Origin of the sequence: Kitasatospora sp. RG8 (assembly GCF_017813315.1) — a bacterium.
Taxonomy (GTDB): Bacteria; Actinomycetota; Actinomycetes; order Streptomycetales; family Streptomycetaceae; genus Kitasatospora.
The window spans coordinates 1-57,671 of record NZ_JAGIYX010000033.1 but is presented as its reverse complement, the minus strand read 5'-3'; the positions used below and the strand labels follow the sequence as shown (position 1 = coordinate 57,671).

Here is a 57,671-nt window from a genome sequence, read left to right as displayed (position 1 = left end):
CTGAGGCCCGCCATCACGAAGACCACGTCGTCCGCGCCGACGGCCGCGCCCTGCCAGTGCTCGGCGATGGCGGCCAGGTTGGCGTCGTTCTCGATCATCACGGGGCAGCGGAACGAGCGTCGCAGCCGGGCGCCCAGGTCGAGGCCGGTCCAGCCGGGCATCGCGGTGCCGAGCTGCACGGTTCCGTCGCGGTCGACGATGCCGGGGGTGCCGACGCCGACCGCCCAGAGGTTGTCCCGGGAGACGCCGGCCTTGCGCAGGACCTCGGCGACGACGGTTCGTACGGCCGTCAGCCGCTCCTCGGCGTCCACGCCCTCCTCGACGGTCCGGAAGTGACTGCCCACCACCTCGCCGGTGAGGTCGGCGAGGATGACCCGGATGTCGTGCACGCCGATCTCGACACCCAGGATGTGCCCGGCCTCGGCGCGGAACCGGAACCAGCGGGCCGGACGCCCCCGACGGCCCGCGCCTCCGGGCTGGCCGCCGTTCTGCGGCTGGTCCACCTCGGCGACCAGGCCGGTCTCGACCAGGCCCTCGATCACGCCCTCCACCGTGGGCCGGGACAGTCCGGTGTCCCCGACCAGTTGAGTGAGGGTTACCGAGTGGCCGGCCCGCAGCGCCCGAAGCGTGACCGCCGCGTTGATCCGTCGCAGCAGCGAGGAGTCTCCTCCGGTGAGCCGATCCGCCAAAACGCTGCCCTTCGCCGTTCGCGCGACAGCCCTGGCGCGCGGTGCCGAGTGCGCGGTGACCACCGGACGCCGACCACCGAATGCCGACCGCCGGTTGTCCCGCGGGAGTCCGCCGCCCGGACCGCGGACACGGCAGCGCTGAGCCGCCTGCGCCAGCCCGGAGGGCACGTGCCGGATGCTACCCGGGACCGGGCCCGGCGGGCGAGCATCTTCGCAGCTCACCAAGGCTTCGGTATCGAAATGGTACGCACCGGGTCGCCGTGCGTGCTCCGCCCTTCCACGGCACCACCGGCACACCCTCGCCCCCCTTCCGCCCCTGCCCGCGGCGCGGCGCGGGCTGGTCGGGACGCCCCCGCGGAGCCTCTATGCTGCGGACATGCTGAACGAGACGCGCGACGTTCATCCGGGTGCAACTGTGCTGTCGGACCGGAGCTTTGTGCGGAGTGAGACCCGGCCGACGCCGGTGCCGTTCGTACCCGAGGTCACCCTCCACATGGCGGAGGACGCCATCGCACTGTGGGAGACCACGGAGGCGGTGCGCGGCGAGGTCGGCCTGGCACCGCCGTTCTGGGCGTTCGCATGGGCCGGCGGGGTCGGCGTCGCGCGGTACGTGCTCGACCACCCGGAACTGGTCGCGGGGCGGGCGGTGCTCGACCTGGCGGCCGGGTCCGGACTGGTCGGCATCGCGGCGGCGCTGCGCGGAGCGCGGTCGGTGCGGGCCGCCGAGATCGACGCCTACGCGGTGGCGGCCATCGACGTCAACGCCGAGGCGAACGGCGTCCGGGTCGACGCCGCGGTGGAGGACCTGCTGGACGGGGACGGCGCACCGGCCGAGGTGGTGCTCGCCGGCGACGTCTTCTACGAGCGCGCGATGGCGGCCCGCTTCCTCCCCTTCCTGGAGCGGGCGCGGGCCCGTGGCGCGGTGGTGATCGTCGGCGACCCGGGCCGGGCCTACCTGCCGCGCGAGCGGTTCAGCGCGCTGGCCGCGTACGACGTCCCGGTGGTCGCCGACCTGGAGGACGCGGCGCTCAAGACCACTACGGTCTGGCGGCTCGACCCGCCGCAGGGCTGAGCCCGTCCGGAGTCCGGAAATACGAGCGGACGGGCCGAACGGCCTGGTAGACACACCGACATGACCGACGACCACATGACCGGCGACGACACGGCCGGCTACGACACGGCCGGCGACGACATGGCCGACGAGCTCGCCGACGACCTGACCGACGAGGTCGCCTCCGACGTGACCGCCACCACCGGCGCGGGTGACGTCGCGCTGCGTGCCGCCACCCCCGACGAGATACCCGCGGTGCTCGCCCTCTGGGCCCGCGCGGCCAAGGGGACCAGCATCACGGACGACGCCGACGGTGTGGCCGCGCTGCTGGAGCGCGACCCGGAGTGCCTGATCGTCGCCACGCCGGCCGCGGACACCGGGACCGTCGTCGGCACGGTGATCGCCGGCTGGGACGGTTGGCGCTGCCACCTCTACCGCCTCGCCGTCGACCCCGCGCACCGCCGCCGTGGCATCGGCGCCGCCCTGCTGGCCGCCGCCGAGGCCCGCTTCACCGCCCTCGGCGGACGCCGCGCCGACGCCATGGTGCTGGACGACAACGGCCTCGGCCAGCGCACCTGGAAGGCGGCCGGCTACGGCCCCCAGCCGCAGTGGACCCGCTGGGTCAAGCCCCTGGACGCCTGACCGCGGGCCGTAGGGTCGCAGGGCCTGCAGTCCTCACGCCGCACGAACCTCACGCCGCACGGACCTTCGGACGCCCGTCTGCCGCCCGCCGCCCCCGCCGCCCGCCACCCGCCGCGTGTGCCACGTGCGGGCACGGCGGCAACGACCCCTGCGGGGTCTCAGCCGGCCGACCGGGCCGATGCGTAGCGGCCGGTCGGCCGGGGGAGGCCGAGGTGGCCGCGGAGGGTGTCCGCCGTGTACGCCGTCCGGAAGGCTCCGCGCCGTTGCAGTTCGGGGACGAGCCCGCGGGTGATCGCGGTCAGGTCGTGCGGCAGTTCGGCGGGGCGCAGCCGGAAGCCGTCGAGGCCGGCCGCGTGGCGGTCGAGGAGCAGGTCGGCGAGTTCGGCGGGCGTGCCGGTGAAGATCTCGGCGTCGGAGCCGAGCGGCGCGCCGTCCAGCTCGTCGAGCCGTTCCCGGCGGCGGGCGGCCGCGCCGGGCTGCTCGTCCAGGAGGACCAGGAGGTCGGCGAAGACCTTGAGCGGCCGGTCGGTGGGCCGGCCGATGGCGGCCTTGGCCGCCTCGACCTCGCCCAGCACCGCTGTCGTGCCGGACCGCGAGTGCGGGGTGACGAAGACGAGGTCGGCACCCTTGGCGGCCAGCTCGTACGGGATGGCGGCGTGGGCGAGGACGGCGACGGGCGGTTGGCCCTGCGGCGGGCGCGGGGTGATGGAGGGGCCGCGGACGCTGAAGTGCTCGCCGTCGAAGTCGATCGCGTGGAGCCGGGTGCGGTCGACGAAACGGCCGGTGCCGGCGTCCCGGATCTCGGCGTCGTCCTCCCAGCTGTCCCAGAGCCGCCGGACCACCTCGACCACGTCGGCGGCCTCGTCGAAGAGCGGTCGCAGGCGCTCGGCGATCAGTGCGGGGTCGCGGAGGTCGTCCTCGGTGAGCTGCTCGGTCGTGCGGCGCCCGAAGTGGGCCGCGTCGTCGGCGCGGGAGGAGAGCTGGGGGCGCCAGCCGGCCCGGCCGAGACTGGTGAAGTCCAGGGTGGCGAGCGCGGTGGAGAGGTGGAACGGCTCGGTGTGGGTGATGTTGGTGGTCGGGACGAGCCCGATCCGCGAGGTGAGGGGCGCGATCCGGCCGGCGATCAGCACCGCGTCGAGGCGGCCGCGGACCTGGTCGGTCCGGTCGTCGGGGCCGGTGAAGCGGGAGGACTGGACGGCGAGGGTGTCCTCCAGGGTGACGAGGTCGAGCAGGCCGCGTTCGGCCTCGGCGACCAGGTCGGCCCAGTAGCCGGCGGTGAACAGCTCGGCGGGGCGGGCGCCGTCGGCGCGCCACGCGGCGGGGTGCCAGCCGGCGCCGTCCAGCGCGACGGCGAGGTGCAGGCGGGAGCGGTCCTGCGGGGGCTGCTGGTCGTCCCGGTCCTCGCGGCCCTGCACGTGGCCCTGGTTCTGGTTCCGGCCCTGCCCGGTCATGCGGTCGCCTCCCGGATCCGCTGCTTCGGGGCCGTCAGCCCCAGGTGGTCGCGGAGCGTGCTGCCGGTGTAGTCGGTGCGGTACACGCCCTTCTCCTGGAGCAGCGGCACCACCTGGTCGACGAAGTCGTCCAGCCCGCCCGGGGTCAGGTGCGGGGTGAGGACGAAGCCGTCCGAGCCGTCGCTCTGCACGAACCCGTCGATCGCGTCGGCGACTTCGCGCGCCGTCCCGATGAACGTCTGGCGTCCGGTGACCTCGGTGACCAGCTCCCGGATGCTCAGCCCCCGCTCCTGCGCGAGCGTGCGCCACTGCCGGGCCGTCGCCTCCCGGTCGACCCGGAACAGGGCGTGCCCCTTGAGCAGCAGGCTGTCCGGGTCGGGGTCGACGTCCGGCAGCGGGCCGTCGGGGTCGTGGTCGGAGAGGTCCCGCCCCCAGATCGCCTCCAGGTGGGCGATCGCGGTCTGCGGGCCGGTCTGCGCCCGGCGGATCGCGGCGGCGCGTTCGTGCGCTTCCTCCGTGGTGTCGCCGAGCACGTACGAGGCGGAGGGCAGGATCTTCAGCTGCTCCGGTGAGCGGCCGTGCGCGGCGAGCCGGCCCTTGACGTCCCGGTAGAACTGCCGGGCCTCGGCGAGCCTGCTGTACCGGCTGAAGATCACGTCGGCGTCGGAGGCGGCGAAGTCCCGGCCCTGCGGGGACTCGCCCGCCTGGATGATCACCGGGTGACCCTGCGGCGGCCGGGGCGTGTTGAACCGGCCGGAGATGTCGAAGTGCCGGCCCCGGTGGGCGAACCCGCCCGCCCCGGCCCGGACGAACCGTCCGCCCGCGGCGTCGGCCAGGACGTCGCCCTCGGCCCAGCTGTCCCACAACTCCCGTGCCGTCGCGAGGAACTCGGCGGCCCGGGTGTACCGGTCGGCCTCCGCCAGGAAGCCGCCCCGGCGGAAGTTCTCCCCGGTGAACTCGTCCCAGCTGGTCACCACGTTCCATGCCGCCCGGCCCTCGCTCAGGTGGTCCAGCGTCGCCAACCGCCGCGCCACCTCGTACGGTTCGTTGAACGTCGAGTTGACGGTGGCGGCCAGCCCCAGCCGGTCGGTGACGGCCGCCAGCGCGCTCAGCACGGTCAGCGACTCGGGCCGGCCGGCCACGTCCAGCTCGTAGGTCTCGCCCTTGTGCTCCCGGAGCCGCAGGCCCTCGGCGAGGAAGAGGAAGTCGAACTTCCCCCGCTCGGCCGTCTTCGCGAGGTGGACGAACGACTCGAAGCCGATCTGGCTCCCGGCCTGCGGATCGGACCACACGGTGGAGTTCCCGATCCCCGGGAAGAACGCGGCAAGGTGAATCTGCTTACCCGACACGACGGTTGATCGCCTCCTGTGACCCGCCCGGACGCTGGGGACCGGCCCATCCTGCGCGGGCCGGGGGAGCGGGGGCAACGGATGCAATCAACTGTTCACGGGCGGAAACGAACCTCGCCGACGGGGCGGTACCGGGCGTCCCCCGGGCCGGGGCGCCGTTTGCTTGCCCGGCGGCGGCGCGTGAACTCCCCGCGGAGCCCTCAGGGGTGGCTGAGCGCGTACGTGCGGAAGGTGGCGAGCAGCGGCAGGACGTCCGTCTTGCCCGGTTCCTCCGTGACCGCCCGCAGGGCGTCGATGACGGTGCGGGCGATCGCCCTGGTGACTCCGAGGTCGTCGGCGGCGGCCGTGCCGGCCCAGGCGCGCAGGGTCTGGGCGAGCAGGGCGGCCATCCGGGCGCCGATGTTGGCGCTCACGGCATCGGTGAGCGCCGCCAGCTCCTCGTCGGTCATGCCGGATTGCAGGCCGAAGGCGAGTGCCATCAGGGTGTCGATGGCGTGCTCGCCGTACGCCGCGACCAGGCCCGGGAGGGGCTGCTCGCCCGGGCCGCCGGCCGCCAGTGCGGTCAGCGCCTCGTCGTCCTCCTTCCACACCGCCTCCAGTGCGGCGAGGGCCCGGAGGGACTCGTCCAGCGTCAGGCCGTCTGTCATGCCGAGAACGGTATTGAGCCCCGCCGGGCCCGTATACCGCCTGGGCGCCGATTTCACTCGTTCCAGCGAAGCCGAGTGCTTGCCGGAGTCGTCGGCGACGCGTCCGACGACGGTTCCGCCCCCTCCTGCCGAAGCCGTCGCCGGACGCTCCGTCCTGAGCGGCCTTGACTGCTCACGACGGCTCACGACCGCGCCTGACCGCTCCCGACCGGTCCTCAGCGGCCGCGGGAGCGGCGCAGGAGGAGGGCGAGGGAGGCCCGGGCGTCGCGCCGGCGCTGCGGGTTCCGGGAGAAGGCCGAGGTCATGGCGGTCGCGGAGACGGTTGCGGCGTAGATCGTTCCGGCGGTGCCGAGCAGGGTGGAGCCGTTCTGGAGCAGGTGGAACAGGACGGACATGTGCGAGCCTCCGAGGTCCGGGTTCGAGCCTTTCGATGACACCGTTGTCCCGCTTCCGGCGACATCCGGCGATCCGTGGTCGGTCCGCGGTGACCCAACTATGCTGGCCAGCACCTTTATTGATGATTTTCCGGCGACCGCATCCGTCGGTCGTCCGAGCAGGGGGGACGTGCATGCGGGTGGATGATGCGGCCGATCGGTTCTGGGTGGAGCTACGGGACCTGTGGGAGGCGGCCGGGCCGCCCCCGCTGAAGACCGCGGTCCGGCTGGGCGAGGTTCAGGTACCGCCGGTCACGATCTCCGACTCGACGATCAACGGGTGGCTGACCAGGGTTTCCGTCCCCAGCGAACGGTTCACCGGCTACTTCGAGGCGTTCGTGCCCTGGCTGCAACGACAGGCGGGGCAGACGCCCACCCGGCAGTCCGGGCAGAGATGGGCGCAGCTGCTGTCCGCCGCCCGGGCCGAGCAGAAGCGCAAACAGGGCAGCGTCAGCCAGGGGAGCGGCCGGCCCGCGGCGGCAGTGGCAGCGGCACCGGCGGCGGCACCGCCAACGGCCCCGAACGGCGCCCCCGGGATCGACCGGCACCGGAGGATGAACTTCTACCGGGCCGGCTGCGGCGTCGGCTGGAAGCTCCATCTGGCGCCGTTGTCCGAATCGTCGGGCGGCATCGAGCGACTCGCCGAGTTCCTGGACACGCTGCGCACGCTCGGCTTCCCGCCGGCGGAGATCGAGCGGATCGAGGCCTACACGAGCAGGATCCCGGCCGCCGAGTCGAACGAGGTGGGCAGGGCCCTGGTCGTGGAGTTCGCCGCTGCCATGGACGGCGTGGTCGACCTGGCGCGGGAGCTGTCGTCGGCCGAGGAGTTCAACTGGTTCACCCTCGGGCGGCTGCTGCACACGATCGGCTACGTCGTGACGATAGCCTGGCCGGACGACCCGGACATCGAGGGTCTGCGCAGCGGGCTCTTCTTCCTGGCCGACCTGCTCAAGGTCCCGGAGGCGTTCCGGGCGGAGCTGAAGGCCTTCGCCACGATGCCGATGCCCACCCCGAACCAGGGCGACGTCTTCCTCGAAGCGCACCGCCTGGGGCAGGTGTGCGAGGCCATCCTCTGAGGAGGACCGGCCGGGTCGTGCGGCGGTCCCGGTGGGAGGCCCACTCACCGGGCCACTCACCGGGTCTCCCGCCGGGCCTCCTACCGCGGCCGGTCAGCCCGCAGCCTGATGCGTGCTCGCGAACTCCGCCGCGTCCCACCGTCCGTGCAGCGCCGGGGCGAGCGAGGCGCGCGCCACGGCGGCGAAGTCCCCCGCGGCGGCCGCCCGTTCGGGCAGGGCGCCGAGCAGCGGGGCGCCGGCCGAGCGGGGCAGGTCGGCGAGGTTGCAGCGGTCGGCGAGGCCGGGGGAGCCGGGCCAGGCGCCGATGACCACGCCGAACAGCGGCAGGCCGCGCGCGGCCAGCGCCTCCGCGGTCAGCGAGGTGGTGTTGAGCGTGCCGAGGCCGGCCGTGGCGACCAGCAGCAGCTGCGCCGGCAGACCGAGGTCGCGGGCGGCGAGGGCCTGGTCGGCGAGCGTGCGGCCCTCGTCGTCGTAGCGCACCAGCAGGCCGCCGGCGCCCTCGACCAGGACCAGGTCGTGGTCGTGGGCCAGTTCGGCGGCGGCTGCGGCCGTGTCGGCGGGGTCGAGGTACGGCCGTCCGGACCGGCGGGCGGCCGTGTCGGGCGCCAGCGGCTCGGGGTAGCGGACGAGTTCGCGCAGGGTGAGCCGGCCGGCGAGCGGGGCGCCGACCAGCCGGGCGACCTCATCGACGTCCCCCGGTTCGCCCGGCGCGACCCCGGTCTGGCCGGGCTTGAGCACGGCGACCCGCAGGCCGGCCTGGACGGCCGCCGACGCGACGGCGGCCGTCGTCACGGTCTTGCCGACCTCGGTGCCGGTGCCGGTGACGAAGAGCACGGGAGGGGCGATCATCCGGCCACCGCCGCAGCGGTCACCGCGGCCGCGATCCGCGCCACGTCCTCGTCCCCCGTCACGAACGGCGGCATGGTGTAGACGAGGTCCCGGAACGGGCGCAGCCAGACGCCTTCCCGGGCGGCGGCGGTGGTCGCCGCCGCCATGTCCACCGGGTGGTCCAACTGCACGACGCCGATGGCGCCCAGGACCCGGACGTCCCGGACACCGGGCTGGGCGGCCACGTCCGCCAGGCCGTCCCGCAGGCCGGTCTCGATCCGCTTCACCTCGGTCTGCCAGTCCTGCCCGAGCAGCAGGTCGATGGAGGCGTTGGCGACCGCGGCGGCCAGCGGGTTGCCCATGAACGTCGGGCCGTGCGCCAGGACGGGCATCTCGCCCCGGCTGATGCCGTCTGCGATCTCGCCGGTGCAGAGCGCGGCGGCCATGGTGAGGTAGCCGCCGGTCATCGCCTTGCCCAGGCACATGACGTCCGGGGAGACGCCGGCGTGGTCGGCCGCGAACAGGGCGCCGCTGCGGCCGAAGCCGGTGGCGATCTCGTCGAAGACCAGCAGCACGCCGTGGCGGTCGCAGAGTTCGCGCAGCATCCGCAGATAGGCGGGGGAGTGGAACTGCATCCCGCCGGCGCCCTGCACCACCGGCTCGACGATGACGGCGGCCAGCTCGCCGGCGTGACGCTCCATCAACTCGTCGAAGCGGGCCGCGTACTCGGCGTCCAGCGGCGCGTCGAAGCCGGCCGGCGGCTGCGGCGCGAACAACTGGTCGGGCAGTACCCCGCCCCACAGGTGGTGCATGCCGCCCTGCGGGTCGCAGACCGACATCGGGTGGAAGGTGTCCCCGTGGTAGCCGCCGCGCCAGGTGAGCAGCCGGCGCTTCTCCGGCCGTCCGGTGGACTGCCAGTACTGCAGGCACATCTTCATCGCGACCTCGACGGCCACCGAGCCCGAGTCGGCCAGGAAGACGTGCTGGAGCGGCTCCGGAGTGATCTCCACCAGCCGCGCGGCCAGCCGGACGGCGGGCTCGTGGGTGAGCCCGCCGAACATGACGTGGCTCATCCGGCCCAGCTGCCCGCGCACCGCGTCGTCCAGCACCGGGTGCCCGTAGCCGTGGATCGCCGCCCACCAGGACGACATCCCGTCGACCAGCTCGTCCCTCCCCTCGACGGGTCGGGCGAGCCGCAACCGCACCCCGGACGCGGACTCCACCACGTACGGGGTGGCGGTGCCGGGCATCGGCCCGTACGGGTGCCAGACGTGCGCCCGGTCGAGGGCGAGCAGGGCGTCGGTGGGCAGGGCGGCGGTGGGCAGGGCCCCGGCGGGGCGTGCGGGGTCGGAAGGCTGAGCCATGATGATGGATTCCCTTGCAGCGGTCAGGCGTTGGGCGCCAGCTCGGTGCCGGCGCCACGGCGCCGGACCCGGACCAGGTCGCTGCGCAGCTCGTCGTTGGGGTTCTCGGCCGCGCTCTCGGCCGCGCTCTCGGCCGCGCTCTCGGCCGCGTCCTCGGCAGGGGCCGCCACGGCATGCCCGCCGCAGGGGCCGCACCCGTGCGCACCGCCGTCGGCCTCCTCCTCGCCGGTCGCGTCGGCGGAGACCTCGCCGTGCCCGCCGCACGGCCCGCAGCCGCCGCCGGTCCCGCAGGCGCCGCCCGTGGCCACCGCGGCGGCGACGTCGGCCCGGTGCCGGGGCAGGGTGGCCTCGCCGGCGCCCTCGACCTCGAAGCCCGCGTCCTTGATCATGTCGAGGTCGGCCTGCCCGGCCTGGCCCTCGCTGGTCAGGTAGTCGCCGAGGAAGATGGAGTTGGCGAGGTGCAGGCCCAGCGGCTGGAGCGTGCGCAGGTGGACCTCGCGGCCGCCCGCGATCCGCACCTCGGTGTCCGGGTTGACGAAGCGCACCATCGCCAGGATGCGCAGGCAGCGCTGCGGGGTGAGGTTCCACTCCTTGGCCAGCGGGGTGCCCTCGAACGGGATGAGAAAGTTGACCGGCACCGAGTCCGAGCCCAGCTCGCGCAGCGCGAAGACCACGTCCACGAGGTCCTCGTCGCTCTCGCCCATGCCCGCGATCAGGCCGGAGCAGGCCGACAGGCCCGCGCCGTGCGCCTTCTGGACGGTGTCCACCCGGTCCGCGTAGGTGTGGGTGGTGGCGATGTCGCCGTAGGTGCCCTCGGAGGTGTTCAGGTTGTGGTTGTAGGCGTCGGCGCCGGCCGCCTTCAGCCGCTCGGCCTGGTTGTCGGAGAGCAGGCCCAGGCAGGCGCAGATCTCGACGGCCGGGTCGGCGTCCTTGATGGCGGAGATGGTGTCGGCCACCCGGTCGATGTCACGGTCCGTCGGGCCGCGGCCGCTGGCCACCAGGCAGACGCGCTTGGCGCCGCCGGCGACGCCGGCCTTCGCGGCCTCGGCGGCCTGGTCCGGCTTCAGCCAGGTGTACTTGAGGATCTCGGCCTTGGAGCCCAGCCGCTGCGAGCAGTACGAGCAGTCCTCCGGGCAGAGCCCGCTCTTCAGGTTCACCAGGTAGTTGAGCTTCACCCGGCGGCCGAACCACTGCCGGCGCACCCGCCCGGCGGCCGCGACGACGTCCAGCAGCTCGTCGTCGGTGGTGGCGAGGACGGCGAGCGCCTCCTCGCGGGTCGGGGCTTCGCCGCGCAGGCCCTTGGCGGTGAGGGTATCGAGCAGATCCATGGGCCTGATCCTGCCTGGTGGCCGACGGGCGACGCCAGAGGAAACCCACCAGAAGATCTCCGGGAGGATGTGCGAGTTGTCACAGTGTCGAAGCTCACGGTAGTGGTACATGTCACGTCCCCGGTCGCGGAGCTCTCCGGCCCCGGCGCGGGTGATCGTCACGGGCCCTCCCCCGTGATCTCCACCACCTGCGGACTGCTTAGAATCTGCGCCATGACCACGCAGGGGGAGCGCACCCCGTCACCGGGAGACCACGGAACCGACCAGCCGGGCGGCGCGTACCGGCGGCCGGCCAGGAGAGTCGGCGCCCGCCGCGTCGTGGGCTGGATCGTGGTGGTCGGTGTCGTGGCGGCCGGCGGCTGGATCATCACCCGCCCGACGCCCGGCGACTTCATACCCGGCCTCGGCCCGTCCAGCAAGGACGCGACCAAGACACCGAAGGTGGTCGGCTCCCCGCCCCCGCGCAGCGGCGCCGACCCCGAGGGGCTCAACGTCGACTCCCTCTTCCCCGCCCAGCGGGTGGTCGAGGTCGGCGCCTACAAGGGCAAGCGCTCCGGCGTCCGCCAGGGCGAGAACTGCGCCGAGGCCCTCCAGGACCGCGCCCAGGACCTGTTCCGCGAGAGCGGCTGCCAGGGCTACCTGACCGTCAGCTTCGCCGGCCAGGACAAGCCGGTGCTCAGCAGCGTCACCCTGCTGCGCTTCGCCGACCAGGCCGCCGCCACCAAGGCCGCCGAGGCGCTGCGGGCCAAGCCGGGCGCGCTCGCCTTCATCCTCCCGGACGCCTCCACCGCCCCCGCCCTGCCCGCCGGCAGCGCCAAGCCCGGTACGGAGCAGCGCGTCGAGGCGGTCGGCCGGCACGTGACCGTCACCAGCTCGCGGCCGGTCGAGGGCCACGGCGGTTCGCCGGCCGCCTCCCCGGGGGCCTCGGTCTCCGCGACCCCGCTCGCCGTCCCGCCCAGCCCGGCGGCCGGCGCGGAGCAGGTACTGGACGAGGCCACCCGGGCGCTGTCCTACGCGGCGGGCGCGCCGTTCATCTGGATCTGATCCGGGCCGGCCGGAGCCCGGATCCCGGGTCCGGTCGGGGCCGTCCGGAGCCAGGACACGAGGAGCCGAGGAGCCCGGACACGAGAGGCCGGGGGCCCGGACACGAGAGGCCGGGGGCCCGCACGCTGCGGACCCCCGGCCTTCCTGCGTCCCTCATGTCCCCCGCGTCCGCCGGTGACCGCCCGGCTGCTTGCTCGCCGTCCGGCGGTCACCCCGGCCCGGGAGCCCCGGCGAGGTGCCCCGGCCCGGGAGCCCCCGTCCGAGGGCTCCCGGACCGGCGGAGACTCAGCCGCCCAGGCGGTCCACCGCGGTGACGCGCAGCACCGCGCGGCCCTCCTCGTCCGAACCGTAGAGGTCGACCTCGGCGCTGATGCCCCAGTCGTGGTCACCCGACGGGTCGTCGAAGATCTGCCGGACCCGCCACGAGGAGTCCTCCTCCTCGATCAGCAGCATCTTCGGGCCGCGCGCGTCCGGGCCGGTGCCGAGGTCGTCGTACTCCTCCCAGTACCCGTCGAGCGCGTCCGCCCAGCGGTCCGCGTCCCAGCCGTACTCGCCGTCCAGCTCGCCCAGCGCGTCGTAGTGCTCCAGCGCCGCCAGCTCGACCCGGCGGAACATCTCGTTGCGCACCAGCACCCGGAACGCCCGCGCGTTGGCCGTCACCGGCGCCGGCTTGTCGTCCAGGGTGACCTCGGCGGCCTGCGGCTCGGTCGGGTTGGCCAGCTGCTCCCACTCGTCCAGCAGGCTGGAGTCGACCTGGCGCACCAGCTCGCCCAGCCAGGCGATGACGTCCTTGAGGTCGTCGGTCTTCACGTCCTCGGGGACGGTCTGCTCCAGCGCCTTGTACGCGCCGGCCAGGTAGCGCAGCACGATGCCCTCGGTCCGGGCGAGCTCGTAGTGGCCGACGTAGTCCGAGAAGGTCATCGCCCGCTCGTACAGGTCGCGGACCACGGACTTCGGCCGCAGCTCGTGGTCGCCGATCCACGGGTGCGCCCGGCGGTACACCTCGTAGGCGTGGGTGAGCAGCTCCTCCAGCGGCTTCGGGTAGGTGATCTCCTGGAGCCGCTCCATCCGCTCCTCGTACTCGATGCCGTCGCGCTTCATCTCGCCGATGGCCTCGCCGCGGGCCTTGTTCTGCTGCGAGGCGAGGATCTGGCGCGGGTCGTCGAGGGTCGCCTCGACGACGGAGACGACGTCCATCGCGTACGACGGCGAGGTCGGGTCGAGCAGCTCGAAGGAGGCCAGCGCGAAGGTGGACAGCGGCTGGTTGAGCGCGAAGTTCTCCTGGAGGTCCAGGGTGAGGCGGACGATCCGGCCCTCGGAGTCCGGCTCGTCCAGCCGCTCCACCACGCCGCCCTCCAGGAGCGAGCGGTAGATGGCGATGGTGGTGCGGATGTGCCGGCGCTGGGCGGCGCGGTCCTCGTGGTTGTCGGTGAGCAGCTTGCGCATGGCCTCGAAGGCGTTGCCGGGCCGGCCGATCACCGACAGCAGCATCGCGTGGCTCACCTTGAAACGCGAGACCAGCGGCTCCGGGTCGGCGGCGATCAGCCGCTCGAAGGTCTCCTCCGACCAGCCGACGAAGCCCTCCGGCGCCTTCTTCCGGACGATCTTGCGCTTCTTCTTCGGGTCGTCGCCCGCCTTGGCGACGGCCTTGTCGTTCTCGATCACGTGTTCCGGCGCCTGCGCGACGACCTGCCCCACGGTGTCGAACCCGGCCCGCCCGGCGCGGCCCGCGATCTGGTGGAACTCACGGGCCCGCAGGACGCGCACCCGCACGCCGTCGTACTTGGACAGCGCGGTGAACAGCACCGTGCGGATCGGCACGTTGACGCCCACGCCGAGCGTGTCCGTCCCGCAGATCACCTTCAACAGGCCCGCCTGGGCGAGGCGTTCGACCAGCCGGCGGTACTTGGGCAGCATGCCGGCGTGGTGCACGCCGATGCCGTGCCGCACGAACCGGGACAGGTTGCGGCCGAACTTGGTGGTGAAGCGGAAACCGCCGATCAGGTCGGCGATGGCGTCCTTCTCCGCCTTCGAGCACATGTTGATGCTCATCAGCGACTGCGCCCGCTCCACCGCCTCCTTCTGCGTGAAGTGCACGACGTAGACGGGCGCCTGACCCGTCTTCAGCAGCTCCTCCAGCGTGTCGTGCAGGGTGGTGCGGCGGTACTCGTAGAACAGCGGCACGGGACGCGTCGCGGAGCGGACGACGGTGGTGGGCCGGCCGGTGCGGCGGGTGAGGTCCTCCTCGAAGCGGCGGACGTCGCCGAGCGTCGCCGACATCAGCAGGAACTGCACCTGCGGCAGCTCCAGCAGCGGGATCTGCCAGGCCCAGCCGCGGTCCGGCTCCGCGTAGAAGTGGAACTCGTCCATCACCACCTGGCCGATGTCGGCCCGCGCGCCGTCCCGCAGCGCGATCTGCGCCAGCACCTCGGCGGTGCAGCAGATGATCGGCGCGGTCGGGTTGACGCTCGCGTCACCGGTCATCATGCCGACCTGCTCGGTGCCGAACACCTTGCACAGGTCGAAGAACTTCTCCGACACCAGCGCCTTGATCGGCGCGGTGTAGAAGGTCCGCTTGCCCTCCGCCAGCGCCGCGAAGTGCGCCCCAGCCGCCACCAGGCTCTTTCCGGAGCCGGTCGGCGTCGCCAGGATCACGTTGTTCCCCGACACCAGCTCGATCAGTGCCTCCTCCTGCGCCGGGTACAGCGTGATCCCGCGCTCCTCCGCCCAGGCGGCGAAGGTCTCGTACAGAGCGTCGGGAGTAGCGGGCTTCGGCATCAGGTCAAGGAGGGTCACCCGGCTATCTTGCCTGTTCGCGCCCACGCCCGGCAAAGCCCGCGGCCGTCCGCTCGGGCGCCCGACGGCCGCCGGAGGGCGCGGCGGCGCGGTTGAGTACGCGTACTCAGGTGCCCGGACCGGCCGCGCGGCTACTGTCGGCGCGGAAGAACGTACCGGTTGGTAGGGGGAACGGGCATGGCCGAGACGGCGGGTTCCGCGGCGACGGTGGAGGGGCCGGGGACGGCCGGCGCGACGGCCACGACGTCGGCGGCGACGGACGGGCGGGCCGGCGGCCTGGCCCTGCGCATCGTCCGCGTCGTGCTGGGCGCCCTCCTCGCGGGCATGCTGCTGGTCATGGCGTTGATCATGGGTTTCGGTGTCTGGCTCAACCACGAGCTGGGCGAGAAGACCGCCGACGAACGGCCGCTGATGACGGCCGCCGAGTGCCGCGACCGCACCGAGCGGGCGCTGACCGGGACGGTCAACGGCATCACCCCCGCCGTCCGGTACCGCGACAGCGGCTACCTGGTCCTGCCCGGCAGCCACTACATGGACGGGACCCGCAGCCCGCTCACCTCCGTCTCGCGCTCGCTGCGGCTGACCACCACCGTCGCGGCCGGCCGGCACCCCGCCCTCGCCGCGGCGATCACCGACTACTGGGCCCGCAACGGCTATCGCGACATCCAGAGCCGGGAGTTCGGGCACCGCCCGTCGGCCGGGTACCGGACCGAGCACACCGCCACCTCGCCCGAGGGCGTCCGGCTCACCGTCCGGCTGGAGGACTCCGGCAGTGCGACCCTCTCGCAGACCACGGAGGTGGAGATCGCGGCCGAGCAGAAAGGCGTCGAGGCCGCCGCCGACCGCGTGTACGGAAACCGGGGCAGTGGCCCGGCCACCCCGGTGGACGACCCCTACTGGTCGCACTGAGTGGTCGCACTTGGCCGGGGGGCGCCCTTCGGCACCGGGCGTCGGCCCTTCCGCGGCGGCTGCGGTCGCGGCGGCCGCCAGGCCCGCCGCACCGGACGGGATGCACGGACCGGACGAGCCGCGGGAAGCGGGACGGGGGCAATACGGACCGGACGGGGCCGCACGCACCGCAACGGGCCGCGGGAAGCCGGACCGGGGCCGCACGCACCGCAACGGGCCGCGGGAAGCCGGTCACGGGCTGCACGGACCGCACGGGGGCAGCGCGGAACCGGACAACAGGACCCGTCGAGGGTGTGCCCAGACGCACATTGCCCGCCGGCGCCCCGCGTGCCAGAGTGCCGATCATGGCCCACCGCACCGCGTCCGAACCGTCCGTCCTCGCCCCGGGCGGCGCCCCCGGCCCCGCCGACACCCCGGCCCCGGCCGCCGTCTTCGACTGGCTCGACGAGACGGCCGAACTGCGCGCCCGCGCCGGCCTGACCCGGACGCTGCGCAGCCGCCCGGCGGAGGACCCGGTGCTCGACCTCGCCGGCAACGACTACCTCGGGCTGACCCGCCACCCGGCCGTCACCCGGGCCGCCGCCGACGCCGCGCTGCGCTGGGGCGGCGGCGCCACCGGTTCCCGGCTGGTCACCGGTACCACCGCGCTGCACACCGAACTCGAGGACGAGCTGGCCGAGTTCTGCGGGGTGGAGGCGGCGCTGGTGTTCTCCTCCGGGTACACCGCCAACCTGGCCGCGCTGACCGCGCTCACCGACCCGGACACCCTGATCGTCTCCGACGCGTACAACCACGCCTCGCTGATCGACGGCTGCCGGCTCGCCCGCGGCGACGTCCACCGCGCCCCGCACAGCGACCCCGACGCCGTCCGCGCCGCGCTCGCCGGTCGCACCCGGCGCCGGGCGCTGGTGGTCACCGACTCCGTCTTCTCGGTCGACGGCAACGCCGCCCGGCTGCCCGAACTCTCCGCCGCCGCCCGCTCGGCCGGCGCCGCGCTGCTGGTGGACGACGCGCACGGGCTCGGCGTCCTCGGCCCCGGCGGCAGCGGCGCCCTGGCCGCCGCCGGCCTCGCCGGCGAGCCGGACACCGTCGCGACCGTCACCCTCTCCAAGTCGCTCGGCTCGCAGGGCGGCGCGGTGCTCGGCCCGCGCCGGGTGATCCGCCACCTCACCGAGACCGCCCGCACCTTCATCTTCGACACCGGCCTCGCCCCGGCCGCCGCCGGCGCCGCCCTCGGCGCGCTGCGGCTGCTGCGCGCCGAGCCGCAGCGCGCCGACCGGGCCCGCGAGGTCGCCCGCACCCTCGCCGACCGGCTGACCGCGGCCGGCCTGCACGCCTCCACCCCGGATGCGGCCGTCGTCTCGGTCCGGGCCCCCGGCCCGGAGGCCGCCGTCGCGTGGGCCGCCGACTGCCGCCGGGCCGGGCTCGCCGTCGGCTGCTTCCGTCCGCCCTCCGTCCCGGACGGCATCTCCCGCCTCCGGCTGACCGCCCGCGGTGACCTGACGGACGCTCAGATCACTGATGCGGTGCGGATCATCGCCTCGCTCGCCCCGGCGGGTGCCACGCGCTGACCGCAACCGCCCGCCGGGTCCGGGGCGTCCCGGGAGAGGACGGCGCGGACCGGCGGGGGAGAGTCGATGCGAGATGCGCGGCGAGGGGCGCGGTGGCTCCTCGGAAGGCTGCTCCTGGCGGTCGCGGGGCTGGTGGTGTTCGGGCTCGGGTGCCTGGCCGTCGCCCACACCGCGTCCCGGCTCGGCCAGGCCGCCGGACTCTCGGACACCCGGGGCTGGTACGTCCTCCACATCTGCCCGCCCGGGCAGGAGACCGCACGCGACACCTGCCCGGGCAAGTTCATCCCCGACGACGGCGAACCCGTCTACACCTACACGTTCGAGGAGGACGTGCCGCCGTGGGGCCTGATCGCCCCGGTGTGGTGCGAGGCCGGGGAGTGCCACCCGACGGGCGAGCGTGCGGTGTCGTACTGGCTGGCGCTGACCCTGGCCGGCCTCGTCGTGCTTCCGGCGGGGGTTCTCCTGGTCGGTTCCGCGTTCACCGACGTGAGCAACTGGAACTGGATCTATCCCTCTCTGCCCCGGGCCGTCGGCCTGCTGATCGGCCTCGCCGTCCTCTGCCTGTTCCTTTCCGGCAAGGCCGGCGGCGGGGAGGTGTCCTGACGGGCGGCCTCGGCCCGGCCGGGGCGCCGCCGCCCCGGCCGGGCTCAGAGCCCGGCCAGCTCCGCCAGGAACGCCGTCTCCGCGTCCTGCCGCCCGGCCGCCACCCGCGGCGCGGCGACCATCACGGCACAGGCCCGGCACCAGTCGAGCACCCGCTGCGGATCCGAGCCCGGGACCAGTGCGGCCAGGCCGGCGATCCGCCGCTCCAGCCCGGGCAGGCCGGTGGCACCGTCGAGCACCCAGTCCACCAGGTCGAAGTCCGGGTCCCCGAGGGACGGCCGCGGGTCGATCGCCACCGGCCCGCCCGGGCCGTCCAGCACGTTGCCCGGGTGCAGGTCCCCGTGGACCAGCGCCACCGGGCCGCCGGCGGCCAGCTCCCGCGCGAACGCCCGCGCCCCGGGCGGCACCGCGCCCGGCACCCGCCGCTCGGTGAGGTCGAAGAGGAACTCCACCCGCTCGGCCAGCGGCGCCAGCGCGAGCCCCGCCACCGGCACCGACCGCAACGCGCCGAGCACCGCAGCCACCTCGGCCGGCCGCCACTCCCGCTGCCGCAGCGTCGGCCCGGGGCTCACGTCGTCCAGCAGCAGGGCGCCCGCTGCCACGTCCTCCTCCAGCAGCCGCACCACCGACGGCAGCCCCGCCCACGCGCGCAGGGCCACCGCCTCCTGCCGGGCCACCTCGGGGTCGGGCGTCAGCTTCAGCCAGACGGTCCGCCCGTCCCCGCGGTCACAGCGGAACACCCGGGCCGTCCCGCCCCCGCCGCCCGCCCGCACGGTCAGGCCCCAGCGGGCGGCCAGCCCGGCCACCAGCGACGGCAGGGCCTCGCACCAGGCGTCTGCCGACGGCCCGAACCGGACCACCAGCCGGGACCGGACCTCCGCCGGAACGACCACCGGCGACCCGGCCGATGCCCCGCTCACGGCCGCCCCACCACCAGCAGCGTCTCCGCGCCGACCGGCCGGTACCCGGCCGCCTGGAACGCCCGCACGCTCGTCGCGTTGCCCGGCGCCTGCTGCGCCCAGATCCACTCGCCCTCCGGCAGCAGATGCCGGGCGCTCACCGCCAGCGCGCGCCCCAGGCCGCGGCCCCGCGCCTGTTCGTCCACCTCGATGGCGCACTCCCACCGCCCGGCCACCCCGCGGCCGAGGACCAGCACCCCGCCGTCCACGGTGAACACCCGCACGTCCTCCCGGTACCGCAGGGCGCGCACCACCCGGGGGTGCTCCCGGTCCGTCACCGGCTCCAGTGCCAGCGGCGGCTCACCGGGCAGCCGGCCGGCCACCGTCAGCAGGTCGATGTTGCCGGCCACCCGGCCGGTCCGCTCGGTGAACGCGGTCAGGAAGGGCGGGCAGAGCGGCGCGGCCAGCGGGTCGCTCGGCACCGCGGCGAGCGCCGCGTGCACCCAGGCCGGGTCCTCGTCGGTGAACACCACCGCGTGCGCGGAGAACGACAGCACCCCGGCCTCGCGCGGCGACGGCTGCGGCACCACCGTCACCGACCCGTCCGGCGGCGGGAACACCCCGCGCGCCGCGTCCGCCAGAATCCCCCGCAACCCGTGCCCGTCCACCCCGCGCCCGTCCACCCCGCGCCCGTCCACCCCGGAACCCCTCCCCGTGTGCATGATCCTTCGAGGGCCGACAGCCTACGTGATCACCCCCGGCCGGTGATCACGACTTCCGAGCCCGGCTCGGCTGCACCCTGGTCGGCTCACCCGCCGCCTTCGGATGGTCCGGCGGGTACGGCAGCTCACCCATGCCCTCGTCCCGCAGCTGCCGCTCGTACAGCTCCAGCAGCCCGTCCAGCCGGTACGCCTTGTCGTCCATCTCCGCCTGGAGATCGCCCAGTTCGGCGAACCGCGGCGGCAGCGTGCGCAGGTCGAAGTCCTCCGGCGCGGCGTCGTCCAGCTCTTCCCAGCGCAGCGGTGCCGACGCCGTCGCCCGCGGACGGGCCCGCAGCGAGTACGCCGAGGCGATGGTCCGGTCCCGGGCCATCTGGTTGTAGTCCACGAAGATCCGCTCGCCGCGCTCCTCCTTCCACCAGGCCGTGGTCACCCGGCCCGGCAGCCGCTGTTCCAGCACCCGGCCCAGCGCGATCACGGCGTGCCGGCCGTCGGTGAACGTCCACTGCGGCTCCAACGGCACGTACACGTGCAGCCCGCGCCCCCCGGAGGTCTTCGGCCAGCCGCGCAGCCCCGACTCCTCCAGCAGCGCACGCAACTCGTGCGCCACCCGCACCGCGTCGTGGAAGTCGGTGCCGGGCTGCGGGTCGAGGTCGATCCGCAGCTCGTCGAGGTGGTCGGTGTCGCCGCGCCGCACCGGCCACGGGTGGAAGGTCAGACAGCCCAGATTGGCCGCCCAGAGCACCGCCGCCGGCTCGGTCGGGCAGATCTCGTCGGCCGACCGCCCGCTCGGGAAGGCGATCCGCGCCGTCGGGAGCCACTCCGGCAGGCCCTTCGGTGCCCGCTTCTGGTAGAAGAACTCGCCCTCCACCCCGTCCGGGAACCGCTGGAGCGTGGTCGGCCGGTCCCGCAGTCCGCGCAGCACCCCGTCCGCTACCGCCAGGTAGTACTGCGCGACGTCCAGCTTCGTGAACCCGCGCTCCGGGTAGTACACCTTGTCCGGGTTCGACAGCCGGACGGTGCGCCCGGCGACATCCAGTTCCACGGCTGAGCCCATGCGTCCCACGCTAGCCGCACCACTACGACCTCGCCCGCGGCGTCGCTCCGGACCTCCGGCCCCTGGCCGAACGGAGCCGGGGGACGTCCGGGCGATCGGGCGGACGTGCTCGCGCACGTCGTCACCGATCGTCCCCGGCCGTCCCCCACTCCGTTCGGGTGAGACCTCAGGCCTCCTCGGAGGCCTGAGGTCTCCGCGCTACGGGGCTACGGGACTACGGGGCTACGGGAGGTTCCAGCGCTGGTTGGTGCCGCCGTTGCAGGTCCAGACGATCAGCTGGGTGCCGTCGGTGGTGCTGGCGGCCGGGTCGTCGAGGCAGAGACCGGACTGGACGCCCTTCAGCGTGCCGTCGGCCTGCGGGGTCCACTGCTGGTTGGCGCCGCCGTTGCAGGTCCACAGGTCGACGGGGGTGCCGTCGGTGCTGCCCTGGCCGACCACGTCGAGGCACTTGCCGCCGGACAGGAGCCGGCCGTTGTCCCAGGTCCACGTCTGGGCCGGGTCGGCGGCGTCGCAGCTGTGGAGGACGGCCTTGGTCCCGTCGGCAGCCGGGGCGGCGGAGGCGCCGAGGCACTTGCCGGCCAGGCCGGAGGTGACCGGGCCGGTGAACGAGTTGCCGCCGGTGCCCGGGGTCAGCGCGAACGAGTCGAACTGGTCGGTCTGGTAACCGGACACGGCCAGGCCGGCCATGCCGGAGGTGAAGGCGTGGTCGGTCGCGCTGCCGACGCTCTGCCCGTCGATCGCCGCGGTCAGCGTCGATCCCTGCATGGTGAGTGCGAGGTGGTGCCAGGTGTTCAGGCCGGGCGCGGTGACGGTGCCGGACGCCAGCGTGGTGAGGTTCCACTTGAGGTCGCTCTTCTGGATCGCCCAGGCGCCCGTGTCGCTCAGACGCAGGTGGTAGGCGTTCAGGCCGCCGTTGTTGCGGCCCTGCTGGTTGACGCGGCCGAGGACCTCGGTCGAGCCCGGCTGCTCGAAGAGCGTGTCCGCACCGACCGTGTAGTTCACCCAGCTGCTGTCACCCACGATGGTGTAGGGCTGGTTGTTCGACTCGTCGGTCCAGCGGATGGGGGAGACCGGGGCCATCTGGCGCAGGCACGTACCGGTGCGGCCGCCGCCGCAGGGGACGGTCTGGAAGGCGCCGTTCATGTCGGAGAAGTACTTCGGGGAGGCCGTCGCGGCGGGCTTGTCGAAGCCGTCGGCGTAGGGCAGGCCCAGCGGCGCGGGCGCCGGCGGGGTGGCCGTTCCCTTGCCCTGGCCCGTGGTGGTGGTCACGGTGTAGACGTGTCCCGGCTGGAGGGTGAGGGTGTAGGCCCCGCGGACCGGGTTGAGGTCCTGCTCGTGGACGAAGTCGTCGGCGGTGTCCGCGGTGGCGAGGTTCGTCGACCAGACGTGCACCTGGCCGGTGGGCAGGCCGCCGGTGACCTTGAACGTGGCGGTCTGCGCGGCGGTGGCGTCCATGGTCTCGACGACGGTGGAGTAGTCGCGGCCGTCCGCCGACTTCAGCGTGACGAAGCTGCCGTTGGCCCGGTTGCCGCCGAGGTAGCCGGCCGCCGGGTCGAGGTACTTCCAGCCGGGCCGGGTGAACTGGGTGGTGTGCGCGGTGACCCAGGTGGTCTGGCCGATGGAGTAGTTGCCGGACCAGGGCTGCGCGGCGAGCGAGAGGCCGTCGGTGGAGAAGAAGAGGTTCTGGTACAGCGCCGCGATGACCGGCCAGTTCATGTACGAGGTCATCTTGCCGTCGATGTAGTCGCGGTTGATCGCGCGGGCCACCGCCGGTGCGCCGGTGTTGTAGTCCTGCGAGCCGCTCTCGCTGGCCCAGATCGGCTTGCCGAGCGCCTGCGCGGCCGGCGTGCTGTTGCAGGTGCTCATCGCGCCGAGGTAGCCGCACGGGTAGTGCATGCCGATGACGTCGATCGCGTTGTTGAGCGCCGGGTCCTTGGTCATCTCCGCGGCGAGGTTCCAGTCGTAGCTGTCCGCCGCGACCACCTTGGTGTCGCCGTGGCCGTTCGCGACCAGCGAGCTCTTGAGGTTCTTGTACCAGGTGGCGTTGTACTCGCGCTCGTTCCAGCCGCCGATGTAGTCGATCGGCAGGTTGTGCCGGGCGGCGCAGCCGAACCAGCCGCCGATGTAGTCGATCATGTCCTGGGACCAGAAGTACGGCTTGCCCGGGTCGGGGTTGGCGGGGTCGTCGACCCCGACCCAGCCGGGGGCGCCCCAGGCGAGGCCGTAGAGCTTGATGTCGGGGTTGCGGGCCTTGGCCTGCTCGGCCAGCCACCACTCGTACCCCTGGTTGCAGTCGACCGCGCCCCGGGAGTGCTGGTAGCTGGGCTCGGCGCCGTCGGTGGAGTTGGTGTCGCCGCCGATCTCGATCTTCAGCGACTGGAGGGAGGCGCCGTAGCCGGGCTTGAAGAGGTAGTCCAGCAGCTGACTGCGCTGCGGCTCCGGATAGTCGACGAGCAGGCGGGAGTTGCCGCCGCCGCCGCTGGCGGCTCCGATGCCGTCGAAGGTCCGGCCGGACTTGGTGCCGTCCACGGTGATGGCGGTGCTCACCGTGGTGGTGGCGGCGAGGGCCGGAGTCGCGGCCTGTCCGGCGACGAGTGCGCCGGACACGAGGAGTGAGGCGGCGACGGCCGCGCTTCTGAGGGTGCGTCCGGGCGTGGCCAGGAGACGGAGGGGTCCGTGCACGGGGGGCCTTTCGTACGACGCCGGAAGCGGCGTACCGCGCGCTTCCGAGCGGTTGGGCGGGGGAAGGTCGCAATCGCTCACAAACAAACAGAGCCGACCGGATCCGCACAGTAGGGGTGCGGCGAGCCGGCGGTCAATGGGGCGCGGTCGAAGAGCTTCCGAGGAACGCGTGGCGCGTGGCATCCCGGCCGGGCTCCGGCGGTCGGCTCCGGACCGCCGGAATTCCTGTGGCATTCCGACGGTGTTCCGTCCGGATCCGGCGGACCGGACCCGCGGGTTCCGGCGTGGCGGCCGGTGATCCACTGCCGCCCGTGGTCGGGCGCGTGAGCCACCCGGACCTGATTGACTCCGGATACCTAGTAATTGCGCGTGTAATTCATGAGTGGTCCTTGCCGTGGGTGTTTGCCGATTTCGCGCCGGCGATGCCTGAGAATGGGCAGGTGGGCGCCTTGGTAACAAAGGTGCATCGGCCGGGGGCCGAATGTTTTGGGCCTCTTGACGGGAGGGTGACGTGCCGGTTTTCCTGTGATGTACCGCGTTTGAAAGTGATGACATGCGATCGATTCTGTTGGATCGATTCGGTCTCGCTCGCCCACCCTGGAGTCGCCCCGTGTCCCCCATCCGTGCCCGTCTGGTCCCCGCCGCCGTGCTGGGCCTGACCACCGTCCTCGGCCTCACCGCCTGTTCCACCGGCCAGAGCTCCGGCACGGCGGACTCCCAGGCCGCACCGGTCACCGGAAAGGTCTCGCTGACGTACCTGCAGAAGCAGGGCGACCAGGAGTACTTCGTCGGCGAGGCCGCCGGCGCCAGGGCGAAGGCGGCCGAACTCGGCATCGACCTCAAGGTGGTCAACCTCGGCAGCGACGCCAACAAGACCGTCAGCGAGGTGCAGTCCGCGATCGCGCAGAAGAGCAACGGCCTGATCGTCGTGGTCCCGGACCCGGCGGTCGGCCCGCAGGTCGTCCAGACGGCCCGCGACGCCAAGGTCGCGCTGCTCACCTCCGACGACCAGATCTGCACCACCGGCCCCGCCCCCGCCTCCTGCGGCAAGTCCGACCTGGTGCCGCGGATCGGCTTCAGCGGCGAGCAGATGGGCGGCGAGGTCGGCAAGCGGGCCGCCGAGGAGTTCAAGAAGGCCGGCTGGAACCCCGTCGACACCCGGATCATCTCCGCCTGGAAGCAGGACGTCACCGTCTGCGGCGACCGGGTGAAGGCCGCCAGGGCGGCCTTCGACTCCGCCGTCAGCGGTGTGCAGACCGTCGACGTGGCCACCGACAACACCCCGACCGGCGCCCAGGACAAGGTCGCCGCCACCGTCACCGCCAACCCCGGCGTCAAGCACTGGGTGGTGTGGGGCTGCAACGACGAGAACGTCCAGGGCGCCGTCACCGCCCTGGAGAACGGCGGCGTCAGCCCCGACGACATCGACGGGGTCGGCCTCGGCGCCTACCTGGCGTGCAAGGACTGGAAGTCCGGCAAGCCCTCCGGCATGAAGGCCGCGCTGTTCATCAACGGCAAGGACGTCGGCGCCCTCGCCGTCCAGACCATGTACGACCGGCTCAAGAACGGCAAGGACTTCCCGGCCGAGGCGTTCGCCCCGACCAAGATGGTCGACGCCGCCACCTGGCAGGCCGCGGGCGTCGGCTGCAGCTGACCCGCGGCCCGGCCGGTGCGGCCACCGTCACCCCCGCGCCGCCGCACCGGCCTCCCCCGCCCGGCCCGTACCTCCCCCCGCCCGGCACGTACCGGCCCCCGCCCGGCCCGGCCCGTACCGCCCCAGCCCCTACCGCACCGCACCGCACCGCCAGTTGAGGCCACGATGACCACACCCAGTCGCCCGCCCGCCGCACCAGCCGGCCTGACCGCCGAGAACATCGGCAAACGTTTCGGTGCCGTCCAGGCGCTGCAAGGCGTCGACCTGAGCTTCCCGCCCGGCCGGGTCACCGCCCTGATGGGTGAGAACGGCGCCGGCAAGTCCACCCTGCTGCGCATCCTCACCGGCGACCACCGGCCGAGCGAGGGGCGGGTCCTGCTCGACGGCCGGGCCCTCGACCTGGGCTCGCCGACCGACGCCCGCCGGGCCGGCATCCGGATCATCCCGCAGGAACCGGAGATCATCCCGCACGTCTCGGTCGCCGAGAACGTCTACGCCGGCAGCCTCCCCCGACGGGCCGGCCGCCGCCTGGACCGGGCCGAACTGCGCCGCCGGATCACCGCCGACCTGGACCGCCTCGGCTTCGCCAAGGTCCTCGACCCCGACCTGCTCGGCTCCGAACTCACCGCCGCGCAGCGCCAGCTGGTCGAGATCCTGCGCGCCCTCACCGGCGAGGTCGCCCCCCGGGCGATCGCCTTCGACGAACCGACCTCCTCGCTCTCCGAGCACGAGGTGGACGCCCTGTTCGCCCTGATCCGACGGCTGCGGTCGCAGGGCATCGCGGTCGTCTACGTCTCGCACCGGATGAAGGAGATCTTCCAGCTCGCCGACCGCATCGCGGTGCTGCGCGACGGCACCCTGGCCGGCGTGGTCGACGCCGCCGACACGGACGAGAACGAACTGGTGCGGCTCATGGTCGGCCGCGACCTCGCGGGCCTGTTCGTCCGGCAGAACGTCGCCACCGACCGGGTCGTCCTCGACGTGGACCGGCTCAGCACGGACGACGTCCACGACGTGTCGCTCACCGTCCGGGCCGGCGAGGTCGTCGCGCTGGCCGGCCTGATCGGCGCCGGCCGCTCCGAACTCGCCCTCGCCCTGGCCGGCGCCGCCCCGGTCCGCGCCGGCACCGTCAGCCTCTCCGGGCAGTGGCTGCGCCTGGGCAGCCCGCGCCGGGCGATCCGGGCCGGCATCGGCCTCGCCCCCGAGGAGCGCAAGGCCCAGGCCCTGTTCCTGCACCGCACGATCCGCGACAACACCTCGCTGGTCAGCCTCGAACGGCTGCGCCGCCGGCGCTTCGTCAAGGTCCGCGAGGAGAAGGAGCTGGCCCAGCGGTACGCCGACCGCCTGCGGGTGCGCGCCCCCTCCATCGAGACCGAGGTGCGCACGCTGTCCGGCGGCAACCAGCAGAAGGTGGTGCTCGCCCGCTGGCTGGCCCGCCGGCCGGACCTGCTGATCCTGGACGAGCCCACCCGCGGCGTCGACATCGGCGCGAAGGCGGAGATCTACCAGATCATCGCCGACCTCGCCCGGGAGGGCGTCGCGGTGCTGGTGATCTCCTCCGAACTCCCCGAAGTCCTCGGCCTCGCCGACCGCGTCGTGGTCATGCAGGGCGGCCGGGTGACCGGCGAGCTGAGCCGTGACCAAGCCTCCGAGGAGAGCATCCTCGCCCTCGCCATGGCCGACGACCTGGCCACCGACTCCCGAACCGACCCCCACGCCAGCACCGGAGCAACAGCATGACCACCAGCACCGCCCCCACCACGGCACCGCAGCCCCGCACCGGCGGCCCGCGCGCGCTGCTCGGCTCCGTCGGCGCCCAGAACCTCAGCCTGATCGGCGCGCTCGTCGTCGTGGTCGTGCTGTTCGGCTCGCTCAACCCCAACTTCCTCGGCTGGGACAACATCCAGGTGATCGCCGAGGCGGCCACCATCGCGGGCCTGCTCGCCGTCGTCCAGACCGTCGTCATCATCTGCGGGGGCCTGGACATCTCGGTCGGCTCGCAGGCCGGACTCGCCTCCGTGGTCAGCGCCATGGTCTTCACCTCGGCCGGGTCCAGCGCACCCGCCGGCATCGGCGCCGCGCTCGTCGTCGGCGCGGCCGTCGGCCTGCTCAACGGTGCGGTGATCATCTACGGCCGGGTCAACCCGACCATCGCCACCCTGGCGGGCCTCGCCGCCTACAAGGGCGTCGCCCAACTGGTCTCCGACGGCCGGGCCCAGGGCTACGTCCTCAACGACCCGGTGTTCGTCTTCCTCAGCCGCGGGAAGATCGCCGGCCTGCCGACCATGGTGTGGATCCTGATCCTGGCCGCCGCCGCCGTGCACGTGCTGCTCAAGTACACCGACATCGGCCGCAACGTCTACGCGATCGGCGGCAACGACACCGCAGCCCGCCTCGCCGGCATCAACCTCAACCAGTACCTGATCGCCGCCTACGCGCTCAGCGGCGTCGTCGCCGCCCTCGCCGGTGTCCTGCTCACCGCCCGCACCGGAAGCGGCCAGCCCGTCTCCGGCAGCGAGGGCCTGGAACTCCAGTCCATCACCGCCGCCGCCCTCGGCGGCTGCGCCCTCAAGGGCGGCAAGGGCGGCATCGGCGGCACCCTGCTCGCCGTCGCGCTCCTCGGCTGCCTCCAGAACGGCCTCACCGTCCAGGGCATCAACACCTTCTGGCAGAACGTCGCCCAGGGCACCCTCCTGGTGGCCGCCGTCGTCATCCAGCAGCGCCGCAGCGGCGAACGCGCCGTCGGCCTGCCCGCCTGACCGGTCCCGGACCCCGACCAGGCGCGGACCCTCCTGCGGATCCGGAGGTCCGTCCACCGATCCCCCGGTGCCGGGTGGCCGAGGAGCCACCCGGTACCGGGCACCACTGCGGCGGCGCGCCGACCACCCCCAGGTCCGCGCCGCCGCAGCCGGTTCCCCGGCGCCGCCGCCCGTCCTCCGGGCGGCGGCGCCGGGGTGCGGACCGGCTCATCCGCCGTCCGGGCGTTCGGGGCCGTCCGCGCGATCGGGGTGGACGGCCGCGACGCCCTTGCGGTCGGTGCCGAGCTTGCGCAGCACCTTGGCGACGTGGTTCTCCACCGTCCGCGGTGACAGGAACAGGGCCTCGGCGATCCGCTGGTTGGTGGCACCGGCGGCGAGGAGCCCGGCGACCTGGTGCTCGCGCGGCGAGAGACTGCCGCCGTACCCCCGGCGGCCGGGGCGACGGCGGGCGGCACCGAGGTCGGTCAGCACCCGCCCGCAGCGCGTCGCGTCAGCGGTGGCACCGACCCCCGTGTAGAGGGCCAGCGCCTCGGTGAGCGGCTCGACCGCCCCGGCGCCGCCGGCACCGCGCCACGCGTCGCCCGCCCGATCGAGGGCCCTGGCCGCCTCGTACGGGCGCCCGATCCCGCGCCACCTGCGCGCAGCCCCGCAGAAGTGCCCTGCGGCGCCGGCCGGGTCGGTGTCCAGCAGCAGCAGGCCCTGGGCGACCTCCAGGTCGGCGGCGGCCGCCGGCGCGTCGCACCCGTCCAGTCCCTGCCCGGCCTCGGCCGCCAGCCGCTCGGCGGCCGACCGCCGGTCGCAGGCCAGCGCCGCCTCGACCGCGGCCGACACCAGGCCGGCCGCCCGGGGCCAGGCCGCAGTGCGCCGCGCCGTGTCCACGGCCTGTCCGGCGACCGCCCAGGCGCGCGGTGCCTCTCCTCTGGCCAGGTGGAGCGAGGTCAGTCCGGCGGCCGCCCGCAGCTCGATGCCCACCAGCATCTGGTCGGCGCCGATCCGGAACGCCTCGTGGAAGTGTTCGAGCGCCCGGGTGTGCCGGCCCCGGGCGGCCGCGAGCGTGCCGCCCACGACGGCCCGCTCGGCCCGGGCGCCCCCGGCGGTCGGGTACTCGTCGACCAGCGCGTCGAGCCGTTCCTCCAGCCCCTCCCAGCGGCCGGCGAGGGCGTCCAGACGCAGCCGGGTACCGTGGGACAGGAACATCACGATCGGGCTGCCCACCCGGGCGGCGATCTGCCCGGCCTCGGCCGACAGCGCGGTGGCCCGCCGGTCGTGGCCCAGGTAGGCGGCGGTGTCGGCGACGTTCTGCAGGGCGCGCGCGGTCTGCCGGAGCACCGCGCGGTCGTCCGGGTGGCGCGGCAGCCGCTCGGTCAGCCCCCAGACCGCCGGGTCGCCCTGACAGGCCATCAGGGTCAGGCGGGTGGCGTGGACGGCGGCCTTCATCGCCTCGTCGTCGAGGTCGCGGACGGCGTCCTCGGCGCGCTCCAGCCACGCCCGGGTGTACGCGGGCCCCTCGGCCTCCTTGAGGGCCAGGGCCACCATCGCCCGGACGGCGGGCCCGGGGCGGCCGGCCGCCAGCTCGCCGACCGCCCGCTCGACCTCGTCGAAGCCCGCGGGATCGGCGTTCTCGTTCAGCATGCCCAGGCCCAGGCCGAGCCGGATCTCGCCGCGGACCTCCATCGGCAGCCCGGGATCGTCGAGCAGCCGGCGCAGCACCAGCGCGTCGGTGCGGAAGTCCAGGCTGCTGGCGGCCACCCCGGCCAGCGCCAGGGCCGCCCGCGACCGCGCCTCGCCCGCCAGCTCGGGCCGGTCGAGCATCCGGCGCAGCAGCGGGGAGGCCGTGCCGCCGTCCCGGACGGCGATCGCCTGGTCGGCGGCCTCCTGCGCCCGCAGCAGCCAGCCGGCCCTGTCACCGGCGGCCAGCGTGTGGTGGGCGATCTGCATCAGCGGTACCGGGGTACGGGCCCGGAGCGCCTCGACGGCGCGCCGGTGCAGGCGGAGCCGCGCGGGGCCGGGGATGGCGCGGTACACGACCTGCTGCGCGAGCACGTGCCGCAACGCGTACTCGCCCTGGCCCGCCTCGCGCAGCAGCGACGCCCGGAGCAGCTCGATCACCGCCTCGGCGCCCCGTTCCCGGCCCAACCCGGCGACGTCGGCCAACAACTCCTCGGGGGCCGCAACCCCGAGCACGGCCGACGTCTCGGCGATCGCCGACGCGTCCGGGGACAGCATGCCCAGGCGCCCGGTGACCGCCTCGCGCAGCCCGTGCGGCGCGTCGGCGTCCCGCAGCCGCTCCAGCGCCCCGGGACGGCCGTGGGGCCCGCCCTGCTCGGCGAGGGTGATCAGGTCCTCCTCGGCGACCAGCGGCAGACCCTCGCTGCGCCGGTACAGGGCGGCGCCGAGCGCCGCGGTCGCGGACGGGCCGAGGGCGGCGGCCGCGAGCTCCCGCACCTCCGGCTCCAGCAGCGGGCCGAGCCGGATCACCGAGCCGGCGGTACCGGGCGGGTGGTGGTAGACGGCGCCGAGCACGGCGCCCTTCGGCGGGAGGTCCTCGGCGCGGTAGGTGAGCACCAGGCCGAGGTGCGGCGGCAGGTCGCGGGCGAGCAGCAGGAGAAGGTCACGGGTGGCGTCGTCGATCCAGTGCAGGTCCTCGACGACCAGCACGGCAGGCCCGAGCGCCGTCAGGTACGACCGTACGGCCTGGAGCAGCTGGAAGCGCCGCCCGGAGGCGTCGGCCGGCTGCTGCGGCGGGTCCGGGAGCCGGCCGGCCAGATCGGGCAGCAGCGGGGCCAGGGCGCCGGCGGTGGGCGGGAAGCCGGTGACGTCCGCCAGGTCGGCCTTGCGCAGCGCGTCCACCACCGGCCCGTACGGGAACGGCTCGCGCAGCGGGTGGCAGAGACCGGTCAGCACCTGGCGCCGCTCCGCCCGCAGGACGGCGGCGGCTTCGCGGACCAGGCGCGACTTGCCGATCCCGGCCTCGCCCTCGACCAGCACGACCGCGGGCGGCCGCCGCAGCGCGGCCAGCAGCTGCCCCAGCTCGCGCTGCCGGCCCACGAACCGGAACCTCCCGTCCGGGCCCGCCGCTCCGTCCCCGAGGTCCATCACCTGATCACCACACCGCGCACCCTAGAGTGCGTCCCCGAACTACGGCAAACCACCCAAGGCGGTGCCGCTTGGGGGCGGGGGAGCGGGGTGGCGGGGTGGCGGGGGAGCGGGGTGGCGAACGGCATGCCCGCCCCCTTGCGCCCCGCCCGGCGTGCGTCCCGCCTGGGGCGCGTCCCGTCCGGCGCGCGTCCGCTCCGGCGCGCGCCCCGCCCGGCGCGCGCCCCGGGACGGCAGGCGCGAGGATCGGAGCCATGGACCTGCCCGTGATGCCGCCGGTGGCGCCGATGCTCGCCAAGTCCGTGGCCGATATCCCGCCCGGGATGCAGTATGAGGCCAAATGGGACGGCTTCCGCACCGTCGTCTTCCGCGACGGCGACGAGGTCGAGCTCGGCAGTCGCACCGGCAAACCGCTGACCAGGTACTTCCCCGAAGTGGTCGAGGCACTGAAACGCGAACTGCCACCACGCTGCGTCCTGGACGGCGAGGTGGTGATCGCCCGCGACGGACGGCTGCGCTTCGAGGAGCTGCTGGAACGCATCCACCCGGCCGCCAGCCGGGTCGCCATGCTCGCCGAGCGCACCCCCGCCTCCTTCGTCGCCTTCGACCTGCTCGCCCTCGGCGACGACTCGCTGCTCGACGAACCCCTCGCCGTCCGCCGCCCCGCCCTGGAAGCCGCCCTCGCCGACGCCGCCGACCCCGTCTTCACCGCACCCGCCTCCACCGACCGCGACCTCGCCCGGAACTGGTTCGCCGAGTACGAGGGCGCCGGACTCGACGGCGTGGTGGCCAAGCCGCTCGACCAGCCCTACCGGCCGGGGGAACGGACCATGTTCAAGATCAAGCACGAGCGGACCGCCGACTGCGTGGTCGCCGGCTACCGCGAGCACAAGAGCGGCCCGGTGGTCGGCTCACTGCTGCTCGGCATCAACGACGCCGAGGGCCGGCTCCAGCACGTCGGCGTCTGCGCCGCCTTCCCGATGGCCCGCCGCCGCGAACTCGCCGAGGAACTGGCCCCGCTGCGGATGGACGACCCCGCCGACCACCCGTGGGGCGCCTGGGCCGACGAGGCCGCGCACGCCGACGCCCGGCTGCCCGGCGCGGTCAGCCGCTGGACCGGCGGCAAGGACCTCTCGTGGGTGGCGCTGCGCCCCGAGCGGGTGGCCGAGGTCGCCTACGACCACATGGAGGGCACGCGGTTCCGGCACACCGCCCAGTTCCGCCGGTGGCGCCCGGACCGGACCCCGCAGAGCTGCACCTACGCGCAACTGGAGGAGCCCGTCTCCTACGACCTCGCGCGGGTGCTCGGCAGGTGACGCAGCCCGGACGGAAGCGGTGCAAACTCCGGAAGCGGAACGCGTAGGAATCCGACGCATGCGGCGGGGTACGGAGTCGGACCTTCAGGCCGCCGTGCGGACCCGGGTTCATGGGCCGGCGCGCGGACCCCGACTCCCGGGCCGCCGCGCCGACCAGGTTCCCGGGCCGCCGCGCGGACCGGCCCTCAGGCCACTGCGGGCGAGGGCGAACTGCTCCCCGGGGCGGCCGGGAAGCTGTAGACGTTCCCCGGCGAGACGATCTCGGTGGCCGCCTGCGCGAAGAGCGTCGACGGCTCCGAACCCTGCGACGGGATGTCGGAGTTCAGCAGCACCACCAGCGTCGCCTGCGCCGACGGCAGGTAGACCGCCACGCTCTGGTAACCCGGCAGTGAACCGTTGTGCCCGATCCAGCCGTGGTTGACGAACAGCCCCAGCCCGTAGTCGAGTCCGGGCACCCCGGTGGGCGGCGTCTTCAGCCGTTCGGCCTGGGTCAGCGGGTTGAGCAGCGTGCCGGTGGCCAGCACCTTCGCCCACTTCTGCAGGTCGGCCAGGTCCGAGACGGCGGCGCCCGCCGCCCAGGCCCAGGACGGGTTCCAGTCGGTGGCGTCCGCGACCGCGCCGTCGGGCGTCTGGTTGGTGTAACCGCGGGCGTGCGGCTGCGGGAACGACGCGTCGGCCGGGAAGACGGTCCGCCCCAGACCCGCCGGGTCGAACACCTGCTGCTTCAGGAAGCTGCCGAGCGGCTGCCCGCTGATCTTCTCGATCACCAGGCCGAGCAGCACGGTGTTGGTGTTGGAGTACTCGAACTGGATGTTCGGAGCGAAGTTCGCGGGGTGCGCGAACGCGTACCCCAGCAGCTCCTGCGGCGTGAAGGGCCGGTTCGGGTCGTTGAGGAAGGCCTGAACGAACCCCTGGTCCGCGGTGTACGAGAACAGGCCGCTGCGCATGTCGGCGAGCTCGCGCAGGGTGATCGCGTCGCCGCCGGGCACGCCCGCGAGGTACTTGGCGACCGGGTCGTCCAGGCCCGCCCTTCCCTGGTCGACCAGCCGCAGCAACCCGGTCACCGTGAAGGTCTTGGTCTCGCTGCCGATCCGCATGTTCAGCCCGGTCACCATCGGGGTGCCGGCGATCTTGTCCGAGACGCCGAAGGCCTTGAGATAGCTGCCGTCGGGAGTGGTCAGAGCGACCATCACCCCGGGGACGGAGGTCTGGTTCAGCACCCGCTGCATCGCGGCGTCCAGCCGGGCGGTGACGTCCGGGGTCAGCGGCGCCACGGAGCCGCCCGACGCGCCCGCCGGCCCCGACGCGGTGGCCGGCCCCGATCCGCCCGGCGAACCGGATCCGCCCGGCGAACCGCCGACCGAGGACGGACCACTCGCCGAGGGGCTGAGCGCGGCCGGAACGGCGGTCACCGCCCCTGCCGCCGACGGGTCCGACGCCGCCCCGCCCGAGCAGCCGGCCGCGGCCAGCAGACCCGCCAGGGCGAGCGTCGCCGTGGCCGCCCGCGCGGGGGAGCGGCGGCGCAGCGCGGGCAACGTCCGTCGTCGGGTCTTCGTCACGGTCGGGCTCATCGTCGAGGCGCCTCTCTGCGGCGGACGGCCCCGGAGCACCGCTCCACGAGGCCGGGGGGAGCGTTCGCCACCGTATGCGCGCCACAACGGGCCCGCGCGCCGGGCCGCCGCCCCGCTGGCCCGAACGGACGCAGCCCGCCGACGGCCCTTCCGCACCCCGGCGACTCGTGCACCCCGTCGACCCCTGCGCCCCGGCGACCCGTGCGCCCAGCCGCTGTGGACCGCCCGCAGCGCAGTAGGGTGCGAAGGCGAACTGACGTCAACGGGAGCCGACTTGTTACGGTGCGAAGCAATGGGCAAGCGCTACGGCGCAGGCCGGTGGATCCTCCGCGACGTGGACCTGCACGCCGCCGCCGGTGACGTCCTCGCCGTCGTCGGCGGCAACGGCTCCGGCAAGTCCACCCTGCTGCGGATCCTCGCCGGACTCTCCCGGCCCACCACCGGCCGCGTCATCGGCCGCCCCCGCGAGACCGGCTACGTCCCGGACCGCTTCACCGCCAACGACCGCATCACCGCACTCTCCTACCTGACCCACATGGGCCGGATCCGCGGCCTGCCCACCGCCCGCGCCCGCGACCGGGCCGGCCTGCTCATCGACCGGCTCGCCCTGGTCGGCGGACCGGACGCCCCGCTGCGCACCCTCTCCAAGGGCAACGCCCAGAAGGTCGCGCTCGCGCAGGCCCTGCTCGTCCGGCCCGGACTGCTCGTCCTGGACGAACCCTGGTCAGGCCTGGACGCCTCCGCCCACGGAGTGCTGGGCGAACTGATCGACGAGGTGGCCGGCGACGGCGGGGCCGTCGTCTTCACCGACCACCGCGAGGCGGTCGCCGGGGCCCACGCCACCGGTACCTACGCGATCGGCGACGCGCGGGTCACCCGCCGCACCGACGTCGGGGGCACCGACGTCGGGGGCACCGACGGCCGGGGCACCGAGGTCGGGGGCACCGCGGCGGCGGTGGCCACCTTGGCCGCTGTCGCCGAGGCCGCCGTCACCGAGATCGTCCTGACGGCCCCCGGCGTCGGCGCCACCCCGTCCGGACCGGACTGGTACACCCTCCCCGGCGTGCTGGACACCGCCCGCCGCGACGGTTCCCTGGTGCTCCGGGTCGACCGCAGACACTCGGACGCCGTCCTGCTCGCCGCACTCCAGCACCACTGGTCCGTCGACCGCCTGACCCCGACCGCCAGTGCCACCCGGGTCGACGGCGCCACCCGGGCCGACCGCGCCACCCCGACCGAGGGCGCCACCCGGGCCGGCATTCCCGCCCGGGGCGCATGCGGTGTGTCGAGGAAGGTGGCGCGGTGATCTCCCTGGTCCGCTACCAGTTCGCCACCATGCTGCTCTCCCAGCGCTACCTCGCGCCGGTGCTGCTCTTCGTCGGCCTGGTGACCGTGCTCACCAGTAGCGACAACGGACCGCTCACCGCCACCTACGGCGCGGCGGCCGGCGCCATGCTGCTCTGCTCCACCTGGCTCACCATCGCCCAGGCCGGACTGGAGGACCACGCCCACCGCGCCGTCGTCGTCGTCACCGCGGGCGGCTCCCGCCGCGTCCTGCTGGGCACCGTCTGCACCGCCGCCGTCTGGTGCCTGCTGCTGACCGCCATCGGCCTCGGCATCCCCTTCCTGACCGGCACCCACCCGTTGACCGTCGCCGACCTGCTGCTCGGCACCGAGGCACAGCTGACCTGCGCGTTCACCGGAATCGCGGTCGGCCTGGTCTGCTCCCGCCTGGTCTTCCGGCGGCAGGGCCACGCCCTGCTGCTCGCCCTCGTGCTCCTGCTGGTGCTGTTGGTGGCCAAGGGCCTGTCCCCGGTGAACACGCTGCTCTCCCGGCTCGCGACGACTCCCCGCTCGGCCGACCTGCTGGTGTCCACCGGCGGCCTGCTCGTCGCCGCCGCCGGTCTCCTGGCAGCTGGGGCGGCGCTCACCGAGGCGGTCAGCAGCCGGAGGAGCTGAGCCGACGGGTCCGCCGCCGTCCAGCCCTGGTTCCTGTGCCCTGCGCCCTGTGCCCGGTGCCCTGCGTCCTGCCGTCCGCGCTCCGCCTCCCGGTGCCCGGCTCCCGCCTCGTTCCTCCTGCGCGCTGGACCCGCCGGACAGGCCCGGCGGGTGGCTGCCACCGCCCCCGCGCCCCCGCCGACGGCCCCGCAGTCGCCCGGCCGGTCCGCACACCCCGTGCTGCGCCGAACGGGTGGCCACCGGCACGCCGCGATGGCCGCCCGCCGCTGCTCGGGCACGATCGTTTAGCCCAGCTGTGGCGGCCCTTAAGAATTCCTCGATGGACCGCACCCCCTCCCACCAGGCAGATTGCTCCGTGCCCGGTGAGAAGGAGGCGGCAGCCGCCACCCCGCCGGGCCCCGCCGGCCTGCCCACACCAGGCCGCCCCCTCGCGCGTCAGGAGCCGCCGCAGTGAAGGCACTCGTCAAGCAGAAGGCCGAGCCCGGACTCTGGCTGATGGACGTCCCGAAGCCTGCCATCGGCCCCGGCGAGGTGCTGATCAAGGTGCTGCGCACCGGCATCTGCGGCACCGACCTGCACATCCGTAACTGGGACGGCTGGGCGCAGCAGACCATCCGCACCCCGCTCGTCCTCGGTCACGAGTTCGTCGGCGAGGTCGCCGAGATCGGCGCGGCCGTCGCGGACATCTCGGTCGGCGACCTGGTCAGCGGCGAGGGCCACCTGGTCTGCGGCAAGTGCCGCAACTGCCTGGCCGGCCGCCGCCACCTCTGCCGCAACACCATCGGCCTCGGCGTCGGCCGCGACGGCGCCTTCGCCGAGTACGTCGCGCTGCCCGCCTCCAACGTCTGGGTGCACCGCGTCCCCGTCGACCTCGACGTCGCCGCGATCTTCGACCCCTTCGGCAACGCCGTGCACACCGCGCTCTCCTTCCCGCTCGTCGGCGAGGACGTGCTGATCACCGGTGCCGGCCCGATCGGCATCATGGCCGCCGCCGTCGCCAAGCACGCCGGCGCCCGCAACGTGATGATCACCGACGTCTCCCCGTACCGGCTCGACCTGGCCCGCGAGGTCGGCGTCACGCTCGCCCTGAACGTCGCCGAGCACACCATCGAGGAGGGCCAGCAGAAGCTCGGCCTGCGCGAGGGCTTCGACGTCGGCCTGGAGATGTCCGGCCGCCCCGAGGCGCTCCAGTCGATGATCGCCAACATGACGCACGGCGGGAAGATCGCCATGCTCGGGCTGCCCGCCGAGCAGTTCCCCGTCGACTGGGCCTCCGTGGTCACCTCGATGATCACCATCAAGGGCATCTACGGCCGCGAGATGTTCGAGACCTGGTACGCGATGTCCGTCCTGCTGGAGGGCGGCCTCGACCTCAGCCCCGTCATCACCGGCCGCTACGCCGCCTCCGACTTCGAGGCCGCATTCGACGACGCGGCCAGCGGCCGCTGCGGCAAGATCATTCTCGACTGGACCGCCTGAGCCTCCCCGCCGACTAGGAGTCTGCTGTGTTCGACAACGTGCGCGACGACCTCGCCGCCACCCTCGACGAGATCCGCGAGGCCGGCCTCTTCAAGCCCGAGCGGGTGATCGGCACCCCGCAGAGCGCCGCCGTCACCGTCACCGGCGGCGGACGCCCCGGTGAGGTGCTCAACTTCTGCGCCAACAACTACCTCGGCCTGGCCGACCACCCCGAGGTGCTCACCGCCGCCAAGGACGCCCTCGACCGCTGGGGCTACGGCATGGCCTCGGTCCGCTTCATCTGCGGCACCCAGGACGTCCACAAGGAGCTCGAGGACCGCCTCTCCGCGTTCCTCGGCCAGGAGGACACGATCCTCTACTCCTCCTGCTTCGACGCCAACGGCGGCGTCTTCGAGACCCTGCTCGACGAGCGTGACGCGGTCATCTCGGACGCGCTCAACCACGCGAGCATCATCGACGGCATCCGCCTCTGCAAGGCCCGCCGCCACCGCTACGCCAACCGCGACCTGGCCGACCTGGAGAAGCAGCTCCAGGACACCCAGGACGCCCGCCGCCGCCTCATCGTCACCGACGGCGTCTTCTCCATGGACGGCTACGTCGCCCCGCTGCGCGAGATCTGCGACCTCGCCGACCGGTACGACGCCATGGTGATGGTCGACGACTCGCACGCCGTCGGCTTCGTCGGCCCGAACGGGCGCGGCACCCCCGAACTGCACGGCGTGATGGACCGCGTCGACATCATCACCGGCACCCTCGGCAAGGCCCTCGGCGGCGCCTCCGGCGGCTACGTCGCGGCCCGCCGCGAGATCGTCGCCCTGCTGCGCCAGCGCTCGCGGCCGTACCTGTTCTCCAACTCGCTCGCCCCGGTGATCGCGGCGGCCTCGCTGAAGGTGCTCGACCTGGTCGAGCAGTCGACCGAGCTGCGCGAGCGGCTGGCCGCCAACACGGCGCTGTTCCGGTCGAAGATGACCGAGGCCGGCTTCGAGATCCTGCCCGGCGACCACCCGATCGCCCCGGTGATGATCGGCGACGCCGCCAAGGCCGGCCGGCTCGCCGAGCTGCTGCTGGAGCGCGGGGTGTACGTGATCGGGTTCTCGTTCCCGGTCGTCCCGCACGGCCAGGCCCGGATCCGGGTTCAGCTCTCCGCGGCGCACTCCACCGAGGACGTCGAGCGCGCCGTCGCCGCTTTCGTCGACGCCCGCGCGGCCCTGGGGGAGTAGCCCCTCCGGCGCGGCTCGCGGGGGAGTGACCCCGTGGCGCCGCCCCTGGTGCCGGGGTGCAGCCCGGTGCCTGGTGCCGGGTGCCGGGGAGCGGCCGGGGGCCCGGGAAGCGTTGTTCGGCTCCTCGCGCAGCTCCTCGCCCGACCGCCCGTGGCGCGTCCGCTCGGACCGGACGCGCCACGGGCTCCCAAGCCGCCGTGCGGTGGGGGCCGGCCCGGCCGGCCCCCACCGCACGGCACCAACCCCGTCCCGGAGCTCCCGGGCGGCCCGGCCGGCCGACGGCCGGAAGCGTGGCGCCCGGCCGCCGTGCCATCGAAGACCATCTGCCCCACCCTCCCGCCCGGGAGTGGGAAGTCGGCCTGCCCGACTTCCCACTCCCGACCGCGGACCGCCTTCCCGACCGCGGACCCTTCGCGGTAGGTCCTGCGCGTCACCCCTTCCCCGCGCCGCTCGCCTTCCCCGTACCTCCTGCCGCGCCGCGATTCCGGCCGTTGCCGCACGTCGGGCGTTCGTACGGTTTCTGGCAGGCCCGGGGATGCTGCTCGTGGCGATTTTGGCGCGCACGCTCTCTGGCCGTTCATGCCATTCCCGTCCCCTCCGTGCCGCTCGCACTGTCCGTGCCCTCCCTCCCGTCCGTCCCGGCGCTTTGCAAACAGGTGACTTTGCAAAGCGCGAGGAGTGCGCGGCGAATCGTTTCCCCTGGCTGCGGGTCGTCACTCGGCGCCCAGATGCGCCCCTGCTCTCGCCTGCTCTCGCCTCGCTCAGCGCTTTGCAAATAGCTGCACGGCTTTGCAAAGCGCACGGCCCGGCTCGCGCCGGTGCCTCGTCTCCCGACCTTCTCCCTCTCCCTCTTCGGCTCCCCAGGTTCTCCCTCTCCCTCTCCCTCTCCCCGCGCGCGACGTCGTGCGGGATCCAGGGGGAGCGTGGCGACCGCCGCCGACGAGCCGTGAGCGCTGAAGCCGCAGGGCTCACGGAGATAGGAAGTCGGCCGATCCGACTTCCTACTCCGCCGCCCTCGCTCCAGCGCCCCCGCCACCCCGCTCCGGAGCGCCCCGCGGCGCTGGCAGAATTGGCGTGTGATCGACGCACGACGGCTTCGGACCCTGCGGGCCGTGGCGGACCACCGCACCGTGACCGCTGCGGCGGCCGCCCTCTACCTCACCCCCTCAGCCGTCTCCCAGCAGCTGGCCGCACTGGAGCAGGAGACCGGCCACCACCTGCTCGCCCGCGAGGGCCGGGGCGTCCGGCTCACCGCGGCCGGCGAGATCCTGCTCGGCCATGCCGACGCCGTCCTCGCCCAGCTGGAGCGCGCCGAGGCGGACCTCGCCGCCTATTCCGCGGGCGTCTCCGGCGAGGTCACCGTCGCCTCGTTCGCGACCGGCATCTCCCTCGTCCTCGCCCCCGCCATCGGAGCCCTCGCCGTCCGCGCGCCAGGCGTCCACCTCAAGGTGCTGGACGCGGAAGGGGACGCCAGCCTCCCGATGGTCCTGGACGGGCGTGCCGACCTCGCGGTGGCCGTCGAGTACCGGGGCGCCCCGCGTGCCGACGACGCCAGGCTCACCCGGGTGCCGCTGTACGCGGAGCCGTTCGAGGCGGTGCTTCCGCTCGCCCACCCGCTGGCCGCCGCCGAGGGACCGATCGCCGTGGCCGACCTCGCCGACGAGCCGTGGATCGGCCCCTACCCCGGCAACCCCTGCCACGACGTGGTGCTGCTGGCCTGCGAGTACGCCGGGTTCCAGCCGCGCCTGGTGCACTCCTCGGACGACTTCCGCGCCGTCGTCGCGCTCGCCTCGGCCGGCGCCGGGGTCGCGTTGGTGCCGCGCTCCGCGCTGCTGGGCGTGGACCTCGCCCGGGTCGCGGTCCGGCGGGTGGACAGCGCACTCGCCACTCGCAGGGTCTTTGCAGCGGTCCGAGCCGGCGCGGACGGCCACCCGCTGATCCGCCCGGTCCTGGACGCCCTCGCCGAGGCCGCCGCGGCCACCGCCTGAGTTCGGCCACCGCCTGAGTTCGGCCACCGCCTGAGTCCGGGCACTGCCTGAGAGCGGACCCCGGTCGAGCCTCCTGCCGCTCCCTCCCGCCCCGCCGCTCCCTCCCGTCCTGCCGCGTCGAGCGCGGCGCGCCTCTCCGGCCAGCGAGACCAAGCGGCCGGTGGCCGGCGGACGGTGATCCGCCGCCCTCCGGTCCAATCCGCAGGGTGCATGGCTCCGAACGGAACCTGTAGACCGCATGACAGGCCGCTCAGCCGGCCCGAGCCGCCAAGGGGGTCTCGTACCCGCGCCCGCCCGCGTGCCCACACCCGCCCTCGCGTCCACAGAGGCCGCCGCGTCCACCATCAACGCGGCTCCACGCGCCGACAGCGGAGTGACCATACGACCGCGCGCGTGAGACGCGCCGCCTGCCGTGCCGCCCGCTGCGACCCGCCGCCGACACGCCGAGCGGTCGGGTGTACCTGCCCGGCCCACTCCTGATGACATGGCTACTGGCCCGCCGCAGCGGTGGACCGTTGCCACCGTGGCGGCACGCGGCCCGCACCGGCGGATACCCGAGGCGGTCACCGAGCCGCCGAGACGACGCCCACTCGACCACCCACCCACCCACCCACTCACTGACCCGACCAATCAGCCCACCCACCCGACCAGCCCGAGGCACCGCCGATGACCGTCTCCGTCGCCCTGTTCACCCAGGACCTCCGCCTGCACGACAACCCCGTCCTGTACGCCGCCCGTGCCGCCGCCGACCAGGTCGTACCGGTGTTCGTGCTCGACCCCGCCGTCGAGGCCGCGGGCTTCAGCACCCCCAACCGTCAGGCCTTCCTCGCCGACTGCCTCGCCGACCTGGACGCCTCGCTGCGCCGGATCGGCTCCCGGCTGGTCGTACGGCACGGCGACGCCGCCGAGCAGACCGCCCGGCTGGCCGAGGAGACCGGCGCGGTGAGCGTGCACGTCGGCGCCGGGGTCAGCGCTTTCGCCCAGCGGCGTGAGGTCGGCCTGCGGGCGCGGCTCGGCGACCGGTTGCACGTCCATGACGCCGTGCTGACGGTGGTCCCGGCAGGCCGGGTGACGCCGGCCGGAAAGGACCACTACGCCGTCTTCACCCCGTACCACCGGGCCTGGCAGCGTGTGCCCCGTCGGGCCGTGTTGCCCGCCCCCCGGTCGCTGGGCTCCCCGCCGGCGGTGCGCGGCGAGGACCTGCCGACCGCCAGTGCGGCGTCGCCCGCGCTGCCGCCCGGCGGGGAGACGGCCGGCCGGGCACGTTGGCGCAAGTGGGACGTCGACGCCTACGCGGACGTGCACGACGCGCTCGCGGACGACGGCACCTCCCGGCTCTCGCCGTACCTGCACTTCGGGTGCCTGTCGGCCACCGAGCTGGTGGTGCGCGCGCTGGAGCGCGGCGGTGAGGGCGCGGAGGCCTTCGTCCGGCAGCTCGCCTGGCGGGACTTCCACCACCAGGTGCTCGCCGCCCGGCCCGACGCCGCGCACCGGGACTACCGCACCCGGCACGACCACTGGCAGCACGACGAGCGTGAGGCCGAGGCCTGGCGGCAGGGGCGCACCGGCTACCCGATCGTCGACGCCGGCATGCGGCAGCTCGCGCACGAGGGCTGGATGCACAACCGGGCGCGGCTCCTGACGGCCTGTTTCCTCGCCAAGTCGCTCCACCTGGACTGGCGGATCGGCGCGCGGCACTTCCTGAGCCTGCTGGTGGACGGTGACGTGGCGAACAACCAGCTCAACTGGCAGTGGGTGGCCGGTACCGGGACGGACACCCGCCCGAACCGGGTCCTCAACCCGCTGCTCCAGGCCGACCGTTACGACCCGGACGGCGCGTACGTACGACGTTGGGTACCCGAGCTCCGCCACGTGCAGGGCCGGGCCGTGCACCGGCCCTGGCTGCTCGCCGACCGCCCCGACTACCCGGACCCGATCATCGCGCCGGACACGCTCGCCGACCGCCTGCGGCACGCACGCGGCCTGGACTGACCCCAGCCAGCCAGCCAGCCAGTCAGCCAGCTGGCCCGGCCCGGACCCGCCCGGGCCGGTCGCCGCCACGTGAACGGCGGCCGGCCCGTCTGCGCGGCTACGGAGCGGGGGTGGCGGCCTCGACGGCGGGACCGGTGAGGAGGGCACCGGTCTCGGAGTACGGCCAGCCGTTCGGCACGCAGCCGTGCAGCCCCTTGATCTGCTGCATCATCACGGGCGCCGGCAGGCCCGGACCGGGGCAGTCGACGTGCCCGAGGCCGAGGACGTGGCCGACCTCGTGGTTGACGGCGAGCGCGTGGTACAGCTCGGGCCGGCCGCTGTAGAACTCCGTGAGCTCGTTCCAGCGCTTGAGGTTGATGACCACCTGGTGGCCTACGCCGCAGTTCACCCAGCCGCCCGTGTCCAGCCCGTACTGGCCGCATATCCGGTCGGTGGTCTCCGGGGTGGCCAGGTAGACGGTGAAGTCCACCGGGTCGGCGGGCATGCGCTGGAAGGACCGGGTGCCGTCCGCGGCCCAGCCGAGCCGGACGTTGCCGAGGACCGCGTCGACCTCGGCGGCGAACTGGTCGGGAGTCTCCTTGATCCCCTTCTCGGCGCGCACCTTGTAGCGGTAGAGCTTCTCGCCGGTGCCGAAGCGGGGGGAGCCACCGCCGGCCGTGGTGAACTCCATCGGCTTCTGCCGGCCGGTCGCGGCCGGGGTCCACGGGTGCCACCAGAGCAGGCCGGCGACCAGGGCGGCGGTCACCACCCCGGCGAGCGCGCCCGTCCAGACCCTCCGCCGGGATCCGCCGAAGCCCTTCATCGGCCGCTCCCCACAGCAGGCCGGGCCTCCGACCGGCGGGTTCTCCGGCGGGCGGTGGGCAACGGCACCGGGGGCCTCCGGTGGACGGTGGCTTCCGGGCGGCGAAGAGCTGGGGCCTGGGTGGACATGGTGGCGGGACGACTCCTGTACGGGGACCGGACGTGTGGACGGTTCTCCAGGAGAGGACGGGCCGGAGTGCACGACCGGTTCAGCCTCCTACCGGCCTCCCACGGTCTCTCCACCAGCCTTCCACCGACCTTCCATCAGCTTTCCATCGGCCTTCCACCGGCCCTCTGCCGTCCCCGGGGCCGTCCTCAGGGCCGCCCCTCGCGCCCGAACCGCGCCCGCCTCGCGCCCGCCCCGCGCCCGCTCCCCGTCGTCCTTCTGCCGGCGCGGCCCGCCATCGCCCCCGCGCCCGGGCGGGCCGTGCGCGGTGTGCGGCCGGGGTCGCTGCGGGGCCGGTCGCCCGGTGCGCGTGACGCATAGGGTTGGGCGGGCTGATGATCGTCCGTACGACAGGAGATGCCATGAGTGAGACCGACGTTCGCGATGCCGCGCTCCCGGTGGGTGTGATCGGCCTGGGCGACATCGCGCAGAAGGCGTACCTGCCGGTCCTCACCGCGCTGCCGGGCCTGGACCTGCGGCTGATGACCCGGGACCGGGCCAAGCTCGACCGCCTCGGCGACACGCACCGGATCGCCCCCGCGGACCGGTTCACCGACCTCGGCGCTCTGATCGACAGCGGCATCCGGGCCGCGTTCGTCCACGCCGCCACCGACCAGCACGTCCCCATCGTGGAACAGCTGCTGACCGCCGGCGTCGACGTCTACGTGGACAAGCCGCTCGACTACACCGTGGACGGCGCCCGCCGCCTGGTCGACCTGGCCGAGAAGACCGGCCGCTCCCTGAGCGTCGGTTTCAACCGCCGCCACGCCCCCGCCTACGTCCAGGCGAAGGAGCGCCCGCGGGACCTGATCATCCTGAAGAAGAACCGCGAGGGCCTCCCGGAGGCGGCCCGCACCCTCGTCTTCGACGACTTCATCCACGTCGTGGACACCCTGCGCTTCCTCGTCCCCGGCGAGATCGACCACGTCGACGTCCGCTCCCGCACCCGTGACGGCCTGGTCGAGCACGTCGTCCTCACCCTGGCCGGGGAGGGTTTCACGGCGCTGGGCGTCATGAACCGGGTCTCGGGTTCCACCGAGGAGATCCTCGAAGTCTCCGGGGCGGACTCCAAGCGGGAGGTCCACAACCTCGCCGAGGTGATCGACCACCGGGGCCAGCCCACCGTCCGCCGCCGCGGCGACTGGGTCCCCGTCGCCCGGCAGCGGGGCATCGAGCAGATCGTCCTCGCCTTCCTGGACGCCGTCCGCGCCGGCCGGACCCTCGACGCCCGCGACGCGCTGCGGACCCACGAGCTGTGCGAGCTGATCGTCGAACGCATCGAGTCGGCCTGACACAGGGCGCAGCATCGGCCCGGGCCCGCCGCGTGGCCCGCCGCGTGGCACGGCGGTGGGCCGGGATCGGTGGGTCCGGGAGCGGTGATCCGCGATCGCCTCTGGAATCGGGCCCGCGGAGCGGTACTGTGGACAGTCACGGTTGCCGGATGCGAAACGGACGGGCGATGCACGTACGCCAACTGCGGGACGGACGGGTGGTCTTCGGGCGCCCGTCGCTGTCGCGCGCGGCGTTCCGCCCCTCGTCCGGTGCCCTCCGTGCGGCCGTCGGTGCCGGGGCCGGTGGTTCCCGTCTGGTGCGTCGCCGTTGGATCGACGGGGTTGGTTCTCCGACCGGCCTCTGTCGCCCGTAACGGCCCGCACCTACTCCGTCACGCGTTCCCGCCGGGCCTGGCGATCCCGCCTCCGGGGCCCTCGTGCCCCCGGGTGTGCCCGGCGGCCCGCCCCGTCGTGGCCGGTTCCGGCCGAGGTCGGCGGCGTCGCGGCCCATGGCACCGAGAAGATCGAGATCGAGGAACGGTTTCGCATGCCCCAACAGCCCGTGCTCACTGCGGACAGTGCCGCCGACAGCGCCACTGACAGCGCCACTGGCAGTGCCACCGACGGCGCCGAAGACGGCACTCCCGACAGCGCCAGTACCAGTGCCGAGGACGGCTCCGCGCCCCCGCACCCCCTGGATAATCCGGTCCGTGCCGCGCTGCTCGGCCCGCACGCCCACTTCGCCGAGCGGCGCGGAGACGTCCTGCGCTACCCGGCCGACGTCTCGCCGTTCGTGGCCCTCCCGGACCGGCCCGACCGGGAGGCCTGGCGGAACGTGGCGGCGCTCTGCGGGCCGGGCACCGTCCTCGGTGCCACCGGCTCCCTGAGTGCGCTGCCGGCCGACTGGGAGGTCCTCATGCAGGCGCCGGGCGTCCAGCTGGTGGACGACGGTGTCCAGGCCGCGCCCGACGAGGAGGCCGTCCGGCTGGGCCCCGCCGACGTGCCCGAGATGCTGGCCCTGGTGGAACACGCCCGGCCGGGCCCGTTCCTGCCCCGCACCGTCGAACTCGGTGGCTACCTGGGCATCCGGCGTGGCGGCGTGCTGGTCGCGATGGCCGGGGAACGCCTGCGTCCGCCGGGTTGGACCGAGATCAGCGCAGTCTGCACGGCCGAGTCCCACCGTGGTCAGGGGCTCGGATCGCGGCTCGTCCTGGCGGTCGCGGCCGGGATCCGTGAGCGCGGCGACACGCCGTTCCTGCACACCTCCGCCGGCAACGCCACGGCGATCCGGCTCTACGAGTCGCTGGGGTTCCGGCTGCGCCGGAAGGTCACCTTCCTGGGCCTGCGCGTCCCCGGCGGTGGGCGCGGCGCCTGACCGCGGCCCGTCGGCCTAACAGTCGGCCGGCCGGAGGCCCACCGGCCGGCCGACGGCTCCGCTCCCGCCTGCCCGTACCGGCTCCGCTCCCGTTCGCGCCGGCTGCTCCGCGTCCGCCCGTGCGGACCCGCGTCCGGTGGTGCGGCACCGGAGCACCGCAATCGCACCGTTCGATCCCGTCCGAGGAGTTCGATGTGAGTCAGAACGTGCAGTACGCCGGCCCGGCCGACACCACCGTCCACGGGGAGTACCGGATCACCCGGGCTCCCGGCGACGAGCGTCCGCTCTACCGCTTCACCGGGCGGATCACCGCCGACGGAAGCAGTGGCTTCCGGGCCGAGCCCGGTCGCTACCACGTCTACGCGGGCTGGTTCTGCCCCTGGGCGCAGCGGGTCACCCTCCAGGTGGCGCTGAACGGGCTGGAGGACGTCGTCTCGGTCTCGTACGTCGACGGCAGGCGCGACGCCCGGGGCTGGGCCTTCCGGGAGACCCACGGGCCGGACCCGGTCAACGGCTTCGCCCTGCTCCGCGAGGCGTACGAGCGGACCGAGCCGGGTTTCGACGGGCACGTCTCGGTGCCGACACTCTGGGACCGTCGGAGCGGCCGGGTCGTGAGCAACGACTTCACCACCCTGGGCATCGACCTGGCGACGCAGTTCGGCCGGTGGGGCAACGGCGCCGACACCTACCCGGAGGACCTGCGGGCCGAGATCGACGCGCTCGACGCCCGGCTGGGCCCGGCCGTCAACCACGGTGCGGGCGCCGCGGCGGGCACCGGTGAGGCCGCGCTCGCGGCCCGTGCCACGCTGCTGGAGACCTTCGCGGAGCTCGACGGACGGCTGGCGACCCGCCGCTACCTGCTGGGCGACCGGCTGACCGAGGCGGACGTGCGGCTGTGGGTGACGCTGGTCCGCTACGACGCCAGGACCAACCACGACCGCGCCGTCAACCCCGGTCTCGCCGTCTACCCCCACCTGTGGGCCTACGCCCGTGACCTGTACCGGCAGAAGGCCTTCAAGAGCACCACGGACTTCTCCACCTTCACCGCGCCGGGCGCCGATGTGCCCGACTGGCACGCCCCGGTGGAGCGGCCGACGGTCCGCTGAGGCCGCGGCGCGGCGCGGCGCCGCCCGCGCGGTGGCCCCGTCCTCCCGGTCCGCCCGCGGCGGGGCCTTCGTCCGCCTGCCGTTTGGGGCCTGGCCCGGCTGCGGCTTGGAGTTCCCGTCCGCCCGCGGCGAGGCCTCGTCCGCCTGCCGCGTGGGGTTCCCGTCCGGCAGGCGGACGAGGCCTGTCGCGGTCCGCGTCGGGGGTCGTCCGCCTCCGAGTCGGGCCGGCGAATGCTGCACGGTAGCGTTACGTGGATGTGGCATGTACGCTGCGTGTCGCTGGTTGAACACCATGCGGGCCTGGATGCCACTCCGTGGGGGGAGTCACGTCCAGGCCCGGTCGCCGGCCGGGGCCCGGTTGCGCTCGTGGGGGAGCTGCAGCCGGGCCCGCTGGCGGGCTACCGTCGTTATGCCCGGCCAGAAGCTGTTTCAGTCATGCCAACTGCCGGACAATGCTGCGGCGGTGATCGGCCGTCAGTCGGAGGTGGGTCCGGCCATGTTCTGGGTGAGCCACTCCAGGGTGTTCGGGATCATCTTCTTGAAGTCCGAGGTGAGGTGCTGACCGCCGGGCTGCTCGTAGTAGTCGATCTTGAGCGGCGGGGCGGCCTTGGCGACCCAGTCCTTGACCAGCTTGACCTCCGGCGGGGTGCCGCCGGCCGCGGTGGCGAGCATCCGCACGTCGGCCTTGCCCTGCGAGACCATGGCGTTCGGGCTGTTGGCCTGGCGTTCGGTCTCGTGGCCCTTCCAGAGCGGTGAGTCGGGGGCCCAGTAGCCGTCGACCGGTACGGCGACCTTGAACGTCTCGGGGTGCTGGAGGGCGAGCTTGGCGCTGCAGAAGGCGCCGGTGGACGCGCCCATCACGCCCCAGCCGTCCCGGCTCTTCAGGGTCCGGAAGTTGGCCCGGACGAAGGCGGGAATATCCTCCGCCATCCAGGTGCCCATCTTGGGCTGGCCGGGGATGTCACTGCACTCCAGCGCCTTGTGCTCGTCGGGGTCCAGGTTCTGCACAGGCATGATCATGATGAACGGATGGGCCTTGCCGGCCTTCGTCATCTCCACGTCGGCCGCCTGGATGGGCAACTGGTTGTCCGTGTAGGTGTTGTAGCCCGCGCTCTGGCCGCCCGAGTAGAGGATGATCACCGGGAATCCGGTCTTCGCGTACTTGGGGTCGTTGTACTCGGGCGGCAGCCAGACCCAGACCTTTCCCGAGACGCCGGACTTCGCGCCGGTCAGGGTGGTCACGGTGATCGGCCCGGCGGTGGTGTCCCTGGCCTTGGTGAACGTCGTGGCCGGACCGGTGGGCATGGCGACCTTGCCGCCGGCCGGGGCCGCGGGCGCGCCGGGAGTGCCGGACGCCGCGCCGGCGGCGGCCGGGCTGTTGGTGGTTTCGGCACCCTTTGCCACGTCGCCTCTGCCGTCGTCGCCGCCGCTACAGGCGGCCAGCGAGGTGGCCAGGACGAGCGCGGCGGCGCCCGTCAGGAGAGCGCGAGGGCGAGGGGACGGCGGTTGCACGGTGAGAACTCTCCGACCAGTGTGTCGTCCGGCCCGCGGAGCCGGACGGCGGCCCCCGGGCGGGACCGGCACGTGACCGGGGGTGTCCGGACCTGCGTACCCCCGGGGCGCGCGCCGGCCCGGCTGGGTCGGCGCAACATTGTGTGATCTTAGGACGTGATCACGGGCCGACCGGTTGCACTCCCGGCCTCGGGGCCGTCGATCGCCTCGCAACGGCGTTCGGCGGTGCGCGCGGCGGGTGCGGGTGCGTGTCCGTCCGGGCGCACTACTGCCCTGCCCGCGTCCGGGCCGCGCCGTGCACGGCCGTGCAGGATGGGGCAGGGCGGCCCGGCGCAGGCCGGCGAGGAGCGGGGGCCGGTGCCCGGTGTCGCGGTGCTACCCGCTGTTCTCGCCGTCGTCCTCGTCCGGGGCGACCGCCGCCAGGCTCCCGTAGAGGTCGTCATCGCCACCGTAGGCCGCTCCGGGCTCCGGTCTGTCGGCGGCTCTCGTCGACCGGCCCGCGAACAGGTCGTCGGGCGCGCCTTCCCTCATCTCGGACAGGGGGCCTGCGGGCCTCTCCCGTTCCTTGTCACCGGTCATCGGATGCTCCAACCCGCTGCTGATCCGGATGCGGACGATCCTACTCCGGGGGCCTCGGCTGTCTCCAGGGCCGTTTCGAGGGCCGTTCCGGGTGCCACCTCCTCCGCGGCCGGCCCGCGGGGCGGGCGCCGGGTGCCCGGCGAACGCCTCCCGGGGCGGGGCTCCGGGCGCCGGTGCGCGCCGGCCCGCGTCCGGAGCTGCCCGCGCCCGGAGCTGCCCGCGCCCGGTCGTGGATTCCCGGGCCGCAGCCTCAGTCCTCGGCCAGGGTGCGGCCGAGGAGGGGGAGCAGACGGTCCCAGTGAAGCCGCAGTGCGGAGGGGTTGAAGGCGTCCGTGTCGGACATGGTGAAGCCGTGGACGGTGCCGGGGTAGATCTCGGAGGTGTAGCCGACACCTGCGACATCCAGGGCCCGGTTGAGCTCGCCGAGGGCCTCGGGCGTGAGGTCCGTCTCGGCGTGGCCGAAGTGGGCCTCGGCGGTGAGGCGGTGCAGGCTGTCGGGCCCGTCGGCGCCCACGGGGCCGTGGAACGCGGCGACGGCCGCCACCCGACCGGGGTTGGCCACGGCGGTGCGCATCGCCAGGAGGCCGCCGATGCAGTAGCCGGTCACCGCGACCGGTCCGGGGCCGACCTCGGGCTGGGCGGCGAGGAACCCGAGGTAGGCGTCGGCGTCGCTCAGGGTGCGTTCGGCGGTGTGCGCCTTGATCAGGGGCATCAGCCGGGTGACGGCCGAGGACCGGGCCTCCTCTCCGATGTGCGCGGGAAGCTCGATCAGCGGTGCCGGGCCGTGCCGGTAGAAGAAGTTGGGGACGAGTACGTAGTACCCGTGTCCGGCCAGTTCGCGGGCCATCTCCCGCAGGGCGGGCCGGAGGCCGAAGGCGTCCGCGTACATCAGCACCCCCGGGTGCCGGCCGCCGTGGTCGGGGAAGGCGGCGAAGGCGTCGGCCTGGCCGTCCGTGGTGGGAATCTGCAACGTCTTGGTGGGAATAGCGGTTCTTCCTTCCTCGGAGACTGCCAAAAACGTTTGTCGCACTAACGTTTTCAGCATGCGTGAACGTACATCGTTAGTCCGACTAACGCAATGACTAGGATGGGCGCCATGAGCAGAGCCGAAGCCGTGGAGATGCCCGACGACGGCGCGCGCAGTACGCCGGACAGGCTGCGTCGACGGGTGAGCCGGCTGTTGTCGCAGCTGACCGTGCGGTCGGACCGGCTGATCAACGAAGGGCTGGCCCGGGTCGACGTCCGCAAGTGGCACTACGCCGTGCTGGCCTCGCTGCAGGAGTACGGGCCGGGCAGCCAGGCGGAGCTGAGCCGGCGCACCGGCATCTACCGCAGCGACCTGGTCGGAGTGCTCAACGAACTGGCCGATCGTGGCCTCGTCGAGCGGGTGCCGGATCCCGATGACCGGCGACGCAACATCATCACGATCTCCGCCCTGGGCCGCCGCCGCCTGCCCGGCCTCGACAAGGTCCTGGACGACCTCCACGATGAACTGCTCGCGCCGCTGAGCCCGGCCGAATGTGACCAGCTCGTGCAGCTGCTCACCCGCTTGCTGGACCACCACACCCGGGCCTCCTGACGCCGCGCAGCGGCAGCCGAGGTCCAGGGAGCCCGGAGCGCCGTCGCCGCCCTCCGGCGGGGGCGAGGCGGGGAGCAGCCCGGCGCGGCACTCGTCCAGGACGGATAACGGAACGGGGAACGGGGGGAACGGGCCGGGGGGCGGGGCAGGGCCGGGGCGGCGGCGGGCGGTGGGGCTCACTGAAGAAACTCGCACGATCGCCGTCAGGCCCCCTGGGCTCGTCGACGACGTCCTCGGTGCTGCCGCCGCGGAAGGCTCCGTGATGGCGGCGCGGCCTCACGCCTGGGGCGGCGTCCGACTCTCCTGGCGCTGCCGCCGGCGGTAGTTGCGCATGGACACCTGGGAGCCGCAGCCGGGACTGCAGTACAGCCCTCCCCCGTTGCGGGTGCGGTCGAAGAAGCCGAAATGGCACGGGGGGTTCCGGCACGCCTTGATGCGCCCCCAGTCGCTGCTCTGGGCGAAGGTCGTCACCGCAGCCAGTACGGTTCCGAACACGCGCTCCACCCCCGCCTGCTGCGACGCCAGCTCGACGCCACCGGCCGTGACCACCGTCGCCAGAGGGTAGAGCGACCCCGCGCGCCGCAGGTGCCGCTCGGCACGCTGCAGCGGCTCGCCCAGGCTCTCCTCGTCGCCCGAGTGCGCGAGCAGCACGGTCACCAGGGCATCGCGCAGCTCGCGCGCGGCCGCGGCATCAGCGTCGGTCGCCACGGTTTCGCCGCCGAACTCGTCGTACTCCGCCAGCCACGCCGCGAACGAGTGCCCATCCCCGAACGCCTCCCGCCGACCGGACCCGTCCGCGCGCGTGTTCACGAACGCGAGCACGGTCTCCACCGCCGGTGTGACGGCGCGCGGGCTGAGTTTGGGAGATCCGGCTGTCGCACTGCTCATGCCCTCACCCTACATCAGCAGGAAGAGGCACTAATCCGTCTAACGGGCAACCTGGGGCGCCATCTGGCTTGACTCGTTGCGCTCTAACTCATTACGTTCGCAACATGAACGGAACATCCACTCAGCAGACCCACCCCCGCACATGGCTGATCACCGGCGCGACGTCCGGCATCGGCCGCGAACTGACGCTCCAGGCGCTGGAGAGTGGCGACGTCGTCGCGGCGCTCGCCCGCGACACCGCTTCCCTGGGCGAACTGACCGAAGTGCACGGCGAGCGCCTGCTCCTCATCCAGGCGGACGTGCGTGACGAGCAGGCCGTCCGGGAAGCGGTGGAGCGCACGCTCGCACGGTTCGGCCGTATCGACGTGGTGGCCAACAACGCCGGCTACGGACTGTTCGGAGCCGTCGAGGAGGCCTCCGACGCGCAGGTCCGCGCCGTGTTCGACACCAACGTCTTCGGGGTGCTCAACGTGCTCCGCGCGACGTTGCCGGTGCTCCGCGCCCAGCGATCCGGGCACATCCTCCAGGGCTCGTCCGTCTACGGGCAGTCCGCCCACCCGGGCGTGGGGCTGCTGGCCGCGACCAAGCACGCGGTCGAGGGGCTGTCGGACGCGCTGGCGGCCGAGGTCGCACCGCTCGGCATCAAGGTCACGATCATCCAGCCCGGGCTGACCGCGACCCCCTTCCTGGCCAACCTCGATGTCGCGGACGGCCTGGCCGACTACGACCGGACCGTCCGCGAGGTTCAGAAAGGCATCGGAGAGTTGCCGGCATCCGCGTTCTCCTCCGCGGCGCGGATCGCCGCAGGCATCCGGACCGCGGTCGACAGCCCCAATCCTCCGCTGCGCCTGGCGCTCGGCACCTCCGGAGCCGCGGGCATGCGCGCCGCATTGGAGGCACGCATCGCAGACCTGGACGGCTGCAAGCGGGTGACCGACGCCGTCGACAGCTAATCGCAAGTCCCGCCGGGGGCCGCGGCGCTGATGGCCGCGGTGCCCTCGGCGGCGTGGTCCGCGTGGGCCCGGCAGGCCGGGAAGTGATCTTGTTTCGGGCGGGAACCGACCCCTCGGAGGTTCCGCGTCACCGCAGGCCGACGAATCGTGTCGGTTTCGCAGATCCTCATCGGCGTGACGGCGGGCCCGGCGTCAGGCGCCAGGCCCGCCGTCACGTTCAGCACTGAGGCCGCTTGCCGTGATTGGCCCGGTGGTTCCGGCGGCTCTTCTTCTTCCGGCGTCGCTTCGACGACATGGGCTGCTCCTCTACGGGTTGCCCCCGGTCCAACGTCTCACATCGCTGCCGGGCCGTCTCGTCGGCGACGAGCGGGGGCGGGCGCCCGCAGCCCCGGCCCCCGTTTTCGCCCCCGCCCCCGGCTCATGCGCCCGTCGTCGCGGCGGACGTCCGCCCGCGCCACCACGCGACCGTCGCCCCGAACTGCTCCCCGAGCGGGGTGGCGCGCACGGTGAAGGCGGACTCGTAGGCGGACGAGTCCATCACGAACGGCCGGTCGAACTGGTAACGGACCTCCCGCAGCTCGCGGAGCAGGGGAGAGAACAGCGAGGCGAGGCCCAGGACGGCCGGCGACAGCCGCCGTACCGCGACCGGTCCCGTCTTCGCCTCCGTGGCCAGCCCGTCGACCATCTCCCGGCACGACAGCGGGGGGACCGTGGGCACGTGCCAGGCCCGCCCCCAGGCCCGTTCCTCACCTGCGACCTCGACCAACGCCCGGGCCACGTCCGGAAGGTACGTCCAGCTGTGCGGCGTGTCCGGGTCGCCGAGGACCGTGACGGACTTGCCGTTCAGCAGGCGCGGCACGACCCGTGAGGAGAGGTGACCGCCGTCGGTCACGCCGGGGCCGAAGAAGTCCGAGGCGCGGACCTCGACCGCCCTGATGCGGCCCTCCTCGTGCAGCGTCCGAGCCTGCTCCCAGACCGCGGCCCGGACCCGCCCCTTCGGGCCGGCCGCCGCGAGCGGCAGGTCCTCGGTGATGGGCCCGTCCACCGGGCCGTAGCCGTAGAGGTTGCCCAGACCGACCAGGACGGCCCCGCTCGCCTCCGCCGCCGCGCAGACCGCGGAGGCCAGCGCCGGCCACTCGGCCGTCCAGCGGTGGAGGGGCGGCGCACCGCAGCTGTAGATCGCGGCGGCGCCGACCGCGGCCTCGATCAGCCGGCCGGCGTCCGCCGCGTCCAGTGCCACGTGCTCGATGCCGGGCTCCGGCGCCCGTCCCGACCTGGTGACAACACGTACCGAATGCCCCTGCTCGGCCAGCAGCCGAGCGGTGGCCGCCCCCGCGGGCCCGTATCCCACAACCACATGAAGACTCACCGTCACAGCCTAGTCGGGGCCCTGGAGGCCGGTGACACGGGCATGGTGACGGGCTGTCGGTCCGGTGGCCGCCTCCTCGGCGGCCCCGCGGTCGGCCGTGACGCCGGCCCCGCCGTCACGGCCGACCGCGGGGCCGGTCCAGGGCGCGGACCGCGGCGAGGACGTCCAGGCCGAGGCCCGGGTCGGCGTCCTCCGGGAGGCTGACGGAGATGCGGGTGACCAGGCCGGCGTACCGGCGGTGGATCTCGCGGGCGACCTCGTCCACCGGGCCGGTGACCGCGAAGGCGTCCAGCACCTCGTCGTCGACCAGCGCGGCCATCTCCTGCCACCGGCCCCGTACCGACAGGTGGTGCAGCTGCTCCTGGAGGTCCTCCCAGCCGTGCCGGGCCAGCACGGGGCGGTAGGCGGGCGTGGAGGCGTAGAAGGCCAGCCGCTCGCGCACGGCGGCCAGGTTGGCGTTCAGCTCCTCCTCCGTCCGGCCGGTGGCGGTGAGCACGTTGGCGGTGATCTCGAAGGGGCGGTCGGTCCAGGCGGCGCCCTGCGCCTCGGCGTCGGCCCGGGCCTCGGTCAGGCCGGGCAGCACCTGTTCGGTGAGGTAGGCGACCGAGGTGAACGGGTGGCTGAGGAACCCGTCGGCCACCGCCCCGGCGGTGCGGGTCATGAGCGGGCCGACGCCTGCCAGCAGGATGCGGGGCGGGCCGGAGGGGACCGGGTCGGGGGAGAACACCGGGGTCATCACGGTGTGCGTGTAGAAGTCACCGCGGAAGCGCAGCCGTTCACCGGTCTGCCAGCTGTGCCAGATCGCCCGCACCGCGTGGACGTACTCGCGCATCCGGGCGGCCGGGCGGTCCCAGGGCATCCCGAAGCGCTTCTCGACGTGCGGCTTGACCTGCGAGCCGAGGCCGATGACGGCGCGCCCTCCGGAGGCCGCGTGCAGGCCCCAGGCCTGGTAGGCCAGCGTCATCGGGGTGCGGGCGAAGGCGACCGCGATGCCGGTGGCCAGCTCGATCGTGCTGGTCCGGTCGGCGGCGCGGGCCAGCTGGAGGAACGGGTCGTAGGCGGTCTCGGCGACCACCAGCCGGTCCATGCCCCGGAGTTCGGCCCGCTCGGCGGCGTCGAGGATCCCCGCGGGGTGCCCGGACGCCTGGGCGTCGATCCCGAGGGCGGCGCGCGGGCGGTCCGGCAGGCGCCCGGGCACCTGTCCGGGCGGGTGCTCCGTCGGGCGGGTCGGCGCGTGGTCCGGTGACTGGTTCGGCGGGCGGTTCACGGCGGGTACTCCTGGCGGGGGCGGGCGGTGCCTGCGTAGCCTCCCACGTCCCGCCCGGTGCGGGCACCGGGCGGGACGTGGGAGGCGCGGACGGGACGGCCGGCGTGTGCGCCGTCACCCGAAAGGGTTGAGTCGGCGGCCGGGACGCCCGGCGGGGGCGGAAGTGGTGTCCGAACGGTGCGGATCCCGGTGGAGGATGGCGGCAGCGCAGGTGAAGCCGCGACCGAGGCGAGTGCGAGGGCGGGCCCATGGAGAAGCCGCAGGACCACTGGGAACTCCGGCTGTTCGACGGGTTCGAGCTGCGGTCCGGGGCCGAGCGGCTGGTGCTGCCGCTGAACAGCCAACGCCTCATCGCGCTGCTGGCACTGCGCGTGACCACCACCCGGGGGCAGGCCGGCGGGATCCTCTGGCCGGAGGCGCCCGAGCGGCAGGCGGGCGGGCGGCTGCGGACCACCCTCTGGCGGGTCCGGAGCACCGGGCCGGCGATCGTGGAGCGTCGCGGCGGCCAGCTGTCGCTCGCCGCCGGGGTGGACGTCGACGTCCGCACCTGGCTGCGCAGTGCCCGGCAGGCGCTCGACGGGCAGGGTCCGGCCGGCCCCCTGGACGCCCGGACGGTGCCGCTGGTGGGCGACCTGCTGCCGGGGTGGTACGAGGACTGGGTGCTGGTGGAGCGCGAACGGCTGCGCCAGCTCCAGCTGCACGCCCTGGAGGAGGTGTCCGCGCAGCTGCTCGGGCAGGGGCGGCACGCCGCGGCGCTGGAGGCGGCGCTGAGCGTCCTGCACCTCGATCCGATCAGGGAGAGCGCGCACCGGGCGGTGATCGCCGTCCACCTGGCGGAGGGCAACCTCGGGGAGGCCCGGCGGCAGTCCGAGGCGTGCCGGGCGATCCTGCTGCGCGAGCTCGGGGTGGGGCCGTCGCCGCTGCTGCGGGCCCTGCTGGACGGCGCGGAGGACGCGGGGCACCGGCAGGCGGGAGCGGCGCCGCTGGCGGGCGCGTTGTCCCAGGCGGGTGCGGTGACCCCGCCGGGTGCGGTGACCCCGCCGGGTGCGGTGACCCCGTCGGGCGCGGGCGGGACCGGCGTGCCGGGTGGCGTGCCCGTGGCGCGTTCGCCGGAGCGGCCGCGGGCGGACCGCTGAGCGGGTGCCGCAGGCCCGCAGCCGGCGACCCTCCGGCCTCGTCCGGCACCGTCCGGCCACCGTCCGGTCTCGTTCCGGGCTGCCGCAGGCAGATCGTCGGCGTCCCCGGGCTGCTGGTGTCCTCGGCTCTCCGGCGTTCTCGGCGTCCGACGTCCTCGGCTCTCCGGCGTCCTCCGCCGGTGGGAATCGACTGATCGAGTGGTTTGAGCGGGGCGGCACCCATGTCGCGGTCAGTGGTGACGGCGCGGTGACACCCCGGTGACGTGAAGTCTGTGACCGTACGACCCTCTGCTGCGAGAGGGGGCGGTCATGACTGCCGAGCTGAAGTATCCCGGGGTGTACGTCGAGGAGATCCCGAGCGGAGTGCGCACCATCACCGGCGTCGCCACGTCGGTGACCGCGTTCGTCGGGCGGGCTTCGCGCGGGCCGGTGCACGAGCCCGTCGTCGTCTTCGGCTTCGAGGAGTTCGCCCGGCGGTTCGGCGGGCTCTGGCGCGACAGCACCCTCGGCTACGCCGTGCAGGACTTCTTCGCCAACGGCGGCGGTCAGGCGGTCGTCGTCCGGCTGGCCGACAGCACGACGACGCCCGCGCGGTTCGGGGTCGGCGGGCTGCCCCTGGTCGCGGTCGACCCCGGCACCTGGGGCGTCTCCCTCCGGGCGGTGGTCGACAAGAACGCCACCGACCAGCAGGTCGCCGACGAGCTGAAGGTGCCCAAGGACTCGCTGTTCAACCTGACCGTCCGGGAGTCGGCCCCGGGTGGGCGCACCGAGACCTTCCACAACCTCTCCACCGGGCAGAACGCCCGCAACGTCGTCAGTGTGCTGGCGGCGCAGTCCGCACTGGTCAGGGTCGACGGGAACCTGCCCGGCGGCACACCGTCCGCGGACCAGGACCGGCTGGGCAAGGCCGAGGCGGACGTCGGCAGGGCGCGGGCCGGCTACCAGCAGGGGACGGTCACCAAGGACGTGCTGGACGCCGCGGAACAGGCCCTGCGCAAGGCCGTCGACGACGCGCTCGCCGCCGTGAGCGACGGAGCGGCGCTGACCGCGGCGGACTTCCTGCCGCAGCACGGCGAGGCCGACCACACCGGCCTGTACGCCCTCGACCACGCGGACCTCTTCAACCTGCTCTGCATCCCGCCGCACAAGCGGGAGAACGGCGACATCGAGCCGGGGCTGCTCTCGGCCGCGCTGGCCTACTGCAAGAAGCGTCGCGCGGTGCTCCTGGTCGACCCGCGGGACGACTGGAAGGACCCGATCCAGCAGCCCGAGACGTGGCTCGCCCCGATCGACGGCCCGCGCGAGAACGCCGCGGCCTTCTTCCCCCGGCTGCGCCGGGCCGATCCCGAACAGAGCGGCCGGATCCTCGACTTCGCGCCGTGTGGTGCGGTGGCGGGGGTGTTGGCGCGGACGGATGCGGTGCGTGGGGTGTGGAAGGCGGGGGCGGGGCTGGAGGCGGGTTTGGTGGGGGTGCCGGATTTGGCGGTGCGGTTGTC

Annotated in this window: 45 protein-coding genes and 1 pseudogene (1 of these 46 running past the window's edge); 24 read left to right on the top strand and 22 right to left on the bottom strand. The window is 74.1% G+C overall.

Annotated elements, in window-relative coordinates:
- Positions 1–689, bottom strand: partial view of an ROK family protein gene (locus J5Y04_RS34570; RefSeq protein WP_209416498.1) — the 5' portion only. The gene continues 493 nt to the left of window position 1, outside the view; 689 of the gene's 1,182 nt are visible here — the first part of the coding sequence; it begins with the start codon at positions 687–689; its stop codon lies beyond the left edge, outside the window.
- Between the two features lie 493 nt (positions 690–1,182).
- On the opposite strand from J5Y04_RS34570, the gene J5Y04_RS34565 reads away from it, so the two are divergent.
- Together J5Y04_RS34565 and J5Y04_RS34560 are read left to right on the top strand one after the other, a co-directional pair.
- The gene (locus J5Y04_RS34565) at positions 1,183–1,761 is read left to right on the top strand and encodes a methyltransferase (RefSeq protein ID WP_245206034.1); all 579 of its coding nucleotides are present in this window, start codon (positions 1,183–1,185) and stop codon (positions 1,759–1,761) included.
- 168 nt (positions 1,762–1,929) lie between these two features.
- On the top strand, positions 1,930–2,382 hold the full coding sequence (locus J5Y04_RS34560) for a GNAT family N-acetyltransferase (RefSeq protein WP_307853456.1): 453 nt from the start codon (positions 1,930–1,932) through the stop codon (positions 2,380–2,382).
- Between the two features lie 158 nt (positions 2,383–2,540).
- Here the strand turns inward: J5Y04_RS34560 and J5Y04_RS34555 are convergent, their stop codons facing one another.
- The 4 genes from J5Y04_RS34555 to J5Y04_RS34540 form a co-directional block, all read right to left on the bottom strand.
- Complete coding sequence (locus J5Y04_RS34555; protein ID WP_209416496.1) at positions 2,541–3,833, bottom strand: LLM class flavin-dependent oxidoreductase; 1,293 nt, start codon at positions 3,831–3,833, stop codon at positions 2,541–2,543.
- Complete coding sequence (locus J5Y04_RS34550) at positions 3,830–5,182, bottom strand: NtaA/DmoA family FMN-dependent monooxygenase (RefSeq protein ID WP_307853453.1); 1,353 nt, start codon at positions 5,180–5,182, stop codon at positions 3,830–3,832. The genes J5Y04_RS34555 and J5Y04_RS34550 overlap by 4 nt, the downstream gene beginning before the upstream one ends.
- Positions 5,183–5,382: 200 nt before the next feature.
- Positions 5,383–5,829 (bottom strand): hypothetical protein, encoded by a 447-nt coding sequence (locus J5Y04_RS34545; protein WP_209416495.1) that lies wholly within the window; start codon positions 5,827–5,829, stop codon positions 5,383–5,385.
- 215 nt (positions 5,830–6,044) lie between these two features.
- Positions 6,045–6,224, bottom strand: a complete 180-nt coding sequence (locus J5Y04_RS34540; RefSeq protein ID WP_209416494.1) for a hypothetical protein — start codon at positions 6,222–6,224, stop codon at positions 6,045–6,047.
- Between the two features lie 173 nt (positions 6,225–6,397).
- Between J5Y04_RS34540 and J5Y04_RS34535 the strand changes: the two genes are divergently transcribed.
- Positions 6,398–7,339 carry a hypothetical protein gene (locus J5Y04_RS34535; protein WP_209416493.1) on the top strand — a complete coding sequence of 314 codons (942 nt, stop codon included), beginning with the start codon at positions 6,398–6,400 and terminating at the stop codon, positions 7,337–7,339.
- A 93-nt stretch (positions 7,340–7,432) separates the two neighbouring features.
- On the opposite strand, the gene bioD is transcribed toward J5Y04_RS34535, so the two are convergent.
- The 3 genes from bioD to bioB are packed head-to-tail and all read right to left on the bottom strand — an operon-like array spanning position 7,433 to position 10,859.
- The gene (gene bioD, locus J5Y04_RS34530) at positions 7,433–8,188 is read right to left on the bottom strand and encodes a dethiobiotin synthase (RefSeq protein WP_209416492.1); all 756 of its coding nucleotides are present in this window, start codon (positions 8,186–8,188) and stop codon (positions 7,433–7,435) included.
- Positions 8,185–9,531, bottom strand: a complete 1,347-nt coding sequence (locus tag J5Y04_RS34525) for an adenosylmethionine--8-amino-7-oxononanoate transaminase (RefSeq protein WP_209416491.1) — start codon at positions 9,529–9,531, stop codon at positions 8,185–8,187. The genes bioD and J5Y04_RS34525 overlap by 4 nt, the downstream gene beginning before the upstream one ends.
- A 23-nt stretch (positions 9,532–9,554) precedes the next feature.
- On the bottom strand, positions 9,555–10,859 hold the full coding sequence (gene bioB / locus J5Y04_RS34520; protein WP_209416490.1) for a biotin synthase BioB: 1,305 nt from the start codon (positions 10,857–10,859) through the stop codon (positions 9,555–9,557).
- A 213-nt stretch (positions 10,860–11,072) separates the two neighbouring features.
- On the opposite strand from bioB, the gene J5Y04_RS34515 reads away from it, so the two are divergent.
- On the top strand, positions 11,073–11,903 hold the full coding sequence (locus J5Y04_RS34515; RefSeq protein ID WP_209416489.1) for a hypothetical protein: 831 nt from the start codon (positions 11,073–11,075) through the stop codon (positions 11,901–11,903).
- Positions 11,904–12,188: 285 nt separating this feature from the next.
- Here the strand turns inward: J5Y04_RS34515 and J5Y04_RS34510 are convergent, their stop codons facing one another.
- On the bottom strand, positions 12,189–14,681 hold the full coding sequence (locus tag J5Y04_RS34510) for an RNA helicase (protein ID WP_245206053.1): 2,493 nt from the start codon (positions 14,679–14,681) through the stop codon (positions 12,189–12,191).
- Between the two features lie 195 nt (positions 14,682–14,876).
- Between J5Y04_RS34510 and J5Y04_RS34505 the strand changes: the two genes are divergently transcribed.
- From J5Y04_RS34505 to J5Y04_RS34495, 3 genes are all read left to right on the top strand, one after another.
- Positions 14,877–15,608: a hypothetical protein gene (locus tag J5Y04_RS34505; RefSeq protein WP_209416487.1), complete on the top strand. Its 732-nt coding sequence runs from the start codon at positions 14,877–14,879 to the stop codon at positions 15,606–15,608.
- A gap of 344 nt (positions 15,609–15,952) precedes the next feature.
- Positions 15,953–17,179, top strand: a complete 1,227-nt coding sequence (locus tag J5Y04_RS34500) for an 8-amino-7-oxononanoate synthase (protein WP_209416486.1) — start codon at positions 15,953–15,955, stop codon at positions 17,177–17,179.
- 66 nt (positions 17,180–17,245) lie between these two features.
- On the top strand, positions 17,246–17,782 hold the full coding sequence (locus J5Y04_RS34495) for a hypothetical protein (protein ID WP_209416485.1): 537 nt from the start codon (positions 17,246–17,248) through the stop codon (positions 17,780–17,782).
- A 44-nt stretch (positions 17,783–17,826) separates the two neighbouring features.
- Here the strand turns inward: J5Y04_RS34495 and J5Y04_RS34490 are convergent, their stop codons facing one another.
- The 4 genes from J5Y04_RS34490 to J5Y04_RS34475 all read right to left on the bottom strand — a co-directional run bounded on the left by J5Y04_RS34490 (position 17,827) and on the right by J5Y04_RS34475 (position 23,064).
- Positions 17,827–18,702, bottom strand: a complete 876-nt coding sequence (locus J5Y04_RS34490; protein ID WP_209416484.1) for an aminoglycoside phosphotransferase family protein — start codon at positions 18,700–18,702, stop codon at positions 17,827–17,829.
- Positions 18,699–19,403, bottom strand: a complete 705-nt coding sequence (locus J5Y04_RS34485) for a GNAT family N-acetyltransferase (protein ID WP_245206033.1) — start codon at positions 19,401–19,403, stop codon at positions 18,699–18,701. Before J5Y04_RS34485 ends, J5Y04_RS34490 begins: the two co-directional genes overlap by 4 nt.
- A gap of 46 nt (positions 19,404–19,449) precedes the next feature.
- Positions 19,450–20,457 (bottom strand): non-homologous end-joining DNA ligase, encoded by a 1,008-nt coding sequence (gene ligD / locus J5Y04_RS34480; RefSeq protein ID WP_209416483.1) that lies wholly within the window; start codon positions 20,455–20,457, stop codon positions 19,450–19,452.
- A 222-nt stretch (positions 20,458–20,679) separates the two neighbouring features.
- Positions 20,680–23,064: a ricin-type beta-trefoil lectin domain protein gene (locus tag J5Y04_RS34475; protein WP_307853452.1), complete on the bottom strand. Its 2,385-nt coding sequence runs from the start codon at positions 23,062–23,064 to the stop codon at positions 20,680–20,682.
- A gap of 685 nt (positions 23,065–23,749) precedes the next feature.
- On the opposite strand from J5Y04_RS34475, the gene J5Y04_RS34470 reads away from it, so the two are divergent.
- From J5Y04_RS34470 to J5Y04_RS34460, 3 genes are all read left to right on the top strand, one after another.
- On the top strand, positions 23,750–24,793 hold the full coding sequence (locus J5Y04_RS34470) for a substrate-binding domain-containing protein (protein ID WP_307853451.1): 1,044 nt from the start codon (positions 23,750–23,752) through the stop codon (positions 24,791–24,793).
- Between the two features lie 165 nt (positions 24,794–24,958).
- Positions 24,959–26,533 carry a sugar ABC transporter ATP-binding protein gene (locus J5Y04_RS34465; protein WP_209416480.1) on the top strand — a complete coding sequence of 525 codons (1,575 nt, stop codon included), beginning with the start codon at positions 24,959–24,961 and terminating at the stop codon, positions 26,531–26,533.
- Positions 26,530–27,552 (top strand): ABC transporter permease, encoded by a 1,023-nt coding sequence (locus tag J5Y04_RS34460; protein ID WP_209416479.1) that lies wholly within the window; start codon positions 26,530–26,532, stop codon positions 27,550–27,552. Before J5Y04_RS34465 ends, J5Y04_RS34460 begins: the two co-directional genes overlap by 4 nt.
- Positions 27,553–27,759: 207 nt before the next feature.
- On the opposite strand, the gene J5Y04_RS34455 is transcribed toward J5Y04_RS34460, so the two are convergent.
- The gene (locus tag J5Y04_RS34455) at positions 27,760–30,648 is read right to left on the bottom strand and encodes an AAA family ATPase (RefSeq protein WP_209416478.1); all 2,889 of its coding nucleotides are present in this window, start codon (positions 30,646–30,648) and stop codon (positions 27,760–27,762) included.
- Between the two features lie 254 nt (positions 30,649–30,902).
- On the opposite strand from J5Y04_RS34455, the gene J5Y04_RS34450 reads away from it, so the two are divergent.
- On the top strand, positions 30,903–31,964 hold the full coding sequence (locus J5Y04_RS34450; protein WP_209416477.1) for an ATP-dependent DNA ligase: 1,062 nt from the start codon (positions 30,903–30,905) through the stop codon (positions 31,962–31,964).
- Between the two features lie 185 nt (positions 31,965–32,149).
- Here the strand turns inward: J5Y04_RS34450 and J5Y04_RS34445 are convergent, their stop codons facing one another.
- The gene (locus J5Y04_RS34445) at positions 32,150–33,523 is read right to left on the bottom strand and encodes a serine hydrolase domain-containing protein (protein ID WP_307853450.1); all 1,374 of its coding nucleotides are present in this window, start codon (positions 33,521–33,523) and stop codon (positions 32,150–32,152) included.
- A gap of 304 nt (positions 33,524–33,827) precedes the next feature.
- On the opposite strand from J5Y04_RS34445, the gene J5Y04_RS34440 reads away from it, so the two are divergent.
- From J5Y04_RS34440 to J5Y04_RS34415, 6 genes are all read left to right on the top strand, one after another.
- Entirely contained in the window at positions 33,828–34,841 is a 1,014-nt protein-coding gene (locus J5Y04_RS34440; RefSeq protein ID WP_209416475.1) for an ATP-binding cassette domain-containing protein, read from the top strand.
- A complete protein-coding gene (locus J5Y04_RS34435; protein ID WP_209416474.1) occupies positions 34,838–35,494 on the top strand; it encodes a hypothetical protein in 657 nt (218 codons plus the stop codon). Before J5Y04_RS34440 ends, J5Y04_RS34435 begins: the two co-directional genes overlap by 4 nt.
- Before the next feature lie 450 nt (positions 35,495–35,944).
- Positions 35,945–36,973: an L-threonine 3-dehydrogenase gene (gene tdh, locus J5Y04_RS34430; protein WP_148646069.1), complete on the top strand. Its 1,029-nt coding sequence runs from the start codon at positions 35,945–35,947 to the stop codon at positions 36,971–36,973.
- A gap of 26 nt (positions 36,974–36,999) precedes the next feature.
- Positions 37,000–38,193, top strand: a complete 1,194-nt coding sequence (locus J5Y04_RS34425) for a glycine C-acetyltransferase (protein WP_209416473.1) — start codon at positions 37,000–37,002, stop codon at positions 38,191–38,193.
- Between the two features lie 1,076 nt (positions 38,194–39,269).
- Positions 39,270–40,181: a LysR family transcriptional regulator gene (locus J5Y04_RS34420; RefSeq protein WP_209416472.1), complete on the top strand. Its 912-nt coding sequence runs from the start codon at positions 39,270–39,272 to the stop codon at positions 40,179–40,181.
- Between the two features lie 666 nt (positions 40,182–40,847).
- Entirely contained in the window at positions 40,848–42,173 is a 1,326-nt protein-coding gene (locus J5Y04_RS34415) for a deoxyribodipyrimidine photo-lyase (protein WP_209416471.1), read from the top strand.
- Positions 42,174–42,270: 97 nt separating this feature from the next.
- Here the strand turns inward: J5Y04_RS34415 and J5Y04_RS34410 are convergent, their stop codons facing one another.
- A complete protein-coding gene (locus J5Y04_RS34410) occupies positions 42,271–42,975 on the bottom strand; it encodes a DUF3152 domain-containing protein (protein WP_209416470.1) in 705 nt (234 codons plus the stop codon).
- 527 nt (positions 42,976–43,502) lie between these two features.
- On the opposite strand from J5Y04_RS34410, the gene J5Y04_RS34405 reads away from it, so the two are divergent.
- The 3 genes from J5Y04_RS34405 (at position 43,503) to J5Y04_RS34395 (ending at position 46,892) form a co-directional block, all read left to right on the top strand.
- Positions 43,503–44,432, top strand: coding sequence for a Gfo/Idh/MocA family protein (locus J5Y04_RS34405; protein WP_209416469.1), 930 nt, complete (start codon positions 43,503–43,505; stop codon positions 44,430–44,432).
- A gap of 526 nt (positions 44,433–44,958) precedes the next feature.
- Positions 44,959–45,786 (top strand): GNAT family N-acetyltransferase, encoded by an 828-nt coding sequence (locus J5Y04_RS34400; protein ID WP_209416468.1) that lies wholly within the window; start codon positions 44,959–44,961, stop codon positions 45,784–45,786.
- 194 nt (positions 45,787–45,980) lie between these two features.
- A complete protein-coding gene (locus tag J5Y04_RS34395) occupies positions 45,981–46,892 on the top strand; it encodes a glutathione S-transferase C-terminal domain-containing protein (RefSeq protein ID WP_209416467.1) in 912 nt (303 codons plus the stop codon).
- A gap of 474 nt (positions 46,893–47,366) precedes the next feature.
- Here the strand turns inward: J5Y04_RS34395 and J5Y04_RS34390 are convergent, their stop codons facing one another.
- The 3 genes from J5Y04_RS34390 to J5Y04_RS34380 all read right to left on the bottom strand — a co-directional run bounded on the left by J5Y04_RS34390 (position 47,367) and on the right by J5Y04_RS34380 (position 49,968).
- On the bottom strand, positions 47,367–48,404 hold the full coding sequence (locus J5Y04_RS34390) for an esterase family protein (RefSeq protein WP_209416466.1): 1,038 nt from the start codon (positions 48,402–48,404) through the stop codon (positions 47,367–47,369).
- Positions 48,405–48,779: 375 nt separating this feature from the next.
- A complete protein-coding gene (locus J5Y04_RS34385) occupies positions 48,780–48,983 on the bottom strand; it encodes a hypothetical protein (protein WP_209416465.1) in 204 nt (67 codons plus the stop codon).
- A 250-nt stretch (positions 48,984–49,233) separates the two neighbouring features.
- Positions 49,234–49,968 carry a dienelactone hydrolase family protein gene (locus J5Y04_RS34380; protein ID WP_209416519.1) on the bottom strand — a complete coding sequence of 245 codons (735 nt, stop codon included), beginning with the start codon at positions 49,966–49,968 and terminating at the stop codon, positions 49,234–49,236.
- A gap of 111 nt (positions 49,969–50,079) precedes the next feature.
- Between J5Y04_RS34380 and J5Y04_RS34375 the strand changes: the two genes are divergently transcribed.
- The gene (locus J5Y04_RS34375) at positions 50,080–50,562 is read left to right on the top strand and encodes a MarR family winged helix-turn-helix transcriptional regulator (RefSeq protein WP_209416464.1); all 483 of its coding nucleotides are present in this window, start codon (positions 50,080–50,082) and stop codon (positions 50,560–50,562) included.
- A 276-nt stretch (positions 50,563–50,838) separates the two neighbouring features.
- On the opposite strand, the gene J5Y04_RS34370 is transcribed toward J5Y04_RS34375, so the two are convergent.
- Complete coding sequence (locus J5Y04_RS34370) at positions 50,839–51,450, bottom strand: CGNR zinc finger domain-containing protein (RefSeq protein WP_209416463.1); 612 nt, start codon at positions 51,448–51,450, stop codon at positions 50,839–50,841.
- A gap of 104 nt (positions 51,451–51,554) precedes the next feature.
- Here J5Y04_RS34370 and J5Y04_RS34365 point away from each other — a divergent pair, with 104 nt between their 5' ends.
- Entirely contained in the window at positions 51,555–52,403 is an 849-nt protein-coding gene (locus J5Y04_RS34365) for an SDR family NAD(P)-dependent oxidoreductase (RefSeq protein ID WP_209416462.1), read from the top strand.
- A 418-nt stretch (positions 52,404–52,821) separates the two neighbouring features.
- Here J5Y04_RS34365 and J5Y04_RS34360 read toward each other — a convergent pair whose 3' ends face one another.
- The gene (locus tag J5Y04_RS34360) at positions 52,822–53,772 is read right to left on the bottom strand and encodes an NAD-dependent epimerase/dehydratase family protein (protein WP_209416461.1); all 951 of its coding nucleotides are present in this window, start codon (positions 53,770–53,772) and stop codon (positions 52,822–52,824) included.
- A gap of 115 nt (positions 53,773–53,887) precedes the next feature.
- Positions 53,888–55,039: a TIGR03617 family F420-dependent LLM class oxidoreductase gene (locus tag J5Y04_RS34355; RefSeq protein ID WP_307853449.1), complete on the bottom strand. Its 1,152-nt coding sequence runs from the start codon at positions 55,037–55,039 to the stop codon at positions 53,888–53,890.
- Between the two features lie 248 nt (positions 55,040–55,287).
- On the opposite strand from J5Y04_RS34355, the gene J5Y04_RS34350 reads away from it, so the two are divergent.
- Together J5Y04_RS34350 and J5Y04_RS34345 are read left to right on the top strand one after the other, a co-directional pair.
- The gene (locus tag J5Y04_RS34350; RefSeq protein WP_209416460.1) at positions 55,288–56,175 is read left to right on the top strand and encodes a BTAD domain-containing putative transcriptional regulator; all 888 of its coding nucleotides are present in this window, start codon (positions 55,288–55,290) and stop codon (positions 56,173–56,175) included.
- A gap of 309 nt (positions 56,176–56,484) precedes the next feature.
- Positions 56,485–57,671, top strand: a pseudogene (locus J5Y04_RS34345) (hypothetical protein); the annotation flags it as partial.

Coding starts and splice junctions, on each gene's coding strand:
- J5Y04_RS34565 (WP_245206034.1), top strand. CDS start 1,183: ATGGCGGAGGACGCCATCGCACTGTGGGAGACCACGGAGGCGGTGCGC.
- J5Y04_RS34555 (WP_209416496.1), bottom strand. CDS start 3,833: ATGACCGGGCAGGGCCGGAACCAGAACCAGGGCCACGTGCAGGGCCGC.
- J5Y04_RS34545 (WP_209416495.1), bottom strand. CDS start 5,829: ATGACAGACGGCCTGACGCTGGACGAGTCCCTCCGGGCCCTCGCCGCA.
- J5Y04_RS34540 (WP_209416494.1), bottom strand. CDS start 6,224: ATGTCCGTCCTGTTCCACCTGCTCCAGAACGGCTCCACCCTGCTCGGC.
- J5Y04_RS34535 (WP_209416493.1), top strand. CDS start 6,398: ATGCGGGTGGATGATGCGGCCGATCGGTTCTGGGTGGAGCTACGGGAC.
- bioD (WP_209416492.1), bottom strand. CDS start 8,188: ATGATCGCCCCTCCCGTGCTCTTCGTCACCGGCACCGGCACCGAGGTC.
- J5Y04_RS34525 (WP_209416491.1), bottom strand. CDS start 9,531: ATGGCTCAGCCTTCCGACCCCGCACGCCCCGCCGGGGCCCTGCCCACC.
- bioB (WP_209416490.1), bottom strand. CDS start 10,859: ATGGATCTGCTCGATACCCTCACCGCCAAGGGCCTGCGCGGCGAAGCC.
- J5Y04_RS34515 (WP_209416489.1), top strand. CDS start 11,073: ATGACCACGCAGGGGGAGCGCACCCCGTCACCGGGAGACCACGGAACC.
- J5Y04_RS34510 (WP_245206053.1), bottom strand. CDS start 14,681: ATGCCGAAGCCCGCTACTCCCGACGCTCTGTACGAGACCTTCGCCGCC.
- J5Y04_RS34505 (WP_209416487.1), top strand. CDS start 14,877: ATGGCCGAGACGGCGGGTTCCGCGGCGACGGTGGAGGGGCCGGGGACG.
- J5Y04_RS34500 (WP_209416486.1), top strand. CDS start 15,953: ATGGCCCACCGCACCGCGTCCGAACCGTCCGTCCTCGCCCCGGGCGGC.
- J5Y04_RS34495 (WP_209416485.1), top strand. CDS start 17,246: ATGCGAGATGCGCGGCGAGGGGCGCGGTGGCTCCTCGGAAGGCTGCTC.
- J5Y04_RS34485 (WP_245206033.1), bottom strand. CDS start 19,403: ATGCACACGGGGAGGGGTTCCGGGGTGGACGGGCGCGGGGTGGACGGG.
- ligD (WP_209416483.1), bottom strand. CDS start 20,457: ATGGGCTCAGCCGTGGAACTGGATGTCGCCGGGCGCACCGTCCGGCTG.
- J5Y04_RS34465 (WP_209416480.1), top strand. CDS start 24,959: ATGACCACACCCAGTCGCCCGCCCGCCGCACCAGCCGGCCTGACCGCC.
- J5Y04_RS34460 (WP_209416479.1), top strand. CDS start 26,530: ATGACCACCAGCACCGCCCCCACCACGGCACCGCAGCCCCGCACCGGC.
- J5Y04_RS34455 (WP_209416478.1), bottom strand. CDS start 30,648: ATGGACCTCGGGGACGGAGCGGCGGGCCCGGACGGGAGGTTCCGGTTC.
- J5Y04_RS34450 (WP_209416477.1), top strand. CDS start 30,903: ATGGACCTGCCCGTGATGCCGCCGGTGGCGCCGATGCTCGCCAAGTCC.
- J5Y04_RS34440 (WP_209416475.1), top strand. CDS start 33,828: ATGGGCAAGCGCTACGGCGCAGGCCGGTGGATCCTCCGCGACGTGGAC.
- J5Y04_RS34415 (WP_209416471.1), top strand. CDS start 40,848: ATGACCGTCTCCGTCGCCCTGTTCACCCAGGACCTCCGCCTGCACGAC.
- J5Y04_RS34410 (WP_209416470.1), bottom strand. CDS start 42,975: ATGAAGGGCTTCGGCGGATCCCGGCGGAGGGTCTGGACGGGCGCGCTC.
- J5Y04_RS34405 (WP_209416469.1), top strand. CDS start 43,503: ATGAGTGAGACCGACGTTCGCGATGCCGCGCTCCCGGTGGGTGTGATC.
- J5Y04_RS34400 (WP_209416468.1), top strand. CDS start 44,959: ATGCCCCAACAGCCCGTGCTCACTGCGGACAGTGCCGCCGACAGCGCC.
- J5Y04_RS34385 (WP_209416465.1), bottom strand. CDS start 48,983: ATGACCGGTGACAAGGAACGGGAGAGGCCCGCAGGCCCCCTGTCCGAG.
- J5Y04_RS34375 (WP_209416464.1), top strand. CDS start 50,080: ATGAGCAGAGCCGAAGCCGTGGAGATGCCCGACGACGGCGCGCGCAGT.
- J5Y04_RS34370 (WP_209416463.1), bottom strand. CDS start 51,450: ATGAGCAGTGCGACAGCCGGATCTCCCAAACTCAGCCCGCGCGCCGTC.
- J5Y04_RS34365 (WP_209416462.1), top strand. CDS start 51,555: ATGAACGGAACATCCACTCAGCAGACCCACCCCCGCACATGGCTGATC.
- J5Y04_RS34350 (WP_209416460.1), top strand. CDS start 55,288: ATGGAGAAGCCGCAGGACCACTGGGAACTCCGGCTGTTCGACGGGTTC.